Source organism: Roseateles sp. P5_E8, assembly GCF_054177665.1.
Window position 1 is genome coordinate 57672 of record NZ_JBGCUM010000013.1, and the last position, 55490, is coordinate 113161.

Below are 55490 nucleotides of genomic sequence, written 5' to 3' on the forward strand. Positions count from 1 at the left end.
GTGCTTGAACAGCCTGAAGACCGGTGGAACCTGCTGAACGGAGAAGACGACATGAAACGCTTGAAGACCTTCATCGCCACGCTGGCCCTCGCCACCGCAGCGCCCTTCGCTTCGGCCATCGAGATCATCGTGCCGGCCTACTTCTATCCGTCCTGGATGCCGTCACTCAACGAGTGGCACCAGCTAACCGCCGCCGCGCAGCAGGGCGCGCAGGTGACGGCCATCATGAACCCGGGCAACGGGCCGGGCGCGGCGTCTAACAGCGACTACGTCACCTCCGTCAACGCCTTCCGCGCGGCCGGCGGCAAGGTGCTGGGCTACGTCTACACCTGCTACGGCGTCAACCACTGCACATCCGAAGTGCCGGCCACGCGCTCCACGTCCGAGGTGCTGGCCGATGCGCAGAAGTATGCGAACTGGTACGGCGTGGACGGCGTGTTCCTGGACGAGATGGCGACGCAGCCCGGTGCGCTGCCGTTCTATCAGACCGTCAGCAATGGCTTGAAGGCAGCGCACCCCAGCTGGGAGATCGTCGGCAACCCGGGCGTGGCGCCCACTGCGGGCTACACGGCGCTGGCCAACACGCTGATGAGCTTCGAGGGCTCCTACAACGACTTCATCAACGGCTCCTTCCTGGGCAGCCTGACGAATGCGGCGTCCACCGGGGCGATCGTCCACACGGTGATGACCGTGGCGCAGATGCAGGAGGTGATGGGTCTGGCCAGGCAGCATGGCCTGGGCGCGATCTACATCACGGATGGCACGATGGCCAGCGGCAACCCCTACCTGCATCTGCCGAGCTACTGGTCGGCAGAGGTGTCAGCCGCCGCCGTGCCGGAGCCGGCATCGGCCGCCATGCTGGGCGCCGGGCTGCTGGCGCTGTTGGCCGGCGCAGCGCGGCGCCGTCGCGCTTAGGCATCCCTCACACCGCTTCTGATTCACACTGCACACCCCAACGCAAGGAGTGAATCGATGGCGAAGCAATGCATGACGTTTGGGCGCGGTGGCATCGCCGCATGGCTGCTGGCCTGTGTCACCAGCGCGGCGCAGGCCGGGCCGGTGACGGACTGCCCGCTCCGCGACGCACCTTTCTCCGTCGACAGCCCCCTCATCGACGTGCTGCTGTCGCCGCAGGCGCTGGCCGTGTTGACGGAGGCTCGCTCGGTGCCTGAGTGGATGGCGAAGACGGCCGTGCCCAGTTTCGCCGCCATCCTCACCGTGCGCTCCCTGGCGGCGCGGCCCGGCTTTTCAGCTGAAAGGCTGGATGCAGCCCTTCGGGCGCTGCCGGTGTCGGAGGCCGACCGCGCCGCGCGCTGCGCCCGCTACGACAACGACGTGCCGCAGGTCAGCGTCCCGCCCGGCTCGCCCCGGCTGCTGGTGTTCGAGAAGATCAACGGCTTCTGGCATGGCCCCGCCGTGCAGGCGGCGCGCGAGGCCTTCCAGGCGATGGCGCAGCGGCGCGGCTGGTCGCTGACGGTCACCGACAAGGGCGGTGCAATGACGCCGGGCTTCCTGCGCCAGTTCGACGCGGTCATCTGGAACCACGTCAGCGGCGATGTGCTGACGCTGTCGCAGCGGGCGGCCTGGCGGGCCTATGTGGAAGGGGGCGGCGGCTTCGTCGGTATCCATGGCTCGGGCGGCGACCCGGAGGTGTTCTGGGATTGGTATGTCGACACGCTGGTCGGGGCGCGCTTCAAGGGGCATCCGATGAACCCGCAGTTCCAGCAGGCGCAGATCGTCGTCGAGGACGCCGCCAGCCCCATCGCCGCCGGCCTGGGGAAAGGCTGGCAGATGAGCGACGAGTGGTACTCGTTCAAGAACAACCCGCGAGCCAGCGGCGCACGCGTGCTGGCCACGCTGGACGAGAAGACTTATGCGCCGGGTGACCTCGCCATGGGCGACCACCCCATCGCCTGGACGCGCTGCGTTGGCCGCGGGCGTTCGTTCTACTCCGCACTAGGCCACCGGCCCGAGGCCTACGCGGACCCGCTTCACCTGAGGTTGCTGGAGCAGGCCACGGAGTGGGCGGCCGGCAAAACGAAAACGGCCTGCCAGCCCGGGCCTTAGGCCTGCTGTGCATGAAAACAGCGCTTGTCCGACACCGTCTGCGGCGCACCCCGCCTACTGTTGCCCGCTGACTCCTCTGAAGGAATGCCATGGCACTCACTCCACTGCTGCTCTTGCCCGGGCTGATGAACGACGGCCGCATGTGGGACCCGCTCCTGCATGCGCTGTCGCGTGAGCGCCTGGTGGTCATCGGCCAGACGCACATCGCCGACAACATGGCGGACCTCGCGGCCGCCGCCATCGCCAACATGCCCGACGGGCCCTTCGCGGTCGCCGGTTTCTCGTTGGGCGGCTATGTCGCGCTGGAACTGTGCCGCCAGGCGCCGGATCGCGTCGCCGGCCTGGCCTTGATCGACACCAGTGCGCAGGCCGACAGCGACGAGGCGCGGCAGAACCGCCAACGCATCGTCGACGGCCTGGTGGCCGGCAGCAGCAGCTTTGCCGAGGCAATCGAACCGTTCCCGGCCAAGCTGTTCCACCCGGCGCATGCCGATGACCCCGGCTTGCGGCGCTTGCTGGAGGGCATGGCGCGCAGCGTGGGGGAGGCTGGTTTCGTGCGCCAGCAGAAGGCGGCCATGGACAGGCAGGACCGGCGCGATGTGCTGGCCACGCTGCGCTGCCCGGCGCTGGTGGTCTGCGGCAGCGAAGACAAGGTCACGCCGCCGGAGCGAGCCGAGGAAATGGCGCGACTGCTTCAAGGCGATGTCGAACTGGTGCTAGTGCCCGACTCGGGTCACATGACCACGCTGGAGCAGCCAGCCGCTGTCGTGGCGCCTTTCCAGCGTTGGCTGGCTAAGGTGGATGGCGGGCCGGCTCAGTAGTGCAGCCAGGCGGCGGCGCCGAGCAGAACGCCGACCGTGCCCACGGCGAACGTCGCCATCTCCATCCAACGCTTCTTCGTCAGCAGCGTGATGGCGGCCAGCGCGATGGAGATCTGCAGTGCCGTCGTGGCCTGGGCCCAGCGGTGGTGCAGGTGCATTTGTTCGCCACTTTGCTCGTCAAAGTGTTTGGACTCCGCCTCCAGCTTTTCGGCGGCCAGCTTGATGTCGTTCTTTTCCGTCTCGTAGCGGGCGATCTTGTCCTTGTACTTGGCCCGCTGCTCTTCGTTGGTGGTCAGGTCGAAGGCGAGTTCAGAGAGGTTCTGCTTGCTGCTCTTGGCCTGGTAGTAGTTCCACTGGTTGCTGGCCTCGGTCTTGCGGATGGCCGCGTCGTTCTTGTAGAGCGCCGCGTTGGCCTGGGTCGCGCCGCCCATGTAGGAGAAGAAGGCGCCGACGGTGGCCAGGATGGCCGTGATGACGGCGAGCTGGCCCGCGAAGCCCTTGGGTTCGTGCTGGGCGGCATGCTCCAGCTCGTGGTCATGCGGGCCGTGGACGTGGAAGCCACCGGAGGACATAGATCAGCTCTCTTTTCTAACGTAGTCGACGAACTCAAAGCTCAGGCCGGCTGCGCTGGTGTGCGTCTCCCGAGCGGATTCGCTGAATTGCTCACGCGGCCAGGTGGGGAAGTGACGGTCGGCGTCGGGGAAGGCGGCGTCCACCTCGGTCAGGGCCAGCTTGTCGGCGAGCGGCAGGGCGAGGGCGTAGATCTCGCTGCCGCCGATGACGCAGACCTCGGGCTCGCTGCAGGCGGCCAGCGCCGCGTCCAGGCTGGCGAAGACCTCGGCGCCTGGCAGCTCGGTGGTCGAGCGGCTGACGACGAGGTTGCGCCGCCCCGGCAGCGGGCAGAACTTCGCCGGCAGCGAATCCCACGTCTTGCGGCCCATGACCACGGGCTTGCCGAGAGTCAGCGCCTTGAAGCGCGCCATGTCCGCGGGGATGTGCCATAGCAGCGCGTTGTCGCGGCCGATGGCGCCGTCTCTCGCGACGGCAGCCACTAACGTGATGACGCTCATACAGCCACCGGCGCCTTGATCGCCGGATGCGGGTCGTAGCCGCTGAGCTCGAAGTCCTCGAACTCGTAGTCGAAGATGCTCGCCGGCCGGCGCTTGATGGTCATCGTCGGGTAGGCGCGCGGCTCACGGGCGAGCTGCGTCTGCACCTGCTCCACATGGTTGTCATAGATGTGGCAGTCGCCGCCCGTCCAGATGAAGTCGCCGAGTGCCAGATCGCACTGCTGGGCCAGCATCATGGTCAGCAGCGCGTAGCTGGCGATATTGAAGGGGACGCCCAGGAAGATGTCTGCGCTGCGTTGATACAACTGGCAGCTCAGCTTCCCGTCCGCCACATAGAACTGGAAGAAGGCGTGGCAGGGCATCAGCGCCATCTTGGAGAGCTCGGCCACGTTCCAGGCGCTGACGATGATGCGGCGGCTGTCGGGGTTGCTCTTGAGTGTCTTGACGACGTCGGCGATCTGGTCGATGTGGCCGCCGTCCGGCGTGGGCCAGCTGCGCCATTGCACACCGTAGACGGGCCCGAGGTCGCCGTCCTCGCGCGCCCATTCGTTCCAGATCGTCACGCCGCGTTCCTGCAGCCACTTGACGTTGCTGTCGCCGCGCAGGAACCACAGCAACTCCAGCACGATGGATTTGAGGTGCACCTTCTTGGTCGTGACCAGCGGAAAGCCGGCCGCCAGGTCAAAGCGCATCTGGTGGCCAAACACGCTGCGCGTGCCGGTGCCGGTGCGGTCGCTTTTCTGAACGCCGTGCTCGAACACATGGCGCATGAAATMTTCGTAGGGCTGCGGAGGGCGGGGCGGGGTGCTCATGGGCTGCATTCTCTCCGTTTGGGCGCTGGTGGTACCCCGCAGCAGGTGCGGTCAGGGCGCCGGCCTGATCGTGGGCTTGTGCAGCTCAACCCCAGCAAACCGCGTTTCGTCACACCGACGCTGCGCCGCGAGCCGCAGATTTCTAGACTGCAAAGGTCTCGAAACTGAAGGTGTCTGGGGGAGTCATGCGCAAATCCGTGAAATTGGGTGGCATCGCAGCCGTTGTGCTGCTGGTGGGTGGCGCCGGCGTGGCGGTCATGGCCAGCAAGGGCGACGGCCCCAAGAAGCCGGGTGACGAGAAGGCCAAGCCGGCGCTGGAGTTCGTGGCCAGCGAGGTCGTGAAGCCCGTGATCACCGCCATGCCGGCCCAGATCGAGTTCAGCGGCCCCCTGGTGGCGCCCGGCACGGTCATCGTGCGGGCCAAGTCCAACGGCACGCTGCTGAACCTGGCGGTGGGCGAGGGCAGCCGCGTGAAGGCGGGCCAGGCGCTGGGCCAGGTTGACCTGGAGGAGCTGCGCTACCGCATCGCCGAGCGTGGCGCCAGCGTCGAGGCCATGCGCGCCCAGATGGACCAGGCTGCCCGCACGCTCAAGACCAACGAGGACCTGGCGGCCAGGAACTTCATCGCCCAGACGGCACTCGACACCTCCCGCGCCGCCTACGAATCCGCCCGCGCCAACTGGCAGGCTGCCAAGGCCCAACTCGACACCAGCCAGGTGACGATGCGCCAGGCGGCTCTCGTTTCGCCCATCAACGGCGTCGTCGCCAAGCGCCACGCGCTGCCTGGCGAGAAGCTGGCGGCCGAGCAGCAGATCCTGACCATCGTTGACCTGGCCAAGCTGGAGCTGGCCGGCCTGGTGGGCACGCATGAAGTGAGCCGCCTGCAGCCGGGCATGGCCGTGCAGGTGAAGGTGGAGGGTGTGAACGAGCCGGTCGAGGCCAAGATCTCCCGCATCGCGCCGGCCGCCGAGCCGGGCACGCGCTCCATCGGCGTGACGCTGGTGCTGGACAACCCCAAGGAGCTCTATCGCGCCGGCCAGTACGCCATCGCCAAGGTCGTGCTGCAGGACGATACCCAGCGCCTGACCGTGCCCATCGCAGCCATCAGCCGCAACTCCGGCCAGGAGCAGGTGTGGATGATCGAGAAGGGCGCGCTGGTGCGCCGTGTCGTGACGACCGGCCGCAGCGATGCCCGCGAAGGCCGTGTCGAGGTGCTGAACGGCCTCAAGCCCGAGGCGCAGGTGCTGGCCGCGCGCTTCGACAACCTGCGCGAGGGCGACGCCGCGCAGATCGTGGCCGCCAAGTCGGGCAAGGTCGCCAGCGCGGCCGCCTCGGCACCGGCGCAGCAATAAGGAGCGCGCCATGTGGATGACCCGCGTTTCCATCCAGAACCCGGTCTTCGCGACCATGGTGATGGTGGCCCTGTGCGTGCTGGGCCTGTTTTCCTATTCCAAGCTGGGTGTCGAGCAGATGCCCGACATCTCCTTCCCCGGCGCGCAGGTCGATGTGCGCTACCCCGGCGCCTCGCCCGAGGCCGTCGAACGCGAGATCGCCAAGCCGCTGGAAGAGGCGCTGAACACGATTGCCGGCGTCGAGCGCATCCAGTCGCGCAGCTTCGAGGGCCGCGTGCAGGCCAGCGTCGAGTTTTCGCTGAACGCCGACATGGGCCGCGCGATGCAGGACCTGCGCGACCGCGTGGCCGCCGCGCAGGCCCGGTTCCCGCGTGACGCCAAGCCGCCGACGGTGCAGCGCTTTGAGAACGACAACTCGCAGCCCGTCGTCGTGATGGCGCTGTTGAGCCCCACGCGCGGCTCGCGTGAGCTGTCCATGATGGCCGACCTCATCGTCTCCAAGCGCCTGGGCCGCGTGGAAGGCGTGGCCAAGGTGGACGTGGGCGGCATGACCACGCGCGAGGTGCGCATCGACCTGGACCCGATGCGGCTGCGCGCCTACGGCGTGACGCCGGCCGAGATCGCCAAGGCGCTGGGCGAGGCGAATGCTGACCAGCCGGTGGGCCTGTTGTCCGACCAGACATCCGACGCCATCCTGCGCGTGGAAGGCCGTGTGAAGGACCCGAAGGCATTCGGCCAGATGGTCGTCGCCCGCCGCGGCAATCTGGCGCTGACGCTGAACGATCTCGGCACCCTGGTCGAGCGTGAACGCGAGCAGGACAGCATCGCCCGCATCAACGGCCAACCGGCCGTCAGCTTCAACATCTTCAAGCAGCAGGACGCCAACATCGTCAAGACCGGCGAGGCCGTCAAGGAGGCGATGGCGGAGCTGCGCAAGACGCTGCCCAAGGACGTGGAGCTGCGCATGATCTACGCCGCCAGCGACTTCGTGAAGGGCTCGCTGACCGGCTTGCAGCACACGCTCATCGAAGGCGCGCTGTTGACGGTGGCCATCGTCTTCCTGTTCCTGCACAGCTGGCGCTCCACCATCATCACGGGCCTGACGCTGCCCATCGCCGTCATCTCCAGCTTCATCGCCGTGCATGCCTTCGGCTTCACGCTGAACTTCATGACGATGATGGCGCTGAGCCTGTGCATCGGCCTGCTGATCGACGACGCCATCGTCGTGCGCGAGAACATCGTGCGGCATGTGGGCATGGGCAAGGACCACCGCACCGCGTCCTTCGACGGCACCRASGAGATCGGCCTCGCSGTSATGGCGACCACCTTCGCCATCTGCGCCGTGTTCGTGCCCGTCGCCTTCATGGGCGGCATCATCGGCAAGTTCTTCTATCCCTTCGGCATCACGGTCGCCGTGGCCGTGCTGGTCAGCCTGTTCGTCAGCTTCACGCTCGACCCGATGCTGTCTTCCGTCTGGCACGACCCTCCGAGCACGCGCATCAAGCATTGGCCCGTCATCGGCCATCTCATCCGCGCGACCGACTGGGGCATGGACCGCCTGCACGACCTCTACGCCAAGACCATCGACTGGGCCTTCTCCGGCCGCCGCTACCGCGTGTTCGTGCCGCCCATCCCCGCCTACGGCCACCCGTTCAGCGCCGATGGCCAGCGCGACAAGGCCGCCAAGCGCGTGCTGCGCTTCGCGACGCTGACGCCGCGTGGCCTGGTCATTTGGGGCGCCGTCGCCAGCTTCGTCGGCGCGCTGATGCTGGCCCCGCTGGTGGGCAGCGAGTTCGTGCCGCAGACGGACAACGGCTTCACGCAGGTCAACCTGCGCATGCCGGTGGCCAGCAGCATCGAGCGCGGCAGCGCCAAGGTCGCGCAGATCGAGGAGATCCTCAAGACCTACCCCGAAATCAAGACCGTGTCCTCCGTCGTGGGCAGCACCGGCGAAGGCCTGGCGACGGGCCGCAACCAGGCGTCGCTGAACCTCACGCTGACCGACCGCAGCGAGCGCAAACGCTCGCAGAAGGACGTGGAGGACGCGATCCGCGCCGACATCGCGAAGATCCCCGGCATCGAGGTCAGCGTGGGCTTTGACCGCCCGATCTGGATCACCCTGCTGGGCAACGACCCCGAGGTGCTGACGCAGGCGGCCAAGGACCTGGTCGAGCAGATCAAGAAGATCCCCGGTGCGGTGGACGTGGACACGACCGTCAAGCCCGGCCTGCCCGCCTTTGCCGTGCGCCTGAAGGACTCGGCCATCCGCGAACTGGGCCTGACCGCGCCGCAGGTGGCATCCAGCCTGCGCGCCTATGTCAACGGCGAGATCGCGACCTACTGGACGACGCCGGACGGCAACCAGGTCGAGGTGCTGCTGCGCCTGCCGCGCGAACAGCGCGAGCGCATCGAGCAGATGGCCAAGCTGCCGGTGGCCTTCTCGGCCACGGGCGCGCCCATCACGCTGGACCAGGTCGCGACCATCGAGCCCGTGTTCAACCCCGAGGTCATCCGCCGCGAGAACCTGCAACGCCGCGAGGCCGTGTTCGCCGGTGTGCAGGGCCGCCCGGGCGGCGACGTGAACGCCGACGTGCAGAAGCTCATCAAGGCCACGCAGCTGCCGCCGGGCACCAGCTTCAAGGTGGACGGCGCCGGCAAGCAGCAGGCCGAGGCCTTCAACGGCCTGCTGGCGGCCATGGCGCTGGCTGCCATCTTCATCTACATCGTGCTGGCCAGCCAGTTCGGCAGCTTCCTGCAGCCCATCGCCATCATGGCTTCACTGCCGCTCGCGTTGATCGGTGTGATGCTGGCTTTGCTGCTGTGGCGCTCGACGCTGAACGTCTTCTCGATGATCGGCCTGGYCATGCTGATGGGCCTGGTGACCAAGAACGCGATTCTTCTCGTCGACTTCGCCAACCACGCCCGCAAGGCCGGTGCGACAGTGGCCGAGGCGCTGCGCGAGGCCGGGCTGATCCGCATGCGCCCCATCATCATGACGACGGCGGCCATGGTCTTCGGCATGCTGCCCATGGCCATCGCGCTGAACGACGGCGGCGAGATTCAAGCCCCCATGGGCCGCGCCATCATCGGCGGCGTCATCACGTCGACGCTGCTGACGCTGGTGGTGGTGCCGGTGCTGTACAGCTATCTGGTGCGGGACAAGAAACCCGTGGCCAAGAAGGCAGAGCAGGGCGGTGCGAGTTCGCTGCCGCTGCATGGCATGCCTGGGGCGATGCCGGCGGACAAAGACTGAAAGATCTCCCTCGAGCGCTTCAGCGCTTCGGGCCGGCTACGCAAGTAGTCGGCCCTTTTTGTTGGTGGCCGTGGCTTGAGGTGCCCATGGCCGTTGCTAGTAGACATATGCCATACATGAGCGGTCAGTTTCCTCATCTCTGAACCTATACACACCAGCGGGCTTGATGCTCGGAAAGTTCCGCATCAACACCTTCTGTCTGTCGAGTGCAAATGCCGCTGCCGAGGCCTCAATGTCTGGAAGTGTTGGACCGCTCTTTGGCTGCATTGTTGAGTCGTACCTGACAACGAACGATATTGACTGCGGCATTGCGTTGAGAGTGGCAATGCTCTCCGGGGTGAGGTCTTTGGTACCGATAAGGAACTGAAGGCAAGTTTTCACAGGCTGAGGGGCTCTGGCAGGGCTCGTTGCCGATGCCGGCAACGCAGTGAGCAGGGCGATGGTCACGAGAGAAAAGTGAGCGCGTTGCATTTGTTTGTGAGGCCGCTGATTGACCCTGAGTTTGCCTGCGCAACAGGCGGCAGTTTGGACTTCAGTACGGCCTTCAAGCTGAACAGGCCTCTCGCACGCAACTCCGCAGCCAGCGATGCGCCGCATCCCCGTCCATCCTCGGATGCCACAGCAGTGAGACAGTGAAGGACTCCAGCGCCAGCGGTAGATCGACGGTCAGCAAGCCATCACGCAGATGCCCGGTGTGCCGTTCGGGCACCGTGGCAATCAGGTCCGTGCCACGCGCCAGCGCCAAAGCCTCCGAGAACCCCGCCACCGTGACGACGATGTCACGCGCAAGGTTCATGGCGGACAACGCCTCGTCGACAGGCCCCGCCGCCGTGCCGGCCCGGGAGATGGCGACATGCCGGCCAGCCGCGTAGCGTTTGGTCGTCAGCTTGCCGCTGGCCAGCGCTTGACCTTGGCGGACGACGGCCACGAAGCGGTCGCGGAACAGCGCCTGGGCGCGCAGTTCCAGCCCCGTCGTCGAGCCGATGACGCCGGTCTCCAGGTCCACGCTGCCATCCCGCAGCGGGCCGCTATCCCGATCCGGCTTGGGCACAAATCGCAACCGCACACCAGGTGCCTCGGCGGCAACTCGCGCCAGCAGCGTCGCTCCGAAGTTCTCGACAAATCCTTCCCGAGTTCGCAGCGTGAACTCCCGCTCCAGCCGGTCCAGCTTCAACGCGTCGGCCGGCCTCAATGCCGCCTGTGCCTCATGCACCAGTGGCCCGATCCGTTCACGCAACTCAAGCGCTCGCGGCGACGCCACCAGCCCGCGCCCGGCGCGCACCAGCAGCGGGTCGCCGGTGGCCTCGCGCAGCCGGGCCAACGACCGGCTCATCGCCGACGGGCTCAGGCGCAGTCGCCGCGCGGCGCCGGCCACGCTGCCCTCGGTGAGCAGGGCGTCCAGCGTCAGCAGCAGGTTCAGGTCTGGGTCTGACATGGCGTCTCATGCAGCAATGAAGTGCAGATGATGCGTCTTCCGCCATGCCCGGCCAATGTCTAAGGTCTGGGCATGAACACCACGACCCTCGCCCAACCCGCTGAAACCGCTCCAGCGCCCCTCACCTGCGTGCTCGCCAGCCTGGCCTTGTGCACGCTGCTGCCGTCGTTGGCCATTAGCAGCGCCAACGTCGCCCTGCCGACGCTGGCCACCACCTTCCATGCCAGCCTGGCTCAGGTGCAATGGGTCGTGCTGGCCTACCTGCTCGTCACCACGACCTTCATCGTCGGCGCCGGGCGGCTGGGCGACCTGTTGGGCCGGCGCCGCTTGCTGCTGGCCGGCATCGCGCTGTTCACGGTCGCGTCGGCACTCGGCGCGCTGGCGACCACGCTGCCGCTGCTGATCGCGGCCCGCGCGCTGCAAGGCCTGGGCGCGGCGGCCATGATGGCCTTGACGATGGCGATGGTGGGGGCTGCCCTGCCCAAGGCGCGCACAGGCAGCGCGATGGGGCTGCTGGGCACCATGTCGGCCGTTGGCACGGCGCTGGGGCCGTCGCTGGGCGGTGTGTTGATTGGTGCCTTCGGCTGGCAGGCCGTGTTTGCCGTCAACCTGCCGCTGGGCTTGGTGGCCTTCATGCTGGCCTGGCGCTGCTTGCCGGCGGATGGTGGGCAGGGCAGCGCAACGGGATTTGATGTGCCCGGCACGCTGTGGCTCGCGCTGACCTTGGCCGCCTACGCGCTGGCGATGACGCTGCACATCGGCCTGCTCGCCGTTGCGGCCCTGGGCCTGTGGCTGTTCCTGCGCACCGAAGCCCGCGCCGCGTCGCCACTCGTGCGGCTCGACCACCTGCGCGACCCGGCCCTCAGCGCTGCGCTGGCCATGAACGCCCTCGTGTCCGCCGTCATGATGGCCACGCTCGTGGTCGGCCCCTTTCACCTGAGCGGCGCGTTAGGCCTGGGCGCGGTCACCGTTGGTGCGCTGATGTCCATCGGCCCCATCGTGTCGGCCTTCAGCGGCGTGCCGGCCGGCCGCCTGGTCGACCGCTTTGGCACGCGGCGCATGACGCAGTTGGGCCTGGGCGCGATGGCGCTGGGCTGCGGCTTGATTGCCTGCCTGCCCGTGTCGTTGGGCGCCATGGCCTACCTGGGACCGCTGGCCATCGTCACGCCGGGCTATGCGCTGTTCCAGGCGGCCAACAACACCGCCGTCATGGCCGAGGTGGCGGCCAATCAGCGTGGTGTGGTCAGCAGCCTGCTGACGCTGTCGCGCAACCTGGGCCTCATCACCGGCGCGTCGGCCATGGGCGCCGTGTTCGCTGCGGGCGGCCTGCGCCTGAGCTTCGTCATCGCGACAGGCTTGGTTGCCGTCGCGCTCGGGCTTGCCGGCCGCGCGAAATGACAAGCACAATCGCCCCCGCTCCGGGGTGCCCGGGACTGGCGAGAGCCAAGCCCAGACGCTGAGACGGTCATCCTGGGCTTGTTAACACGACGGCAATGGGCCGCGAAGGCCATCTGCCAGGGGTCAATCAAGGCGCAGCGCGCCGCCCGCATTGATATGCGGGCAAGCGGTGCAACGCGGAGTGCCCCCTGGCAGATGGCCTTCCCTTCGGGTTGTGGTCAGAAAGGCCGCGCGCGGCGTTGCAAATGCTCGCCGGGTGCCCCACCCGGCTCCGCTTTGCGCCTTGCTCGCGGCTTTTCTGGCCACAACGCGGCCCGTTGCCGTCGCGTTAACAAGCCCTGACCGAACCCGTGAACTTGAACCGGCTAATACCGGCGTAAGGAGAGCGCATGCCTCGCGGCGTGCCGTGGACACCACTTCCAGTGGACAAGTCCCGGCGCACCTCAAGGCGGCCTTGGAGCAACCGACCCACCGCTCCAGGAGACCGCCGTGAACGCCCCCGAAAAAGCCCTCTCGCTCGATGAACGCCTGTCGCTGACGCGCGAGCCCTTCCCGGCCTCGTCCAAGATCTACGTCACCGGCAGCCGGCCCGATGTGGCCGTGCCCATGCGCGAGATCGCGCTGACCAACGGCGAGCGCGTCGTCGTGCACGACACCTCCGGCCCCTACACCGACCCCAAGGCGCAGATCGACGTGCGTTGCGGCCTGCCGCCCATCCGCTCCAGCTGGGTCAGTGACCGCGCCGACACCGAGGCCTACACCGGCCGCACGCGCGTGGCGCTGGACGACGGCGGCAAGGAGGACAACGAGCGCATCGCCCAACTGCGCGCCGAGGCCGCGGCGCTGCAACGCCCGCCGCGCCGCGCCCAGGCCGGCGCCAACGTCAGCCAGATGCACTACGCCCGCCGCGGCATCGTCACGCCGGAGATGGAGTTCGTCGCACTGCGCGAGAACGGCAAGCGCGAGTGGATGCGCGAGTACCTGTCCGATGCCGAGCGCGAGCAGCGCCTGCGCGGCGATGCTATGGGTGCCGCCATCCCCGACATCATCACGCCCGAGTTCGTGCGCCAGGAGGTGGCGCGAGGCCGCGCCGTCATCCCCGCCAACATCAACCACACCGAGCTGGAGCCGACCAYCATCGGCCGCAACTTTCTCGTCAAAGTCAACGCCAACATCGGCAACTCGGCCGTCACGTCCAGCATCGAGGAAGAGGTCGAGAAGCTCGTCTGGTCCATCCGCTGGGGCGCGGACACGGTGATGGACCTCTCCACCGGCCGCAACATCCACACGACGCGCGACTGGATCGTGCGCAACTCGCCCGTGCCCATCGGCACCGTGCCCATCTACCAGGCGCTGGAGAAGGTGGGCGGCATCGCTGAAGACCTCTCCTGGGCCGTGTTCCGCGACACGCTCATCGAGCAGGCCGAGCAGGGTATCGACTACTTCACCATCCACGCCGGCCTGCGCCTGCCGTTCATCCACCTGACCACCAAGCGCCGCACGGGCATCGTGTCGCGCGGCGGCTCCATCCTCGCCAAGTGGTGCATCACGCATCACCGCGAGAACTTCCTGTACACGCACTTCGAAGAGATCTGCGAAATCATGAAGGCCTACGACGTGACCTTCTCGCTCGGTGACGGCCTGCGCCCCGGCAGCGCGGCGGATGCCAACGACGAGGCGCAGTTCGCCGAGCTGCGCACGCTGGGCGAGCTGACCAAGCTGGCCTGGAAGCACGACGTGCAGACCATGATCGAAGGCCCCGGCCATGTGCCCATGCACCTGATTCAGGCCAACATGGCCGAGCAGTTGAAGCACTGCGATGAGGCGCCGTTCTACACGCTGGGCCCGCTGACTATCGACATCGCGCCGGGCTACGACCACATCGCCAGCGCCATCGGCGCGGCCATGATCGGCTGGATGGGCACGGCCATGCTCTGCTATGTGACGCCCAAGGAACACCTGGGTCTACCGGACCGCGACGACGTGAAGCAGGGCTTGATTGCCTACAAGATTGCAGCGCATGCGGCCGACATCGCCAAGGGCCACCCCGGCGCCCGCGCCCGCGACGACGCGATGAGCAAGGCGCGCTTCGAGTTCCGCTGGAACGACCAGTTCGCACTCGGCCTGGATCCGGACACCGCCCGGGACTATCACGACGAGACACTGCCCAAGGACTCGTCCAAGGAGGCGCACTTCTGCTCCATGTGCGGGCCGAAGTTCTGCTCGATGAAGATCACGCAGGACGTGCGCGAGTACGCGGCGAAGCAGGGCTTGGAAGCGTCGGACGTGGTGGCCGTGGGCATGGCGCAGAAGTCGGCCGAGTTCCGCAAGGCCGGCGGCGAGCTCTATATCCCCATCAAGCCGCAAGCCTGATGCAGATCGCCATTGCAGGCGCCGGCGTCATGGGCCGGCTGCTGGCCTGGCAGCTGGCGCGGGCCGGTCATCGTGTGACCGTCGTAGACCCCGCCGAGGGGCCGGCGCAGCCGGGCGCTGCGGCCTTCACGGCGGCGGGCCTGCTGAGCCCGCTGGCCGAGCAGGCGCATGCGGAGCCCGAGATCGCCACGCTGGGCTGGCGGTCTCTGGCGCTGTGGCCCGCCATCGCGGACGCGCTGGGCCAGCCCGGCCTCGTCAAGACCGACGGCAGCCTGCTGCTGGCGCATGGCGGCGACCTGGGCGCGGCGCAGCGCGTGCTGGCGCGGCTGGACGATGGCCCCGAGCCGCTGAACCGCACCGCGCTGCAGATGCTGGAGCCCGCGCTTGCCCCCGACCTCAAGGCCTGGTGGCTGCCCGGCGAAGGCCAGCTGCTGCCGCGCGAGTTGCTGCTGGCGTTTGCCCAGCAGGCGCCCGGCGTCGACTGGCTCTGGGGCCGCCGCGCCGTTGCGGTCCAACCCCATGTGCTTGCACTCGATGACGGACGTCGCCTGGATGCCGACCTCGTCATCGACACGCGTGGCCTGGGCGCCAAGCCGGACATGCCTACCCTGCGCGGCGTGCGTGGCGAGATCCTGTGGCTGCATGCGCCCGGCGTCGTGCTGAACCGCCCGGTGCGGCTGCTGCACCCGCGCCATCGCGTCTACCTCGTGCCTCGGCCGGGCGATGTCATCGTTGTCGGCGCGTCCGAGGTAGAGAGCGAGGACCGCTCCCCCGTCAGCCTGCGCAGCGCCGTCGAGCTGATGGCGGCGGCGCACAGCGTGCTGCCGGCGTTGGCCGAGGCGCGCATCGCCCACATGGAATCCAATCTGCGACCCGCGCTGCCGGACCACAGGCCCTGCGTCGAGCATCAACCCGGCCTGCTGCGCATCAACGGCCTGTTCCGCCATGGCTGGCTGCTGGCGCCTGCTTTGTCCGAAGAGGCGTTTCGCCATGTCTGAGTTCACGTTGAACCACCAACCCCAGCCCTGGCGCGAGGGCTTGAGCGTCGCTGCGCTGCTGGCCGAGCAGGGCATGGCAGCCGACGCCGTCGCCACCGCGCTGAACGGCGCCTTCGTACCTCGTGGCCGGCGTGAAGCCACGCTGATCCAGCCCGGCGACGAGCTGACCCTCATTCAACCCATCACCGGAGGCTGAGCATGACTTGGACTCTTTACGGCCGCACGCTGACAAGCCGCTTCCTGCTCGGCACCGCCGGCTACCCCTCGCCCGACATCCTGCGCCAGGCTGTGCTGGCCAGCGGTGCCCAGGTGCTGACCGTGGGCCTCAAGCGCACGCTGGCGGCGGCCGGCGACAACGGCTTTGTCGCCGCCATCCGCGCGACGCTGCAAGCCACCGGCGGCTACCTGCTGCCCAACACCGCCGGCTGCCGTACCGCGCAAGAAGCCATCACGCTGGCCCACATGGCCCGTGAGCTTTACGACACGCCGTGGATCAAGCTCGAAGTCGTCGGCGACGAGCACACCTTGCAGCCCGACCCCTGGGAGCTGGTCAGCGCGGCCGAGCAACTCGTCAAGGACGGCTTCCAGGTCTTCCCCTACTGCACCGACGACCTCGTCACCTGCCGCCGCCTGCTGGACGTGGGCTGCGAGGTGCTGATGCCCTGGGGCGCGCCCATAGGCTCGGGCCAGGGCCTGCTCAACCCGTTCGCGCTGCGCACGCTTCGCGAGCGCCTGCCCGGCGTGCCGCTGATCGTCGACGCCGGCATGGGCGCGCCTTCACACGCGGCCCAGGCCATGGAGCTGGGCTTGGACGGCGTGCTGCTGAACTCCGCCGTCGCCCAGGCCGGCGACCCCATCCGCATGGCGGCCGCCTTCGGCCAGGCCATCACGGCGGGGCGCCTCGGCTTTGAGGCTGGCGTGATGGCGAAGCAGGACATGGCCGTGGCCAGCACGCCGGTAGGTGGCAGGCCCTTCCTCATCCCATGAACAAGCCCATCATCTGGAGCATCGCCGGGCTGGACAGCGGCGGCGGCGCGGGGCTGTCCGCCGACCAGCGAGCGGCGGATGCGATGGGCGTTCATTTGTGCCCCGTCGCCGCCGCGCTGACGGCGCAGAACAGCGTGGCCGTTGACGCCGTCTTCCCCGTGCCGCCCGAGCAGCTGGACGCCCAGCTCGCGGCATTGGCAAACGACCTGCCACCGGCCGCCATCAAGACCGGCCTGCTGGGTGGCGTGGCGCAGCTGCGCGTCGTCACGCGCTGGGTCGACCGGCTGCGCGAGCGTAGGCCCGTGGCCCTGGTCGTCGACCCTGTGCTGCGCGCCTCCACCGGCGCCAGCTTTGCCGATGACGACCTGCTGCGCGCCTACCGCGAGGAGCTGCTGCCGCGCGCCACGGTCGTCACGCCCAACCGGCGCGAGGCCGAGCGCCTGGTGGGCAGCGGCTGCCCTCAGCAGCAGGCGCCGGCCTTCGGGGTGGAGACCGTCTGCATCACCGGCGGCGACGAGGCTGGCCCGCTGGTGCTGGACTGGCTGGCCAGCCCGCAGGCCGGCGGCTGGCTGGCCCTGCCGCGCCGCGCCGCGCGTAACAACCACGGCACCGGCTGCTGCTTCGCGACCGCGCTGGCCGCAGGGCTGGCGCGTGGCTTCGTCGCCGCCGACGCGGCGGTGCTGGCCAAGATGCTGACGACCTCGGGGCTGTCGGATGGCGAAACGCCCGGTGCAGGCGCAGGCCCTGTTCGACCCCGGGCCGGCTTCATCACCGATGCAAGCCTGCTGCCCGCGCTGTTCGACAGCCCGCCCACGGCCTGGCCCGCCCGACCCGAGGTAGCTACCGCCGTCGAGGGCGTCTACGGCATCACCGCCAGTGGCGCCCATGCAGCTGCGCTGTTCGACGCGGGCCTGGCCACCGTGCAACTGCGCCTCAAGCGCGCCGAGGGCGAAAGCGGCGCCGCCTGGCACACCCGCCTGGCCGCCGAAGTGCAGCCGGCACTCGAGGCCGCGCGGCGCATGAGTGCGACCTTCATCGTCAACGACCATTGGCGCGCCGCGCTGGCCCTGGGCGTGGACTTCGTCCATCTGGGCCAGGAGGACCTGCTGGCGCTGGACGCTGCGGCCCGTGCCGACCTCGCCCAGGCACGCGCACGCGGCCTGCGACTGGGCCTCAGCTCGCACAGCCTGTGGGAGCTGGCCCGCGCCGTGGCCTGGGCGCCCGACTACATCGCCTGCGGTCCCGTCTGGCCCACGCTCACCAAGGCCATGCCGTGGCGGCCGCAGGGGCTGGACAACCTAGCCTGGTGGGCGGCGATGTCACCCGTGCCGGTCGTCGGCATCGGCGGTGTGCTGGCGCCCGAACAGTTGATCCAGCTCGCCACCTGCGGCGCCAGCGCGGGCTGCGTGGTGCGCGGGCTGTTGGCGTTGCCGGCGCGCGACTGGCTGGACGCCTGGCGCAGCGGCGCGGGCATGCCGCTGGCGGCCGAGGCCCGCTGGCCTCATCCCTCGCTCAACGCCTTGTAGACCAGCAGCGAGGCGTGCGCGTCGTTGGCGGCGTATTGCAGCTGCTGCGGGGTCAGCGTCTTGTTGGCCCAATTGGATGTGGTGGCCTTCTTGGACTTGGCGAAGCGCCGGCCCAGCACGACGGCCACGGCGACCTTCAACCCCACCGCGTCCTTGAAGCCCAGCCGCTTCACCATCTGCGACACGTCGATGGACTGGCCCAGGCTCAGGCCCAGCTTGCGCTGGATCTGCGGCCGGTCCGACGCCAGGCCGAAGCCGACCTTGACGACCTCGTCCGACTCGATCATGGCCTGCAGAAAATCGTGCACGCCTGGCGTGGCGGTCTGCACGATGAAGGCGTCGGTCAACGTGGCGAACTGGATGACCTCGGGGCCGGTCTGCGGCATGCCGGCCACGAAGGTCGGCTTGCTCTCGGTGTCGAAGCCGACATGCCCGGCCTGCCGCAACGCTGCTTCAGCGAACTCGAGTTGCGCGGCGGTCTTCAGCACATGGATGCGGCTGGCCGGCAGCGCTTCATAGGCCGGCATGGCCGCGATCTGCTCAAGGGTGGGCCGTTGCAGCGGTGGGGGTCTGGACATGGCGGCAGTATGGCCGCGCCTTCAATCCTTGAGGCCGCGCTGCCACAGCCGGTCGGCCGCCTCGAAGATCGTGCTGCCTTCAAGTGACCCGGGGTCGCGCGCCAGGGCCAGCCAGTCCAGCGTGTCGTGGTGGCTGCCCGGCACCAGTTCGGCCGAGCGCTCGGCCACCAGCCAGGCGTGCAGCCGGGCGTACAGCTCAGGGTGCTGCTGGCGCGTCCAGGCCAGACCGACGAGGTCGCCGTAGGCTTCCTCGCGGCGGGTGGAGCGCATCTCGAGCCAGGCCTGGCGCAGGTCTGGGGCCAGCCCCTCGGGCGGCGTCGCACCGACGAAGCCGGCCGGCAGGCGGTACCAGGCGCCGTCGAGGTAGCGGCGACAGTGGCCCAGTTCATGCGCGGCCATCAGCTCCAGTGCGGCGGCCCGCAGTTCGGGGTCGAGTTTGTCGATCTGGCGCTGGCTCTCCGGGTTGCCGCGCATCGAGAACACCAGCTTGCAGCGCCCGTCGGCATAGCCCAGGGCCAGCGGTGCGGCGCCGGGGGCGTCCTGCGGCTGCACGACCAGGTCCAGCGGCAGCGCCAGGCTCTGCTTGGCATGCGCGACGACCGGCCAGATGCCTTGCAACCAGCGGGTTTCGAGCAGCGTCAGGTCAGCGGCCTGGGCCGCCTGCGACAGCACCGCGGACAGCAGGGCAACCAGCAAGGCGAAGGGGATGGGCAGTCGGCGCGGCACGTCTGAGGCTCCTTTGAGAGCATCTTCGGCGCGCAGCTGCGCTGCTTGATGGGCGTGCTGGGGTTACGTCGTGAACTATGAGGACAAGACGCTTACGAAGCTGTAACGGCGCCATCGGGAGGACCGTCAATCCGTCACGGGCCGCGTGAGAACCCTGACGGATCAAGCGCGTGAGTGTTGTCGATGGCGTCTGTTCCGGTCGCGCCGCGTCGCTAGCATCGTTCGCTTCGCAAGACGACGCCTGCGGGCGACCACGATGATGAATCCTTCGTTCCAGCGCCGGCAGTTGCTCGCCACCGCCTTGCTCGGCACGGCGCTGCCCGCCTTCTCGGCCGAGGCGGATAGTTGGCGCGATGCCACCACCGGGCGGCGCATCGTGCGCGTGGACGACAGCCCCGGCAACTACGGGCTCTACTTCAACTACAACCCGTTCACGCCGCAGGGCGATCTGATGATCTACCTGACGGCCGAGGGGATTCGCGTGGCCGACACCCGCACCTGGCAGACCCGCCTGGTGCTCATGGGCTCCGTGGACCGGCTGCTGTTCGCGGGGCCGAAGTCGCGCTCGGCCTACTACACGACGCGCGACGCGGCCGTGGAGGAGGGCGGCCCCTTCACGGTGTGGTCGGTGGACCTGGACAGCGGCAAGACGCGCCGGATCGCCGACCTGCCCGGTGGGCGCATCCAGACCATCAACGCCGACGAAACGCTGCTGGCCGGCGCCTACGAGACCGAGCCGCCGCCGCCCGCGATCGCCGCCCAGGGCAAGCGCGACCCGGCCACGGGCTCGCCGTCCTACGCGGGCACGGGGCCGGACGGCAAGCCGCTGTCCTTCGCCGCGGCCAAGGGCAAGTGGATGGCGGACCGGCTGGCCGCACGCGTGCCGATGGAGATGTACAGCGTGGCCATCCGCAGCGGCGAGCGCAAGCCCATCCACCGCGCGACCGACTGGCTCAACCACCTGCTGTTCTCGCCCAGCGACCCTACGCTGCTGATGTTCTGCCACGAGGGCCCCTGGCACGAGGTGGACCGCATCTGGACGATACGCGCTAACGGCACGCAGCTCACCAAGATCCACACCCGCACGATGTCCGGCGAGATCGCCGGGCACGAGTTCTGGGGCAGCGACGGCAGGACCGTCTGGTACGACCTGCAGATGCCGCGCGGCGGCACGACCTGGCTGACCGGGCGCAACCTCACCACCGGCGAACAATGGCGTTATGAAGTGGGCAAGGACCAGGCGTCCTACCACTTCTCGCAGTCGCCCGACGGCCAGCTGTTCTCTGGCGACGGCGGCAACGCCGGCAAGTGGATCAGCCTGCTCAAGCCAGTGGTGCGCGAGAAGCCCGTGCCCGGCCTCATCACGCCGGGCCGCCTGGAGACCGTGCGCGTGGCCGATCTCTCCAAGCAGGACTACACGCTGGAGCCCAACCAGCACTTCACGCCGGACGGCAAGTGGCTGGTCTACCGCGCGAACGTGGAAGGCAAGCCGGCGATCTACGCCGTCGAACTGTCGGTGGCCCGCTGACATGGCGGAGATCGCTGTCGTCGGGCCTGGCGCCATTGGCTGCACGGTTGCCACATGGCTGGCGCAGAGCGCCGCACATCGCCTCACCGTGCTGGCGCGCAAGCCCTTGGCGGGCATCGTGGTGCAGACGCCGGGCGGTGCGCTGCAGGCGGCGCCGCGTGTCGTGAACGATGCGTTGGCGCTGCAGGGCAGCGAGTGGGTGCTGGTCGCAACCAAGGCCTATGACGCGGCCACGGTGGCGGCCAATCTGGCGCCGCTGGCCGGCGGCCCGGCGTGCATCGCGATCCTGCAAAACGGCGTCGAGCATCTCGAACACTTCACGGCCGGCTTCGCGCCCTGGCAATTGCTGCCGGTGATGGTGGACATCCCCGCGCTGCGGACCGCGCCCGGCCGCGTCACGCAGCACCGCAAGGGCCGCATGCGCGTGCCGCAGGGTGAACTGGGCGAGCGCTTCGTGCAGCTCTTTGCGCACACGGACATCGACGTTGTGCAGTCGCCCGACTTCAAGACGGAGATCTGGAAGAAGCTCTGCGTCAACGCCGCCGGCGCCTTCTCGGCGGTGCTGCTGAAGCCCGCCGTCATCGCGCGCCATGCCGGCGTGGCGGCGTTGATGGAACGGGTCATCCGCGAGGTCATCGCCGTGGGCCGTGCCGAGGGCGCGGCGCTCGACGATGGCCTCGCGGCCAGCATCGTCGACGGCTATCGCCAGAACCCGTCGGGCATCAACTCGATGCACGCGGACCGGCTGGCCGGCCGGTCGATGGAGATCGAGGCGCGCAATGGCGTCATCGTCCGGCTGGGCCGCAGGCACGGCGTCCCGACGCCCACCAACGAGATGGTCGTTGCGCTGCTGGAGGCCAGCCTGCTTGACGCTGGCTGAGCGTCGTCACTATGTGAAGAAGGCGGACGCCGTCCGACGAGCGGGTCGGAAGCCATCGTCGCGTTGCGGGGGCCTTGTCCGACGCGACCCGGGCAGGCGCGGGCCTAGTCTCGCGGCATGGCGAATTACATCGGCACGGCAGGCTGGTCGTTGCCCTCCGCGCATGCCGGCGCCTTCCCCGTTGAAGGCTCGCAGCTGGAGCRTTATGCGGCCGTACTGAACTGCGTGGAGATCAACTCCTCCTTCTACCGCCCGCATCGGCCGCAGACCTATGAACGTTGGGCTGCAAGCACGCCGAAGGGCTTTCGCTTTGCGGTCAAGTGCCCGAAGCAGATCTCGCATGAGGCGCGGCTGACAGGCGCCGACGAGGCATTGGCGCGCTTTGTCGGCGAGGCCGGTGCGCTGGGCAGGAAATGGGCCGTGCTGCTGGTGCAGTTGCCGCCGTCACTGCGGTTTGACGCGGGCGTGGCGGGGCGCTTCTTCGACAGCGTGCATGTGGCCTTCGGCGGTGCGGTCGTCTGCGAGCCGCGGCATGCGAGCTGGTTTACGCCCGAGGCCGAGCGGTTGATGCGTGACAGCGAGGTGGCGCGCGCAGCGGTCGACCCCGCCAAATTTTCCGGCGCCGAGAAGCCGGGCGGACATCCGTCCGTCGTCTACTTCCGCTGGCACGGCTCGCCAAGGATGTACTGGTCGCCCTACGACGAAGCCTGGTTGCAGGAACGGGCCAGCGTGCTGAAGTCGCTGCCCAAGGGCGTCCCGCGCTGGTGCGTCTTCGACAACACGGCCTCGGGCGCGGCGCTGGGCAATGCGCTTCAGTTGCGCGAGTTGCTGTAAGCCTTGATCCGGCAGTTGAGCGCGCCCGAGGAGCCGGCGAGGCGGGTCGGTGGCAAGGCGCGACGACGCAGTGGGCTGATGCCCACCAGGAGAAGCAACGCGGTCAGCGGCCCGAAGTGCCGGCTCAGCGGGCGTGCAGCGCTATCCAACGAAGTGGCGAAGGCCGCAACGCTGCCCAGGTGTTGAGGCGACGAGGCTTTCGATGAATGGCGAGCGGTCGACTGCCGGATCAAGGCTACCAGTTGCAACCCTTGCCCCGCGCCGCGTCCACGGCCAGCGGCACGATGGCGAGGATGCCGGCGCCGCTGTAGGCCTTGCGGCAGTCCTTGTTGGTGGCGTCTTCCATCGCCTGCTCCAGCTTGGACTTGCGCTCGGGTGGCGGCGGGATGAGGTCGATGAGGCCGGTGCTGCGCTTGGCCGACATGTCGCCGCGCGGCAGCGACAGGTTCAGCGGCGTGCGCGCCGGCGTGCTGGCGGCGGCCGTGGGCGGCAGAGGCGGCGCGGGCAGGTCCGGCCCCAGGCGCGAGCCGGCGTCCGGCGAACCGGCCGAGGCCTTGGGTGCGGCATAGGGGTTGGCGGTGGGGTCACCGCGCGCCGGGCCGGCCGGTGCGTTGACCTGACCGGGCAGTGTGCCCGTCAGCTCGGACAGCGTCGCCCCACCCGGCGTGGCTGCACCCGAGCGGGCATTGGCTGCGGGCTGCATCGGCGCGACGGTGCTGCCACCTTCGGCCGACTCCATGCGGCGCACCGGGGCAGGCAGGTCCTGGGCGCCCTGCAGCGCCGCCGTGGTGGCGGCCGGCGTGGTCGCGCGCAGTTCGCTGGAACGGGCCAGCGGCGTGACGGCGCCGCCGTCGGCCGTTGTTGATTCGAGGCGCTGCACCGGCGCCGGCAGCGGCGTGGCGGCCGTCAGCGAAGGCGTTGCAGTGGTGGTGGCGCGCAGCTCGGCCGGGCGGGGCAAGGGGGTGGCAGCACCCACGGCGGCGGGCCCTTCGAGCCGGTGCACGGGCGCCGGCAGTTCGGCGCCGGGTGCGAGCGCGGCCATGGGGGCGGGCAGCACGCGCAGGTCGGCGGGGCGGGGCAGCGGGGCGGTGGCCTGGGTGGCGGGTGCGRCCTCCAGCCGGTTCACGGGCGCGGGCAGGTCGCTGGCCATGGGCGGCACTGACTGCAGATCGGCCGGACGGGCGACCGTGCGCAGGTTGGCGGCGGGCCGCAGCGGCGCCACGGCAGCCTCGGGCCGGGCCTCCAGCCGGTCGAGGGTGGCCGAGGGCAGCTCGGGCGTGGGCATCTGCTGCGGCGTACTGCGCGGGGCCGGGCTCAGGTCCTGGCGCTCGATGGGGCGAAAGCCTTCGGGCAGGTCCAGCGTGGCGGTGCTGGGCGGCGCGGGTGAAGCCTCGTCGGTGCGGGCGGCCTCGGGCGGCACCTCTTGCGGGTTGAAGCGGTCCAGCTCAGCGGCGCCGGGCGCGGGGCCGGTCGGGCGCTGCGGGGCGCCAGCACCGGCTTCGCCCGTTTCAGCGGGTGGCGCACCGGCATCGCCGCCGCTCTTGCCGAGCAGCTTGACGGTCAGGCTGCCCCAGACACCCTCGCCCGGTGCGGCCGTGCCGGCGGCATTGCCGAACATCAGCACCAGCCAGACGTGCAGCAGCACGGCCAGCAGCAGGCAGCGCTGCAGCTGGCGGGGGTCGGGCGGCGGGCGGCGGAGGGCTACGACAGTCACTGCGGGCGCATTGTGTGTCAGCCCGGCACCGCCTCCGTGAGAGGGCGATTGCCGATGTGTGACCGCCGACAACGCTGTCCAATGCCAAGGAATGCCCACCCACGGATGACCATGATTCGCTTTTCTCCCGCCTCCCTTGCTGCACCGCTACTGGGCCGCGCGGCGCTGACCCTGGCCGTGGCGCTGGTGACCGCCTGCGGCGGCGGCGCGGCCGAGGCGGCCGGTGCCGGCCCGGTTACCGCCAGCACGCCAGCCACCACCACCTGCACCAACCCGACCACCGTGATGCCCAACCAGAGCGGCACCGCGCTGCCGTTCTGCGCCTCCCTGAGCGCCGACCCCGACGGCGACGGCCAGGGCACGGAGGGCGGCAAGGCCTGCCAGATGCGCACCGGTTTCGACATCACCGCCGCGATGGGCAGCGGCTGGAACCTGGGCAACACGCTGGACGCCACGGGCCAGACCGCCGACACGCTGGCCGACGAGACGAACTGGGGCAACCCGCGCACAACGCAGGCCATCGTTGACGCCGTCAAGAAGGCGGGCTTCAGCTCGCTGCGGCTGCCGGTGAGCTGGGACGACCATGTCTCCGGCACCGGCTGGACCATCCACAAGCCCTGGCTGGACCGCGTCGAGGAGGTCGCCGGCTATGCACTGGCCAGCGGCATGACGGTCATCGTCAACATCCACCACAACGGCGGCTGGGAAGCGCCGACGCTGGGCAACGAGGCGCGTGCCGCCGATGTGCTGGGCAAGCTGTGGCCGCAGATCGCGCAGCGCTTCGAGAAGTACGACCACCGCGTCGTCTTCGAGACGATGAACGAGCCACGTGTGTCGGTGGCCGGCGTGGACGACTGGTGGGGCAAGCCGGAGTACTACGCCGTGTTGAACCGCCTGAACGTGGTGGCGCTGAACGCCATCCGCGCGACGGGCGGCAACAACCTGCGCCGGCTCGTCATGCTGCCGGGCTACGCTGCCACGGCCACGGCCGAGCAAACCAACGCCCTCGTGCTGCCCAAGGACAAGAACATCGCCGTCTCGGTGCACGCCTATTCGCCGTATGACTTCGCGCTCAACCAGAAGGGCGGCTCGGTCTTCAGCGGCCAGGCCGAGCTGGACGAGATGTTCACGCGGCTGAACAGCAAGTTCATCCAGAACGGCACGCCGGTCGTCATGGGCGAGTGGGCGTCGACGGACAAGAACAACCTGGCCGAGCGTGTGAAGCACGCGGCTTACTTCGCGCGCGGCGCCCGCAAGGCCGGCATCCCGGCGTTCTGGTGGGACAACGGCAACATGGTCTGGAGCGCCACGTCCACCGACATCATGGGTGTCATCGACCGCCGCACGCTGGCGGTGGCCAGGCCGGAGATCGTGGACGCCATCATGTGCGCGACGCGCTGAGTCAGGGCCAGCTATCGAATGAGTGGGTCACCGGGGCCAGCCAGCGGCCCACTGACGTGACGCTGCGCTCGACGACGCGCATCGCGCCGCCAGCCTCGCGGATCAGCACCGTCGAACAGCGCGTGCCATAGCCGACATCGCGCATGCGGATGAAGCGCGGCGACAGCAGGCGCTCGCGCTCGAGGCCGACGCCGGTATCAGGCAGGGCGGCATCGGCCGCGGGCCTGGGGTCGGCCAGCGCGGCGAGAAGGCCCTGGGTCAGCTCGTCGGCATCGGCCGCCTGTTCAAGCGCCTCGGCCATGGCGTCGCGCAGGCCCACGGTCTTGGGCCAGGACGTGTCCAGCGCGGCGTTGGACAGCGTGTGGATGCCGGCGCCAAGCTCGACCGGCGCGGGCGAGCGGTTGCTGATCCAGTGCCAGTCGTTGCGCGGCAGATCGGCCGTGATGAGGTTGAAGCCGTTGTAGCCGCCGGCCAGCTGTTGGGCGAAGGCGGGTGCGCTGTCGCGGCTGTCGAGCCAGTCCACAACCAGGGCGCCACGCGACGGCGCGTCGGGGTTCTGGCGGCCGGGTTCGCGCACATTGGTCAGCAGCGCCAGCCGGCCTTCACGCGTCAGGCCGAACCAGGTGCCGCCGGCGGACAGGTCGCGGCCGGCGAGGATGTCGGGCCGGTCCGCCCACCAGGCCATGGGCGCGGCCGCGCGGGCGAAGAACTCGTCGCGGTTGGCGGCGATGACGAGGGGAAAGCGCGGGTGGGCGTTCAGCGCGAACGCKGCGAGGCACATCGCCTCAACATTCCACGATATTCACTGCGAGGCCGCCACGCGCCGTTTCCTTGTACTTGGTCATCATGTCGGCGCCCGTGTCGCGCATCGTCTTGATGACCTTGTCGAGGCTGACGAAGTGCGTGCCGTCGCCGCGCAGTGCCATGCGCGCCGCGTTGATGGCCTTGACCGAGGCGATGGCGTTGCGCTCGATGCAGGGGATCTGAACCAGGCCACCGACCGGGTCGCAGGTCAGGCCCAGGTGGTGCTCCATGCCGATCTCGGCCGCGTTCTCGACCTGCTCCGGCGTGCCGCCCATGACGGCGCACAGCGCGCCGGCGGCCATCGAGCAGGCCACGCCGACCTCGCCCTGGCAGCCCACCTCAGCGCCGCTGATGGAGGCGTTCTCCTTGTAGAGGATGCCGATGGCCGCGGCGGTCAGCAGGAAGTCGACGACGCCGCGGTCGGTGGCATGGTGGACGAAGCGCGTGTAGTAGTGCAGCACCGCCGGCACGATGCCCGCCGCGCCGTTGGTGGGCGCCGTGACGACGCGGCCGCCGGCGGCGTTCTCCTCGTTGACGGCCAGCGCGTAGAGGTTGACCCAGTCCATGACCTGCAGCGGGTCGCGCAGCGCGGCCTCGGGGTTAGCGGTCAGGTCGCGGTGCAGCTGCGCCGCGCGGCGCTTCACCTTGAAGCCACCGGGCAGGATGCCCTCGGTCTTGCAGCCGCGTGCGACGCAGGCCTGCATGACGCTCCAGATCTTCATCAGGCCGGCGTCGATTTCGGCCTCGCTGCGCCAGTGGCACTCGTTGCGGCGCATCAGCTCGGCGATGGAGATGCCGTGGCGCTGCGTCAGCACCAGCAGTTCGTCGCCGGAGTTGAAGGGGTAGGGCAGGACGGTGGTGTCGGGTGCGATCACCTTCTGCTTGCTGCCATCGGCCGCCACCTCGTCGCTGACGACAAAGCCGCCGCCGACGGAGTAGTAGACACGGTTGGCGATCTCTGCACCGTCTGCGTCGAAGGCGATGCAGCGCATGCCGTTGGCGTGGAAGGGTAATGTCTCGCGGCGCTTGAAGATGAGGTCCTTGGCCTCGTCGAACTTGACGGCGTGCTGGCCGACCAGATTCAGGTCGCCGGCACGGATCACGTCCATCAAGGCCGGGATGGCCTCGATGTCGACGCTGTCCGGCTCATGCCCGGCCAGGCCCAGCAGCACCGCCTTGTCGCTGCCGTGCCCCTTGCCGGTGGCGCCCAGCGAGCCGTAAAGGATGACCTGCACGCGAGCCACCTCGTCCAGCAGGCCGTCGTGTTGCAGCCGCAGGCCGAACAGCCGCGCGGCGCGCATCGGCCCGACCGTGTGCGAGCTGCTCGGGCCTATGCCGATCTTGAAGAGGTCGAAGACGGAGACGGCCATGAGATTCCAACAGCGGAGGTTTAGTTGCCGTGCCGAATCGGCGTCGGAACGTTTTGACAATTTTTGAGCAGTGCAAATTGCCCGTCCACCTTTGCCGCCAGAGAGACCGGAAGCGAGGTCGCACCTCCGTCAATCGATATGCGGACTTCCAAGCCTTGGTCTTCAAAGCTGCGCAGTTCCTCGATCAGCTGGGCCACCGTTCTTCCTTTGCCGAACCAGGGTACGCCGCTCATCGATCTCAAACCTCTTCGTATTCGCTCAACGGCACGCAGCTGCAGAACAGGTTGCGGTCGCCCCACACGTTGTCCACTCGCCCCACCGGCGACCAGTATTTCTGGCGGCGCAGGCTGGGCAGGGGGAAGGCAGCGGCTTCGCGGCTGTAGGCGTGGGTCCAGTCCGTCGCACTGACGACCATGGACGTGTGCGGCGCGTTGACCAGGGGGTTGTCCTCGCGAGAGACCTTGCCCGACTCGACATCGGCGATCTCCTGGCGGATCTGGATCATCGCGTCGATGAAGCGATCCAGCTCGGCGCGGGATTCGCTCTCGGTCGGCTCGACCATCAGCGTGCCGGCGACGGGGAAGCTCAAGGTCGGCGCGTGGAAGCCATAGTCGATCAGGCGCTTGGCGACGTCTTCGGCGCTGACGCCGGAGGTCTCCTTCAGCGGCCGCAGGTCCAGGATGCACTCGTGGGCGACGCCGCCGCCCTTCACGCCGTCAATGCCGCCGCTGAAGTGGATGTCGTAGTGGTCCGACAGGCGAGCCGCGACGTAATTGGCGGACAGGATGGCGACCTCGGTCGCCTTCTTCAGACCCTCGGCGCCCATCATGCGGATGTACATCCACGAGATGGGTAGCACGGCCGCATTGCCAAGCGGGGCTGCGCTCACGGCTCCGATGTTGCTGGCCTTGCCGAGGCCGGCGGTGCGGTGCGCCGGCAGGAAGGGCACGAGGTCGTCCACCACGCACACGGGGCCGACGCCAGGGCCGCCGCCGCCGTGCGGGATACAGAAGGTCTTGTGCAGGTTCAGGTGGCTGACGTCGCCGCCGAACTCACCGGGTGCCGCGATGCCGACCAGCGCATTCATGTTGGCGCCGTCCACGTAGACGCGGCCGCCGTGGGCCTTCACCATCGCGCAGATCTCCTTCACATGCGTGTCGAACACGCCGTACGTGGAGGGGTAGGTGATCATGATCGCGGCCAACTTGGCGGCGTACTGTTCGCACTTGGCCTTCAGGTCGACGAGGTCGATGTTGCCTTCCTTGTCGCACTTGGTGACGACGACCTGCATGCCGACCATCTGCGCCGACGCCGGGTTGGTGCCGTGGGCGCTCTCGGGGATCAGGCAGATGTTGCGATGGGCTTCGCCACGCGACTCGTGCCAGGCCTTGATGGCCAGCAGGCCCGCGTACTCGCCCTGCGAGCCGGCGTTGGGCTGCAGGCTGATGCCGGCATAGCCGGTGCACTCGGTCAGCCAGTTCTGCAGCAGTTGGTCCAGCTCGGTGTAGCCGGCCAGCTGGTCCTGCGGCGCGAACGGGTGGACGCCCGCGAACTCCGGCCAGGTGATGGGGATCATCTCGGCCGTGGCGTTGAGCTTCATCGTGCACGAGCCCAGCGGAATCATGCTGCGGTCCAGCGCCAGGTCCTTGTCCGACAGGCTGCGGATGTAGCGCAGCATCTCGGTTTCGCTGTGGTGGGTGTTGAAGACCGGGTGGGTCAGGAACGCGCTGCTGCGGCGCAGCTGCGTGGGGATCAGGCTGTCCACGCCGGCGGCGAATTCGTCGACCTTGGGCGCGGTGGCACCGGCGGGGGCGAGCCAGCTCCAGATGGCTTCGATGTCGGCACGCGAGGTGGTCTCGTCCAGCGCGATGCTGACGTGCTTGTCGCTGTGCTTGCGCAGATTGGCCTGGGCAGCGACGGCCTTGGCCGTCACGGCGGCGGCGTCACACTCGACCAGCAGCGTGTCAAACACATGCGGCGTCAACACCTTCACGCCCATACGCGTCAGGCCGGCATGCAGGATGGCCGTGTAGCTGGCCACGCGCTCGGCGATGCGCTTCAGGCCTTGCGGGCCGTGATAGACGGCGTACATGCTGGCCACGACGGCCGGCAGCACTTGCGCCGTGCAGATGTTGGACGTGGCCTTCTCGCGGCGGATGTGCTGCTCGCGGGTCTGCAACGCCAGACGCATGGCGGGGTGGCCTTGCGCGTCCTTGGAGACGCCGACGAGGCGACCGGGCATCGAGCGCTTGAATTCGTCCTTGCAGGCCAGGAAGGCGGCGTGCGGGCCGCCGGCGCCCATGGGCATGCCGAAGCGCTGGCTGTTGCCGGCGACGATGTCGGCACCGAACTCGCCGGGTGAGACCAGCATCGTCAGCGCGAGCAGGTCGGTGCAGACGATGAAGGCGGCGCTCTTGGCATGGGCCTGGTCGGCAAAGGCCTTCAGGTCGTGGATGAGGCCGGCGGTGCTGGGGTATTGGCAGACGACGGCGAAGTAGTCGTTCTCGGCCATCAGCGTGGGTGCCATGCCGACCTTGACGTCGATCCCAAGCGGCGCGCAGCGCGTCTGGATGACCTCGATGGTCTGCGGGTGCACATCGCCGGCGACGATCAGCGTGTTGCTCTTGCTCTTCACGCCGCGCTTGGCCAGCGTCACGGCCTCGGCGGCCGAGGTGGCTTCGTCCAGCATCGAACCGTTGGCGATGTCCATGCCGGTGAGGTCGGTCACCATCGTCTGGAAGTTCAGGATGGCTTCCATGCGCCCCTGCGAGATCTCGGCCTGGTAGGGCGTGTAGGCCGTGTACCACGCGGGGTTCTCGAGGATGTTGCGCAGGATGACGCCCGGCGTGTGGGTGCCGTAGTAGCCCTGGCCGACGAAGCTCTTGTAGACCTTGTTCTTGCTCGCAATCGCCTTCAGCTCGGCCAGCGCGCCCGCCTCGGTGATGGGCGCGGGCAGCTTCATGCCGGCACTGCGGCGGATGGATGCGGGCACAACCGCGTCGATCAACGCGGTGCGGCTGGCCACGCCGACGGCGGCGCACATCAGGGATTCATCGACGGCATCCGGCCCGATGTGGCGGGCGTGGAATTCGGAGGCGTCTTCGAGTTGAGAAAGCGGCGTCGGCATGGCAGGTCTACTTCGAGAAATTACAGGGTCTTGAGCAGGGCGTCGTAGGCGGTCGAGTCCATCAACACGTCGAGCTGGGCGGGGTTGCTCAGCTTGACCTTGAAGAACCAGCCGGCCTTGAGCGGGTCGCTGTTGGCGAGCGCCGGGTCGTCGCGCAGGGCTTCGTTCACTTCGACGACTTCGCCGTCCACAGGCATGTACACGTCGGCCGCGGCCTTGACGGACTCGACGACGCCGGCGACTTCCTTCTCGGCGTAGGTCTTGCCCACTTCGGGCAGGTCCACGAAGACCACGTCGCCCAGCGCGTCCTGCGCATGGACGGTGATGCCGACGGTGGCCGTGCCGTCGCCGTGCACGTCAAGCCATTCGTGGTCGGGGGTGTACTTGATGCTCATCGCGTTCAGCCTCTGTAGTAGCGGTTGGGGGTGAAGGGGGTAGCGGAAACAACCATCGGCGTGCGCTTGTCGCGCACGATGGCGAAGACTTGCGCGCCGACGGCGGTGTGGGCCTTGTCGAGGTAGGCGAGGGCGACCGGCTGGTTGACCGTGGGGCCCAGCGTGCCGCTGGTGACGACGCCGATCTCGGTGCCGTCGACCGTAACGATCTTGGCACCCTCGCGCACGGGCATGCGCTCCTTGCCGACCAGGCCCACGCGCTTGCGCGCCGCGCCGTTGGCGAGTTGTTCGTCGATGACGGCCGCGCCCGGGTAGCCGCCGGCACGCGCGCCACCGGCACGGCGTACCTTCTGGATGGCCCAGGTGATGGAGGCTTCGACGGGCGTGGTGAGAGCGTCGATGTCATGGCCGTAGAGGCAGAGCCCGGCTTCCAGTCGCAGCGAGTCGCGCGCGCCGAGGCCGATGGGCTTCACTTCGCTGTGGGCGAGCAGCTTGCGGGCAAGCGCGACGGCGTCATCGTTGTGCACTGAGATCTCATAGCCGTCCTCGCCGGTGTAGCCCGAGCGGGTCAGGAAGGTGTCAATGCCGTCGAGCGAGAAGAAGCCGCCGGTCATGAAGGTCAGCTTGGCAACCTCGGGGTTCAGGCGGGACAGCACGTCCACGGCCTGCGGGCCTTGCAGCGCGAGCAGCGCGCGCTCGGGCACGGGGATGACCTCGCAGCGCGCGCCGATGTGCTTTTGCATGTGAGCAATGTCCTGCTCCTTGCAGCCGGCGTTGACGACGACGAAGAGGTCGTCGGGGCGCTTGCAGACCATCAGGTCGTCCAGCAGGCCGCCCTGCTCGTTCGTGAACAGGGCGTAGCGCTGCTTGAAAACGCCCAGGTCGACGATGTCGACCGGCACCAGGGTTTCCAGCGCCGCGGCGGCGTCCGCGCCGACCAGGCGCACCTGGCCCATGTGCGACACATCGAACAGGCCGGCGGCCGCTCGCGTGTGCTTGTGCTCGGCCATCACGCCGGCGGGGTATTGCACCGGCATGTCGTAGCCGGCGAAGGGCACCATCTTGGCGCCGAGTTCGACGTGGAGGGCGTGAAGAGGCGTTTGCAGCAAAGAGGACATCAGAGCTCCGACGGATTTCGGGTGTGGATGTCCTCGCTGTCCCTGGTACCTGAGRGATTGACAAGGCGGTGTGCAGTCCCGCGCAAGCTTGCCCCTTCGGTGGGCTGGCCTGGTGCCAGCCTCTCTCCAGTGAGGAACGCGCCGAGTGTCAGCCACCCGTCGCGTTTTGTCAGTCCTTTTGCCTGAGCGTTCGAGTGGTTAAACCCTGCGCCTTCGGCGGCTCCCAAAAATCCCGGAGCGCTCTCCTGACAGAGCCGGCATTCTAGCCACGCTGATGCCGGTCGGTCTGAGCTCAGTCGCCCAGATGGCCGGACTCCAGCGCCTCGCTGTCGATGGGCATGGTCTTGCCGTCGGTGCCATCGAAGAACAGCGGCTTGCGCGCCTTGGCCACCGGTGCGACCTGGTTCATCGTCATCGCGTCAAACAACCGCCCGTTCTGCATCACCTGGGCGATGCGGTCCGACTGCCGGATGTCGGCCAGCGGGTTGCCGTCGATCACCACCAGGTCGGCCAGCTTGCCGGGTTCGATGGAGCCCAGGTCCTTGTCGAAGCCGAAGTTGCGCGCCGGGTTGATGGTGGCGGTGCGCAGCGCCTCATGCGGCGTCATGCCGCCCAGCACGAACATCCACATCTCCCAGTGCGCGCCCAGGCCCTCGCGCTGACCGTGGGCGCCGATGGAGGTGTTGACGCCGGCGCGCGACAGCGCCGTCGCCGTGCGGGCCACGCGCAGCACGTTGAAATCCTCCTCGGGCGCGGTTTCGCGGCGCACGGCACGCGGTTCCAGCACGGCGCGCGGCACGTAGCGGCTCAGCAGCGGGTGCTTCCAGACGTCGGTGCGGGCGTACCAGTAATGCTCGCCGTCCAGGCCGCCGTAGCCGACGTTCAGCGTCGGCGTGTAACCCACGGCCGTCTGGCTCCATAGCTGCTTGACGTCGTCCCACACCTCGGCGAGCGGCAGCGAATGCTCCACGGTCGTGTGGCCGTCCACCACCATGCCCATGTTCATCTGGAACAGCGAGCCGCCCTCGGGCACGACCATCATTCCCGTTCGTCGCCCGGCTTCCAACAGCTGCTGGCGCTGGTCGCGGCGCGGCTGCTGGTAGCTCTTCACGCTGATGGCGCCTTCGGCCTTCTGGCGGTTCAGGTGGGTCAGCGCGTCGTCCAGGTTGTTGATGTTGGACGTGTAGGGCGTCTTGGCGCCGTAGAGGATGGTGCCCGTCGAGTAGATGCGCGGGCCCAGCACGAGGCCGGCGCGCTGCATCTCGGCCTGCGTGAAGATGGCCGCGCTGTTGTTGGACGGGTCGTGCAGCGTCGTCACGCCAAAGGCCAGCGAGGCGAGGTTGATCCAGCTTTGCTGCGGGATGAGGCCGCCGTCGTTCATTGCGCCATGCCAGTGCGCGTCGATGAAGCCGGGCACGATGGTCTTGCCGTCGGCGGCTATGCGCTTGGCGTCGGCGGGGATGGCGATGTCCTTGCCGACCGCGACGATGCGGTTGCCGTCGACGAGGACGGTGCCGCCCTCGATGACCTCATCGCCCTTCATCGTGACGATGCGTGCACCGGTCAGCGCGATCTTGCCGCCGGGCTTGTCGCTGGCCTGCTCGAAGCCGATCTTCTGCACGGTGGCCTTGTCCTTGCCCTCGGCATTGGCCGTGAACAACTCGTCGCCCAGCGTGAAGTGCAGCCGCTTGCTGTCACCGCTCCAGTGCAGGCCCGAGCCGGCGTTCACGTCCAGCTGGCGCACGGGCAGCGCGTCCATCTTGGCGCCGACGGTGAGCGTCCTGCCGGCCTGGCCCTGCACGCTGGGCAGCGGCGTCACATAGGCGTGGAAGCGCTCGACGAAGCCCAGCCACTGGCCGTCGGGCGAGACGCTGTATTCGCTGGCCACGTCGCTGCGGGCGACCTCGGTCTCGCTGCGGTCGCGCAGGTTCAGGCGCGTCAGCGCAAAGCGCTGCTCGACCTCGCTGGGGCTGCTCGTCTTCGTGAAGAAGACCTCGTCACTGCTGGCGCCGAACTGTGCGCCGCTGCCTTCCTTGGCGATGCGCTCGGCCTTGCCCGAGCCATCGGCAGCAGCGAGGTAGAGGCCAGTTTCCAGGCTGTGCCAGGGGCTGGTCAGGCCGCCGCCCTTGATCTTGCGGTAGACGAGCTGTTTGCCGTCCGGCGACAGGCGCGGCTCCAGGTATTTGCCGGGCTCCTTGACGAGCGCCGTATCCTTGCCCGTCGCCACGTCCAGGCGCCGCACCGTGCCCTGCGTGTCGTCACGCCAGGTCGCGTAGACCAGGCTCTTGCCGTCGCGCGACCAGCTCGGTGCGAACTCGAAGGCTTCGTCCTGCTTCGTCAGCCGGCGCGGTGCGCCGTCGGGCAGATCCTTGACGTAAAGCGACCCCAGCGCCGAGTAGACGACGCGCCGACCGTCCGGCGAGACCTGGGCGCCGCGCAGTTGGTGCACGGCGAACTTGTCCGGAGCGACGTTCTGCGCAAAACGCATCGGCTCACGCAGCTCGCGCGTGTCCTTCACGTGGAAGGGAATGTCGGCGGCCGTGCCCTTGAACGGGTCGACGCGCCAGATCTTTCCCTCGGCCCAGACAACCATTTCCTTGGATCCGGGCAACCAGGCGAAGCTGGGGTAGACGCCCCACATCGCYCAGATCTCCTGGAGGTCGCGCGACAGCCCGCTCCAGGCCGGGCGCTCGACGCCGGTGCTCAGGTCCTTCAGAAACAGCGTGCTCTGGTTGCGCACGCGGCGCACGAAGGCCAGGTAACGCCCGTCCGGCGACGGCGTGGGCCGCACGGCGCCGCCAGCGCCCTGGACAAAAGCCTCGACGGATCCATCCGTCAGATCCTGGCGGTAGATCTTGTAGATCTCGCCGTTGCTGTTCTTGTTGTACTCAAAGACCCGGCCGGGCGTGGCGTCCTGCGAGTAGTAGAGGAATTTGCCGTCCGGCGAGATGGCCGGCTCGCCGAGGTCCTTCTGCCAGTTGGGCTTCTCGTTGAGCTGCACGCCCTTGTTCTTGGCCGCCTCGCCGTCGACGTGGAAGAGCCAGATCTCGCCCGAGCCCGCGCTGCGCGTGCCGGTGTAGTGCTTGCGCGCCAGCAGGTATTTGCCGCTCGGGTGCCAGGCCGGGTTGTTCAGCGTGCGGAAGTCCTCCTGCGTCACGGCGCGGGCRCCGCTGCCGTCGACATTCATGACCCACAGGTTGTCGCCGCCGCCGGCATCGCTGAGAAAGGCGATCTGCTTGCCGTCGGGCGAGAAGCGGGCCTGCTGCTCCCAGGCAATGGAGTGCGTCAGCGCCTTCGCCTCGCCGCCGGCGACGGGCAGGGCGTAAAGATCACCCAGCAGGTCGAAGAGGATCGTCTTGCCGTCCGGGCTGACGTCCACGCTCAGCCAGGTGCCGGTCTTCACGTCGATGCTGGCCGTCTTGGCTACGCCTGGTGGCGCGTTGACGTTCCACGGAGCGGGCTTGGGCGCGTCCTGCGCGTTGGCGGCGAGGGCTGCGGCCAGCAGCAGGGCAGGGGCGGCGGTCAGACGGAGCATGGAGGAGGGCGTTTGGGAAACCAAAGCCTTCGATGCTAACGAAGGAAGAGTTGCTCTTCCGTTCGTCACGTCCGGTCGGGGAGTTTCACTTCGCGTAGAAATCGGCCTCGCCGGGCGGACGAGACTTGAAGCGCTTGTGCAGCCAGAAGTACTGGTGCAACTGCCGCCGCGCCATGCCTTCGATGATGGCGTTCATGCGCGTGGCGTCGGCCGCGAGGTCGTTGCTCGGGAAATGCTCCAGCGGCGGCTCGATGACCAGCGTGTAGCCATCGGCATCGCGGCGTGGGTAGCAGGGCAGCACGGCGGCGTTCGCGACGGTCGCCATGCGTGACAGCCCGGTGATGGTGGCCGCGGGCACGCCGAAGAAGGGCACGAAGATCGAATCGCGGTGGCCGAGATCCTGGTCGGGCAGGTAGTAGAGGCGGTAGCCGTCCTTCAACGCGCGCAGCAGCGGCCGCGAGCCGTGATGGCGGGCGAACATGACACCGGAGTTGAAGCGCGTGCGCTTGGCGAGGAAGAAGGCGTCCAACCAGGGGTCCTTCTGCACCGAGTAGAAGCCGGCGACGGGCGTTTCCAGCGAGACGCGCACGCCGGCCAGGTCCAGCCCGGTGAAGTGCGCCGCCAGCAGGATGGCATTGCGGCCCTCCAGCGCGCGCAGGTGTTCCACGCCTTCGATGCGCATCAGGCGTTGCAGGCGTTCCTTCGAAGAGAACCAGCAGTAGCCGTACTCCAGCAACATCTGCACCATGGCGACGAAATGCCGGCGCAGCAGCTTGCGGCGGGCGGCGGGTGTCCAGTCTGGCAGCGCGAGCCGCAAGTTCACTTCGCCGATGTGCCGGCGCGACGTGGGCACGGACGCAACAAGGTTGCCGATCAGCCAGCCCAGCGCCGCCAGGGCGCGGAACGGTAGCCAGCTCAACAGCCAGAGCAGGCCCACGACCAGCTTCATGCCCATGCGCTGCCCTCAGAAAAAACCATTTGCGCCATCACCTGCAACCCTTGTTCTAGGGGCGGCATCGTAGTGGCTACGCGATTTCTCGATCTACCAGCACCTGCACTGCCTCGCCGAGCAGGTTTCCACCCGGGCTAGCCGGAAGCAGGCGAGGGCGTCTGTGGTCGCGAGGATCCGTGCAATGCAGGTGATGCCTGAACACGCAGGACGCTCAGCACGACGGCTGATTCGGGTCGGCCCTCGACCAGGCTTTGCCAGCGTTCCCGCAGAATCCGTCAAGACCACCGACGACGCGGCAGGGGACACAAATGGCGCAACAGAGCAGACCGGCCAAGACCGCCGCGATCAACGCGGCCTTCAGGAAGGTCACCGGCGGCGACTCGAAGCCGCGCGTCGATGCAGACGACCTGGCGCGAGTCAACCGCCTCGTCCTCCCCGTGGTCCTGGTTGCTCTGGCCGCCGCAGCCTGGGTCGGGTGGCGGGCCGACTCGGTCGGGCCCGTCCTGCTCTGGGTCTTCGCCTCATTGGCGGCAGGGAGCGCCATGGGCTTTCTGTTCGGCATTCCCAAGTCTGGCCTGCCATCCAGGGCGGACCCGCCATCCGGCGGCGCGCCGAAGACGGCAGCAGCGGCGCAAACCCCGCGCGCACGGCCAAACACCAACCTCGAGGAGGTCTCCGACTGGGTGACCAAGATCATCGTCGGTCTGACGCTGGTTCACCTCGAGAAGCTCCAGGTTGAGATCGGGCGCATCTGCCGGAATGCAGCGGCAGCGATCCGGCCCCAACCGACGGCGTCGGACATCTCGGCAGCCACCGCACTCGTCGTCGGCTTTGCACTGATCGGCTTCCTGGCGATGTACCTCTACATGCGGTTGTTCGTGCAGGGAGCGATTGCACGATCTGACGGCAACCTCAGCAGCTATCTGGAAGCCGTCAAGGAGGCGGAACGCATCGGCGCCAAGGATACGTCGCCGGCTTCGGACATCGGACCCGACGAGGCCGCGCCTTTGCCTGTCGTCCCGTCGGCAGCGAGCCTGAGCGCCGCGCAGGCGGTCGCCGATGCCGCGCCGGCCGATCCCGAACTTGTGCTCCAGCCGTTGCGGCAACTGGCCGGTGAGTACGAGCTGCTGCGAGGCCAGCAGGAATATTCCAAGGAGCGCACCCAGCAGATGGCCGACATCGTCCGGCGCATGCGGCCCCACGCCATCGCAGCCGCGCCCTATATCGGTGAGCTGATCCGCAGTGCTTCGACTGGCGAGCATCTGGCGGCCACGGTCATTCTGCAGATGAAGTACATGCCTGAGCACCTGGCGTGGCTGGCGCGCCGGCTCGTGGAGGAGCGCGCCTTCATCGGCTACCAAGCGGCCAGTGCGCTGCTGACTCGCGTGCGGGTGGCCGGGCAACCGGAGTGCAAGGCGATCCAGGCAGCGGTAAGCGCCGCCCAGGCCGACCGTCAGCAAGCGGAGATATCTGAACCGTCGCTCGATCACCTGATTGACCAGATTGTGGCGACCCGATAACAGCGCCTTTGTTGTCGACAATGTGCATTATGTTAAATAAAATCATCTCACCATGACCCACCACTGCGATGTCGCGATCATCGGCGCCGGCACGGCCGGCATGGCGGCTTACCGGGCCGCGCGGGTCCATAGCGACAAGGTGCTGCTCATCGAGGCCGCCCATTACGGCACGACGTGCGCGCGCGTCGGCTGCATGCCCAGCAAGCTGCTCATCGCCGCTGGCGACGCGGCACAGGCGGTGCGCGAGGCCCACCGCTTCGGCGTGCAGACCGAAGCGCCGCGCATCGACGGCCGCGCGGTCATGGAGCGTGTGCGCAGCGAGCGCGACCGCTTCGTCGGCTTCGTGGTCGACACCGTCCAGGGCTGGCCCGAAGCGACGCGGCTGATGGGCCGCGCGCGCTTCATCGACGCCGGCACGTTCGATGTCGATGGCCAGCGCGTCACGGCCAGGTCCGTCGTCATCGCCACCGGCTCGCGTCCGCGCATCCCGGCCGGCTGGCGCGAGCGGTTGGGCGACAAGCTGCTGGTCAATGACGACGTCTTCGACTGGACCGACCTGCCGCAGTCGCTGGCCGTCGTCGGCGCCGGTGTCATCGGCCTGGAACTGGCCCAGGCGCTGCACCACCTGGGCGTACGCGTGCGCCTGTTCTCGCGCAGCGACCGTGTCGGGCCGCTGACCGACCCGGAGCTGCAGGCCCTCTCTCAGAAGCTCTTCACCGAAGCCATGCCGTTGACGCTGAACGCCGCCGCGCTGGACCCGGTGCTGGATGGCGACCAGGTTGTCATTGGCGGCGAGCGCTTCGACGCCCTGCTCTGCACTGCGGGCCGCGAACCCAACCTTGACGGACTCGGCCTGGAGGCACTGAACCTGCCGCGCGACGCCGCCGGCCACCCCAGCCTGGACCGCCACACGGGTCAATGGGGCGACAAGCCGCTCTTCATCGCCGGCGACGCAACGAATGACCACCCGCTGTTGCACGAAGCCGCCGACGCCGGCCGCATTGCCGGCGACAACGCCGCGCGTTGGCCCGATGTGCACCGGCGGCCGCGCCGCGCGCCGCTGGCCGTCGTCTTCAGCGACCCGCAGATCGCCGTCGCCGGTGCCAGCCATGGCGAGCTGACCGCTGCCGGCATCGCCTTCGACACCGGCCGTGTCAGCTTTGCCGACCAGGGCCGCAGCCGCGTCATGCTGGTCAACCGTGGTGGCCTGCATGTCTATGCCGAGCGCGGCAGTGGCCGGCTGCTGGGTGCCGAGATGATCGGGCCAGCGGCGGAGCATCTCGGTCATCTGCTGGCCTGGAGCGTGCAGCGCGGCGACACGGTGCAGCAGATGCTGGGCAACGCCTTCTATCACCCGGTCATCGAGGAAGGCTTGCGCACTGCGCTGCGCCAGTTGCACAACGACCAGCACCTGCCCGACCCGCCTCTCGAGGACTGCCTGGACTGCGACACCTCGGCCGAAGTGGGCGCCTGAGCCCAGTAGGATGACGCAATGAAGAAGTTTGCGACCTGGAACGTCAACTCCCTGGCTGTGCGCCTGCCTCAGGTGCTGAACTGGCTCGCCGCCCACCCCGTCGACGCGCTGGTGCTGCAGGAGACCAAGCTCACCGATGACAAGTTCCCGACGATGGAGATCGGCGAAGCCGGCTACCAGGTGCAGTGGTTCGGGCAGAAGACCTACAACGGCGTGGCGCTGATCAGCCGCGAGCGGGCGGACGACGTCGTCAAGAACATCACCGGCTTTGCCGACGAGCAGGCCCGCGTCATTGCCGGCACGGTGGGCGGTGTGCGTGTCATCGGCGGCTACTTCCCCAATGGCCAGGCGCCGGACAGCGATAAGTTCACCTACAAGATGAACTGGCTGACCGGCCTGCGCAGCTGGCTGGTGGAGGAAATGAAGCAGCACGAGCAGGTCGTGCTGATGGGTGACTTCAACATCGCCCCCGAAGACCGTGATGTCTACGACCCCGTTGCCTGGGCCGGTCAGATCCACTGCACGCCCGAGGAGCGCGAGCACTTCCGTCAGCTCATCGCGCTGGGCTTCACGGACGCCTTCCGCCTCTTCGAGCAGCCGCCCAAGAGCTGGAGCTGGTGGGACTACCGCAACCTGGCCTTCCGCAAGAACCAGGGCCTGCGCATCGATCACATCCTCGTCAGCGAGGCGCTGAAGGGCCGGGTGACGGCCTGCGAGATCGACAAGCTGCCGCGCAAGAACGAGCGGCCCAGCGACCACGCGCCGGTCATCTTGACGATCGACGGCTAGGGCTTTTTCGCCAGGTACCAGGCCACGAGAGCATTGGCGTGCCCGTGGCCCATCTCATGTTCGACCTTGAGCTGATTGACCAGCTCCATGTGCTTGAGCGCCCCGGCCTTGGCGATCACCTGTTCCCAATGCGCGATGGGCTGGCCGTACTTCTTCTCGATGGAGGGAAAGTAGGAGGCGGGGCCTTTGACCTTGTCTTGCGTTGCCATTTGACGTCCTGCGTGGGTTGAGGAGGATGCCGGCCGATGGTCGGCATCCCCTACGACGATCGCGAACCGCCTGATTCGACAAACCGATCCTGCCCCATTGACGTGGAGATCACATGGACAGTCAGTGCCCCAAGGAGGGCGTCGCCTTCAGCCGCGGGTGATTCGCAGCGCGCTGACGTGACGGCTGGGCAGGCGTTCGGGAACGTCCACCTCCAGCGCCTGCGCGTTCTGCCGGAACGGCAGCGGCCCGGCCCCCAGCAGTTCGACCCGGCGCACCGGGCGCGGGTCTTGGGCGCTGCCTTGGCGCAGTGAAGTGATCTTCACGGCCCCCTTGGGCTCGCCGAGCGTGAGCGCATACAGCGCGTCGCCCCGGGTCGTGAAGCGGACGTCCTGCGGCGTGTAGGCCGTGTTTTCCTTGAACGCCCCGCTGGCGGCGCCGGTCGGGCCCTCGCCGTGGACCTTCCACGGCCGGGTGCCGTGGATCGCCTCGCCGTTGACCTTCATCCAGGCCGCCATTTCGGTCAGCAGCACATCCGATTCAGGCGCCAGCGTGCCGTCGGCGCGCTGCACCACGTTGAGAAGCATGTTGCCGTTCTTGCTGACGATGTCGCACAGCATCGTCAGCACCTGCGCGGGCGTTTTGTAGCGGTCGCGCTCGGAGTAGAACCAGTCGCCGTTGGAGGTGCAGGTCTGCCACGGCAGCGGGTTGATGGCATCGAGCACGCCGCGTTCGACGTCCTGCACGCCGACCTCGCGGATGAACTCACCCGAGCCCAGCGACTTGTGGTTGTATACCGCCTGCATCGCCCCGTTGCGGCGGACCGAGGTGTTGAACAGATGCGCAATCGCGGCCCGGCCCACCTCTCCGAACGGGATGCCGCCGTCGGTGTACAGCAGGTCCGGCTGATGGCTGTCGATCAGGTCGACGACGCGGCGATACCAGATCTCGTGGAACTTCGGGTTGGTGGTGTACCAGTCGCCGCCCCGGTTCAGGTACGGGGTGTCGTGCGGCTCGTGATAAAGATCGGCGTTCTCCGGCTTGGCGCCGTCGTAGGCCACGCCCAGTTTGGGCCAGAACTGGTCGCACTGGTGGCTGGTCCACCACCAGTTGTGGCTGGCGCCCAGGTGCTCCGACACGCCAAAGTGCAGCCCTCGCTTGCGCGCCGCGCGGGCCCAGTCGCCCACCACGTCGCGCATGGGGCCGAGCTTGGTGGCGTTCCAGCGGTGGTGCTTGGAGTTCCACAGGTCGAAGTTGTCGTGGTGCATGCCCATCGACACGAAGTACTTCGCACCCGCGGCCACATAGCGGTCCATCAACGCCTCGGGCTCGAAGCGCTCGGCCTTCCACCGCTTGATGATGTCCTTGTAGCCGACCTCCGACGGGTGGCCGTAGGTCTTCACGTGGTGGTCGTAGTGCGGATGGCCGGGCACGTACATGAAGCGGGCATACCAGTCGCCCTGGCCCGGCACGGCCTGGGGCCCCCAATGCGACCAGATGCCGAGCTTGGCTTCGCGGAACCAGCCCGGAACGGACGCCGTCCGCAGCGAATCGGCCGCAGCGTTGAACGGGCCGCTGGACGCCGGCGGCTTGTATGCCGCCGGCGCAGTGTGTTCGCAGCCCTGCGCTTGCGCGACGCGCTCAGCCCCGAGGGCGGTGGCGGCCAACAGCGGAGCGGCCAGGAAGGTGCGTTTACTTAGATTGGACATACGGTTCGAACGCTGTTGTTTGGAGAAAGGCGAGCGCATCAGCATCGCTAATGGCCTGACCAATTTGAACAAAAAACATCATTGGCCTTACCGGAACAAACCCTCAACCTTGGTGTAGGAGGGAGAAGTTGCTCGGCTCCCGCCAGCGATCTAGGCATCGCACCCAAGTGGGCCGCTCGGAGATGGACCGACCTCAGGCCGTCGAGGTCAGATGGCGTCCAGTTGCGCCTGAAATCGATCGAAGAAGTGGCCGACATGCACGCCGTCGCACAGCGCGTGGTGGACGTCGACGGCCACTGGCATCAGCAGCCGACCGCCCTCTTCCTTGAACCGACCGAAAGCCACCTTGGGCCGGTCGTCGCCCACCCCACGCGCGTGGGTGAAAGCGGTGAAAGCGAGCCAGGGCAGCGCGGTCATGTGCACCAGAGTCTCCTCCCGCACGTCACCGGGCTCGTCGGCTGCGAAGAGGTCGCCGCTGGCGCGGCGCACACGCTCGACATTGGGCTTGGCGCGCGCAGCAAAGGCGGCCAACGAGGCCTCGCGCGGCAGGGTCACGAAGCCGAAGCTGCCGTCATCGCGAAGCACCGTGGTGCTGGCATGGATGGCGGCGAACTCGCGCACGCCGCTGCCGTCGGCCAGTATGGACTGGCGCATGCCGTCGACGCTGTTGGCGGCCTCCAGCGCGGCATGGTGGTAGGCCAGCCAGGGTGTGGCGCCATGGCGAGCGGCGCGCTCGCGCAGGCTGGTCACGTCCACCGGCACGGTGACGCTGAAGGCCGGCTGGGCCATGGTGCGGAAATGTTGGAGCGCAGCGCGGCGCGGCCAGTCGGCCAGGGGGATATCACGGTCTTCTTGCATGGGCCCGCATGCTCGCATGCCAGCGCATGAAAAAGCCCAGGTCACTTTCGCGCCTGGGCTTCGAAGGAAGCAGCTCGGGCCGGGCCGTCAGTCGGCGGTGCCCATCTGCCTCATGCCGAAGTCATACAGCGCGCGATGCAGTTCTTCGGCGCGATCCTCGCCCAGGTCATCGACAAGTCGGTCGGCGGGCGTGCTGCGGATCTGCCCGATCTGGTTGTAGCCCAGCGTCTTCGCGCGGTTCAAGGTTCGTGAGGTCAGTGGCAGGCAGTCGAGGGGCGCCTGGTCGGCGAGGCTCAACAGCCGGGCGTAGGTTTCTGGGGAGATGGACACAGTGTCGTCGAGCCCGGACGGTTGGCTTGCAGTCAGATGCCGGGGCTCGCAAAGGGGATCAGGAGGGCGCAGCATCAACCTTGCCGCGCTGGGCGTTCAGACGCCGAAGCGCGGAAGGCCGAGGATTTCGTAGACAAGGTCGATAAGGCTCATGTGTGGCTCCAACAGGGACGAGGCGGGAATCGCTTGCCTGGACTGTCTCTGTTTTTGCCCCCCTAGAAACCTGGCAAGTCTGCTAGGTTGCGTGATTCAAAGAAGGCCGGCGGCAACGCACTTGAGCACCGCCTGATGCTTTGAATTGACGCTGAGCTTGCGCATCGTGTTGCCGAGATGGAAGTTCACGGTCTTCTCGCTCATGCCGAGAATCACGCTCACTTCCCAGGCCGTCTTGCCCTGCGCCGTCCAACTCAGCACGTCCATCTCCCGTTTGGTCAGCTTGGGAAAATCCGCCCTGTTGAGCGCCGGGCTCAGCAGGCGGTCGGCCGCGATCATCGCGTGCGCGCCCAGCAACTGCACGCCGGCCACCAGTTGCATCAGCGCCGCACCCGGTTCGGGCAGCGCCTCTTCGCGGTCCAGCCCGAGCAGGAAGTGCTTGTCGCCCGGCAGATGCAGCTTGACGCCTATGCCGGTCTTGTAGCCATAGGGCGCCTGCTTCTCCCAGAGCTCGCCCACGCCGGCAGCGACGTAGGTGTCCCGGTCATAGATCACAGGCAGGGGCTGGGACATCAGTCGGTCGAGCACCGGGTCGCGCAAGGCGTCCCCGAGGTCGCTCGCCGCGGCCGCATGGCCCTCAGGTGTGTTGCCGAAGGTGCTGCCCCGCACCTCGGGATCAGTCAGCATGCCGCGCAGCAGCACGCCCGAAATGATGGGAAAGCCCATCGCATCCGCAGTGGCAAGAAGGCGGCGCTCGAAGCTCTCCAAGTCTTCGCTCAGACCGACATCGATCAACTGCTGATAGTTCATTTCAGGAACACCCATACCTGCCAAGTCTGCCAGCTTGTCCCACACCCCGCTGTGACTGGAGACTGCCTCTCGTTCGAATCACACGACCGCGAGGTGCTGTCCATGTCAACCTTGATCCGCCTGCCGGAAGGCAGTGTTTGCTGGCCCGTCGCTGCGCTGTCCAGCGCCGCCCAGGATGTCCGTCACGCCCAGACCCGCGTCGTCCGCTCGAGCACGGGCGATCGTTCCGTCGGCGGCATGACGCGGTGGGAGCGCCGCTATGCCGATGTCAATGCATGGGTGGAGTGGGACTGGGTGGAGATGGACGAAGGCACCGTGGTGCAGGCCGACCCGCTGAACGTGCGCTCCAACGTGCTGCTGCTGGATGATCGCGGCCGTCCGCTGCTGTCGTCGCGGCGGCGCGCGACGCTGGCGACGCTGGTCTATCTGCTGCCCTGGCAGGGGCCGGTGCTGGACGAACTCCGTCGCGGCGCGCCGCATCGCCGTGCCGTTAGCGAACCGATGCGTCTGGCCGCCTGAACCCAGGCGACAGCGCCACACGGCGCGTTTGCGCAGAATCGGCGGTTCAACCCCTTGAGCTGCCGCCATGACGAACTCTGCGCCCTTTCCTGACGACATCCTCAGCCAGTGGCGCGCCGACGAGGCCGCCGTGATGCTGCGCCAGCAGCGCGACACCGGCCTGGCCTCGCGCGCCATGCTGGCCGGCAAGACCGGCCTGCAGCAAATGCAGGCCATGCTCGACGGCCTGGCGCCGCGGCCGCCGATCAGCGAGACGCTGGACTTCATGCTGATCTCGGTCACCGACGGCGAGGCCGTCTTCCAGGGCCGACCGCAGTTCAAGCACTACAACCCGCTGGGCAGCGTGCATGGAGGCTGGTTCGCAACCTTGCTCGACTCGGCACTGGGCTGCTCGGTGCACACGACGATGCCCGTGGGCCGGGGCTACACGACGCTTGAGTTCAAGGTCAACCTCGTACGCGCGTTGACCGACCAAGTGCCGTTGGTTCGCGCCATCGGCCATGTCGTGCATCGCGGCCGGCAGGTGACAACGGCCGAGGCCGAACTCGTCGGCCACGACGGCAGGCTGTACGCGCATGCGAGCACGACCTGCCTGCTGTTCGACTTACCGCAGGGCTAAGGTCTCGGCAGCCAGACGCGTGATGCGCGCCCAGTCCTTGGCGTCGATGGCGTCCTGAGGCGTGAGCCAGGAGCCGCCGCAGACCTTGACGTTGGGGAGCTTCAGGAACTGCGGCGCCGTCTCCAGCGAGATGCCGCCGGTGGGGCAGAAGGCCACGTCCGGGAAGGGGCCGCCCAGGGCCTTCAGCAGGTTGACGCCGCCCACGGCGACGGCCGGGAAGAGCTTCAGGAAGCCGAAGCCCGCCGAGTTGGCCTGCATGACTTCCGAGGCGGTGGACACGCCAGGCAGCAGCGGCAGGCCCTCGGCCTTGCAGGCGGCGGCCAGCGCGTCGGTGTAGCCGGGGCTGACGCCGAACTGGCAGCCGGCGTTCTTGGCGTTGATGACGTCCTGCGGACTGCGCAGCGTGCCGGCGCCGACGATGGCGCCGGGCACCTTGGCCATGGCTTCCATGGCTTGCAGGGCGACAGGGGTGCGCAGCGTCACTTCGAGCACGCGCACGCCGCCGGCCACGAGGGCTTCGGCGAGCGGCACGGCGTCTTCCAGGCGCTGGATGACGATGACCGGGATAACGGGGCCGTAGCTGGCCAGGCTCAGGGTTTCAAGCATTTCTTTCCTTAGTCAGTGGAGGCCAGAGCTACTCGCTTCGCTCGGGCGGTCTGGCCCCCAATTGTTCATAGCCAAGTGATGGCGCCCTCTTCGGCACTCAGAACATTGCGTCGCAGACCCGCGAAGAGTTCGCGGCCCAGGCCGTGGGCATTGACCTCGGCTTCCGCCGGTTCGAGCTTGGCGACCTCGCGCGCGGCCCAGTCGGCCTCGCTGACCAGGGCTTGCAGCGAACCGGTGACGGCGCAGACGCGCACGACATCGCCGTCGCGCAGACGCGCCAGCGGGCCGCCGGCCAGGGCTTCGGGGCTGACGTGGATGGCCGCAGGCACCTTGCCCGAGGCGCCGCTCATGCGGCCGTCGGTGACGAGGGCGACCATGAAGCCCTTGCCTTGCAGCACGGCCAGCGGCGGCGTCAGCTTGTGCAGTTCGGGCATGCCGTTGGCGTGTGGGCCCTGGAAGCGCACGACGACGACGACGTCCTTCTCCAGTTCGCCGTTCTTGAACGCGGCCAGCATGGCTTCCTGCGTCGGGAAGATGCGGCAGGGAGCCTCGACGGTGTGGCGGTCCTCCGGCACGGCCGAGACCTTGATGACGGCGCGGCCCAGGTTGCCGTCCAGCAGCTTGAGGCCACCGGTCGCGCTGAAGGGCGAGGCGGCCCCACGCACGACGCCGTCGTCGCTGCTCACGGCCGGCAGGGCTTCGCGGACGACCTCGCCGCCCTGCCCCACTGCATGCGGCACGAAGGTGTAGGGGCGCAGGCTGTCGCCGCCGACGCTGATGACGTCCTCGTGCATGAGGCCGGCGTCCAGCAGCTCGCGAATGACGAAGCTCGGGCCGCCGGCGGCCTGGAACTGGTTCACGTCGGCGCTGCCGTTCGGGTAGACGCGGGCCAGCAGGGGCACGACGGCAGAAAGGTCCGAGAAGTCCGTCCAGTTGATCAGGATGCCGGCTGAGCGGGCCACGGCGACCCAGTGGATCAGGTGGTTCGTCGAGCCGCCGGTAGCCAGCAGCGCGGCCATCGCATTAACGATGCAGCGCTCGTCCACCAGCTTGCCGATGGGCTTGGCGGCTTGGTCAATCACGCGGCCGCTGATGTTCAGCGCGGTGGCGACGGCCTCGCGCGTGAGCGCGGTGCGCAGGTCGTCGTGCGGGTGCACGAAGGCGCTGCCGGGCACGTGCAGGCCCATGGCTTCCAGCAGCATCTGATTGCTGTTGGCGGTGCCGTAGAAGGTGCAGGTGCCGGCACCGTGGTAGGCGGCAGACTCACTCTTCAGCAACTCGTCGCGGCCGACCTTGCCCTGGGCGTAGAGCTCGCGGACCTTGGCCTTCTCGCTGTTCGTGATGCCCGAACTCATCGGCCCGGCCGGCACGAAGACGCAGGGCAGATGGCCGAAGTGCAGCGCGCCGATCAGCAGGCCCGGCACGATCTTGTCGCAGATGCCCAGCAGCAGCGCCGCGTCGAAGACGTCGTGGGTCAGCGCGATGGCCGTGCTCATGGCGATGGTGTCGCGCGAGAACAGGCTCAGCTCCATGCCGGGCAGGCCCTGCGTCACGCCGTCGCACATGGCCGGCACGCCGCCGGCCACCTGCACGGTGGCGCCCAGGCGGTGGGCCTCGATGCGGATCTGCTCGGGGTAGTTCTCGTAGGGCTGGTGCGCCGACAGCATGTCGTTGTACGAGGTGACGACGGCGAGGTGCGGCGCCTTCTCGGCAACGATGCGCAGCTTGTCGTTGGCCGGCATGGCCGCCACCGCATGCGCCACGTTGGCACAGCCCATGCGTTCAAAACCGCGCTGGCGGTTGCCCATCTGGGCGATGCGGGCAAGATAGTCACCGCGCAGCTTGGCGCTGCGTTCGCGGATGCGTTCGGTGACTTCGTTCAGGGTGGAATTCATCTGGGGTCTCCTGGCGCCTCGGTCTCGTAACCGGACCTTGAGAATTTAGGTAACCATATTACTTTGCCGATGCGAGTCTCGGGTTACGGCCTGGGTACCTGAGAAACGCCGAACAAGTCTCTCGCGACGCGCGCATCCTGGCTGCGGGCGCATCGCGGCGTTGCAAATGCTCGCCATAGCAGCGGCTATGACTGCGCTTTGCGCCTTGCGCTGCATCCCGCATCCAGGCGCGCACGTTCGCTCAGACTCATTCGGCGTTTCTCCGTGACAAGATGAAGGCGATGGCATTACAGGCAATCCACATTCCTCACGGCCCGGAGCGCAGCAGTCATCTGCTCCAGCGCACGACGGCCGAATGGCGAGACAGCGGCGACGACCTGCTGCTGTTCGCCTACGGTTCGCTGATCTGGCGGCCGGAGTTTGAGTATGCCCAGGCCCTGCCGGCCAAGGTGCTGGGCTTTCACCGCGTGCTGCGCATGAGCTCGCGCGTGAACCGCGGCTCGCCGCAGCAGCCGGGCCTGGTGCTGGCACTGATTTCGGGCGGCAGTTGCCGCGGCTTGGTCTACCGCATCCCGCGCGCTGAAGGCGAAGCGGTGCTGCCCAGGCTGTGGGCCCGCGAAATGCCCAACGGCGTCTACGAGCCGCGCTGGCTGAACTGCGACACCGATGCCGGCCGGCTGCGGGCGCTGGCCTTCACGCTGTCACGCCAGAGCCCCAACTGGACCGGGCCACTGCATGAGCCCGAGTTGCTGCACATCTTTCAGCATGCGAGTGGCCGTTATGGCACGACGCTGGACTACCTGCTGCGCACCGTTCAGGGTTTGCGCGAGCATGGGATCCGCGACAGGGAATTGGAGCGTCAGGCCCATCTGGCGGCCCGACACGGGCTTTGCGGGCCGCTTTGAGTCAGCTGACCAGCCGTGCGAGGTCTTCTTCGGTGTCGACGTCGATGTGCACACCGGGGTCGTCAACGGCGATAGCCTGGGCCGCATACCGCGCCACGATGCGCCGCGCGCCCTCGTCGCCCTGCAAGGCCATCAGCTCGGAATAAAGCTCCGTGCCAAAGCCCACCGGGTGGCCCTGGATGCCGCGATATTGCGCGTAACAAACGGGGTAGCGCTCCAGCCCTTCGGCCACCGCCAGGATGGTCTCGGGCTGCACCAGCGGCATGTCCGCCGGCAGGATGAGCCAGCCATCGGCGCCACCCGCCGCGCTGACCCCCGCCACGATGGAATGCCCCATGCCTATTGGGTGCGGCCGGCCTTGGCCGTCGTGCTCGGGCAGCGTCACGACATCGCGCGCGGCGATGAAACGGTGCACGGAAGGCGCCAGCGCCGCAGTCGTCACGACGACCACCGGCAACCGTGTTGCGATGGCATGGCGCAGCGTGCGGGCCAGCAGGGTGTCGGCGCCGTTTGTGCCTCCCAGCTTTTGTTCCAGCTTGTGTCCCGAGCCGCGGAATCGAGTGCCGCGTCCTGCGGCAAGCACGACAACGGCGGGGCGTCGTTTGATCATCAAGGGGTCTGCTCAAATTTGCTGCAGTGCGCAAGCATGCCGGTCGCGTCTGCCATCTAGAAACTGGGGCGTTCACTTAAGGGAAGGTCTGCATACTGAGGGAGGGCATCAGGCCTGGCGTTGGGCCCGCGCCGGGGCGAATTGCGGGGTGGGGCAAGGCGCCTGCGAGGCGTGTGGCGGGCCCACACAACAAGCGGGCAACACCGCAGCACCCCGCAATTCGCCCCGGCCCTCCGGGTTTGGCCTGCAAGAGGCTGAGTCGTTGTTGCACGTGCTCGCAATGCAACCAGCATTGCTCCGCCGTGCGCCTAGACTCAGCCTCTTGCAGGCCCAACGCGGGCCCAACGCCAGGCCTGATGATCTCCCGCATGAGCAAGTTGAGTGATTTCCGCAAGAGCTACGAACTGGGCGAACTGGACGAAGCCGAGGCCGCAGATGGCCCGCTGGCGCTGTTCAATCGCTGGATGGACGAGGCGATTGGCCACGACATCTCCGAGCCGACCGCAATGACCGTGGCGACCGTCGGCGCCGACCATCGACCCTCGACCCGCGTCGTGCTGCTCAAGGGCTGCGATGCGCGCGGCTTCGTCTGGTTCACGAACTACGAAAGCCGCAAAGGCGAGGAGTTGGCAGGCAACCCATTCGCCGCCCTGCAGTTCCATTGGGTGGAGACGGAGCGGGTCGTGCGCATCGAGGGCCGCGTGGAAAAGACCTCGGCCCAGGAATCGGATGACTACTTCAAGAGCCGGCCGCTGGATTCGCGCCTGGGCGCCTGGGCATCGCCGCAGAGCCGCGTCATCAGCTCACGCGCGGTGCTGGTGGCCAATGCGGCCAAGGCGGCGCTGCAGCATGGGCTCAACCCGGACCGGCCGCCGCACTGGGGCGGTTATCGCCTGGTGCCGGAGCGTTTCGAGTTCTGGCAGGGCCGGCGTTCGCGGCTGCATGACCGGCTGGTGTTCAGCCGGGACGCGGACCGCTGGGTTCGCGAGCGCTTGGCGCCCTAATTGACGGCGTTGCCGTCTTCCACGCGGTAGTAAAGGCCGTAGGGATCGTCCATCAGCACCGCCAGCACGCCTTCAACGACGACCGGCTCCAGCGTGTAGCGCACCGGCTTCTTGGTGCGCACCTCGACCATGCCCTCGGGCCCGGCCGGCACGCAGAAGGAACAGCTCGTCGGCACGGAGGACAGCAGGAAGTGCTGTTGCTTGTCGCCCGCCTCCAGCGGCGTCATGAAGCCCTGCACCTTGACGGTCTTGCGGTCCAAGGCCTGCACGGCGGCGGGGAAGGTAGGAATCAGCTTCTTCTTCTCGGCCTTGGCGGTGACCTGGGACAGCAGCTTCCAGGACAGGATGTCGGCCCGGTCTTCCAGCGGCTTGAAGGGGCTGCGCGGGTCGTGATAGCCAGCGCCCTGGCCGATAGGCGGGGGTGTTTGCGCGAACACGGCCGTGGTGGACAGGCAGAGCGCGAGAAGGAACTTGAACTTCATGATGGCGGGATTGTCGTGGTCAACGCGGAGCTTGCAGCAGCGTCGTGACATCCAGACGATAGGCCCGCCAGGCCGGCCACGCGGCAGCCAGCAGCGCAGGCCCTGCGGCCAGCAAGGGCACCAGCCATTCGGCCTCGCTGAAGCCCAGGGGCCCCAGGCGCAGCGACTGGCGTTCGGCCAGCAGCCGCTCCAGCAACGCGACGAAGCCGTGCCCCGCCGCCAAGCCCAGCACGGTCGCCAGGCCCGCCAGCAGCAACGCCTCCAGCGCGATCAGCGTGGCGACGCGGCGGGCCGGTGCACCCAGCATGCGCAGCATGGCCAGGTCGCCCTGGCGGGCGCGCACCGCATGCAGCAGCGCAACCCAGACGGACAGCCCGGCGGCTGCCAGCAGGACGATGCCGAAGCCGCGCAGCACCTCGGTGCCGGCGCCCACCAGCCGCATCAGCCGCGCGGTCTCCAGCGCTGGCGCGGCGGACTGCAGGCCGTCTTGTGCATTGACCCAGCGCGGCAGCATGGCGGCTGCCAGCGGGCTGCGGTAGCGCACCAGGGCCAGCGTGATCTCCTTGGGCTCGTCCTCGTCGGCGGCGGCGTGGGCGTGGGCGGTGTGATGGACTTCATGCACCTCCCACACCGAGGCCAGGTCGGTCAGCACGAGGCGGTCCAGCACGCTGCCCGATTCGGCCAGCACGCCGACGACCTCGAACTGGTGCTCGCCATGTGCGCCGCCACCCGACGCCAGGCCGTGGCTGCCGGCGAAATGGTCGCCGACCTTGAGCCCGCTGGTGCGCGCCACCTCCGCGCCCAGCACGGCCTGCATGGGCTTGGTCCACACGGCGCCCGAAGAGATCTTGGCGTCGTAAAGATCGATGTAGTCCGGCGTCGTACCGGCGATACGGTAGCCGCGGAAGGAGTCGCCCAGCGACAGCGGCACGGCCTGGGCGACGAGGGGTTGTGCCTTGAGCAGGTCCAGCGTGGCGAGCGGGATGTTGCCGGTCGGCGCGTCGAGGTGGAAGACGCCGGCCAGCATGATCTGCATCGGGCTGCCCTTGGCGCCGACGACGAGGTCGATGCCGGCGAGGTCGCGCTTCAGACCGGCCTCGACCTGGGCGCTGGCGCGCAGCACAAAGGTGACGGCGGCCAGGCCCAGCGTCAGCAGCAGCAGGTTCAGCGCCGTGGTCAGCGGGCTGGACCAGAGATAGCGCCAGGCGAGGCGGATCATGTCGTCCCTTCGTCCAGCCAGTAGCTTGTCCGATTCCCTGTGGGCAAGGCGGACGAACCGCCAGGCAGCTTGCCCCGCAGCACCACTTCCGCCACGTCGTCCCGCGCACTCAGCGCCTCGATGACGCGGCCATCATGGCTGGCGATGACCAAGGTGCAGCCTTCGCGCTCGGCGGCGTCCAGCAGCAGGGCCAGCATGTGCAGCGTGTGCTCGTCGTCCAGGCTTGCGCTGGGCTCATCGGCCAGCAGCAGGCGCGGGCGGCGCATCAGCGCACGCGCCAGGGCCACGCGCTGGGCCTGGCCGACGCTGAGCTGGTGCGGCCGGCGCGCGGCCAGCTCGGCAATGTCCAGCGCGACCAGCAACTCGGCAGCGCGGTCGGGGTCGGCGCCCTGCCCTGCGGCCAGCGCCGGCAGCGCCAGGTTTTCGGCCACCGTCAGCGCCTCGCTCAGGTGCAGGCGCTGCGGCACGACGCCGAGGGTCGCGCCGCGCCAGGCGTCCAGAGCACGCGGGCTTAAGGCCGCCAGGTCTGTCCCTGCGACATTCAGCTCGCCTTGCTGCACGCGCAGCAAGCCCGACAACAGCGCAAGCAGCGTCGACTTGCCCGAGCCCGAGGCGCCGCGCAGCAGCAGATGGCGGCCGGCGCCCAGCGAGAAATCGGCGTAGCGGATGGCCTCCGGCGCGCCGGCGTATTGATGTGCCAGCCCGCCCCAGGACAACATCACTTCACCAGGCGCTTGAAGCTGGACAGGAACTTGTCCACCTTGCCCGCGACGACGAAGGCGCAGTAACCCTGCTCCGGGTTGCGGGCGTAGTAGTGCTGGTGGTAGGCCTCGGCTGGGTGGTGGTTGGCCTCGGGCAGCAGTTCGGTGACGACACGGCCGCCATGGTGGTCGTTGGCCTCCTTCAGCACCTCGGCCGCCAGCTCGCGCTGGGCCTCGGTGTGCCAGTAGATGGCCGAGCGGTATTGCGTGCCGACGTCGGCGCCCTGGCGGTTCAACGTGGTCGGGTCGTGAATGGTGAAGAAGACCTCCAGCAGCTCGCGCAGCGAGACCTCGGCGGGGTCGAAGTCGACGCGCACGACCTCGGCATAACCGGTCTTGCCGCCGCAGACCGCCTCGTAGCTGGGCGCCGGGCCCTGGCCGTTGCTGTAGCCGCTCTCGACATGGTGCACGCCGCGCACCCGCTCGTAGACGGCCTCCAGGCACCAGAAGCAGCCGCCGGCCAGGGTGATGCGTTCGAGATTGGGGGCAGACATGGATGACCTTTCAATGGGCGCCGAGGGATAGCTCGACATGGGGGCGCCAGCCAGCCTGGCAAGCCCCGTTGCAGAGCTTTGGTGCGGCCAGGAAGACGCGGGCATTGGGGGCGCCACGGGCCAGCAGCGCGTCGCGCACGGCCACAGCGCGAGCGGCGGCCAGCTGGCGCAAGGCTTCGTCGTCGAACTCGTAGCTGGCCATCAGCAGGCCACGCATCTGGGCGGGTGGCAAGTCCTTGGTCAGGCCGAGGACGTTGCGGGGCTTGTTGGGCAGCTTGGTGGCTTCATACAGACGTTTGAGCGCCGCCTCGGGTGTCGCGGCCGTCTCGCCCTTCAAGGCCGCCGCCAGCCGCTGCTCACGCAGGGCCGGCACCTCGGTCTCGGAGTCGGCCCAGCCGGTCAGCGTGAGCTGCACGCCGGCCTTGTCGGCCAGCTGTTTGGCGATGCGGTCGAGCTTGTCGGTGGCGCCCAGCTCCGCACTGGCAGGCGCGAAGGCAATCTCGGCTTCCTCGGCCGAGTCGCTGCCGGTGAACAGCGAGAAAGGCGACGTGAGCGCCTTGCCGATGAGGTTGAGGAAGAGCTTCCACGCCAGGCCGGCGACGCTGAAATCTGGATCGTTCAAGGAGCCGCTGACGGGCAGATTGACGTCGATGACGCCATTGCCGTCCTTCAGCAGCGCGGCAGCAAAGCGCACCGGCAGCGAGGTCGCGTCGGGGCTGTCGACGCGCTCGCCGAAGGTCAGCTGGTTCAGGATGATCTGGTTGCTGGCCACGAGCTGGCCGCCGGGTTCGACCTTGTAGTTCAGCCTGGCCGACAGCTTGCCGCGCTCGATGGCATAGCCGGCGTACTTGCCGGCGTAGCCTGACAGTGGCGCCAGCTCGATGTCCGTCGCGTTGGCCTGCACGTCCATGGCCAGCGGCGCGCCGGGCTTGAGCTGGCCGTCGATCTCCAGCAGGCCGGTGCCGGCAACCTTGCCGCGCACGGTCAGCGGCGCCATGGCCGCGCTGGTGGACGAGAAGGCGCCGAGCGAACCCTGCAGCTCGGTCAGCCGGGCGCTGTAGCTGGGCTTCACGAAGCGGTCATTGAAGTCCACCGTGCTGCGGTTGACGCGGATGCGCTCGATGGCGAACTCCAGCGCCGGGGAAGACGCGGCGGCAGCAGGTGCGGACGCCGCCTCGGCCGGGCCGATGTCGCGCAGGTTGAAGCGGCCCTGCTCGTTGATGATGAGGCGGGCATAGCCATCGTCCAACTGAGCCTCGCGCACGGCCAGGCGCGGCGGCGCGCCCGGCGCCAGAGCCAGCTTGACGCCGCCGAGCTGCAGCATCTGCCAGCTCAGCAGGTCTTCGCCGACGACGCGCTGGCCGTCGACGACGCGGGCCTGCGCCAGGGCCAGCGGGCCAATGTGCGCGTCACCGCCCAGCGTGGCCTGCCAGGCGCCGCTGGCCAGGCGTGTCGTGTCCAGGTCGGCCTTG

Annotated in this window: 51 protein-coding genes and 2 riboswitches (2 of these 53 cut by a window edge); of the genes, 23 read left to right on the forward strand and 28 right to left on the reverse strand. The window is 68.3% G+C overall.

Annotation, left to right across the window (positions count from 1 at the left end):
* The 4 genes from ACXRVZ_RS10235 to ACXRVZ_RS10250 form a co-directional block, all read left to right on the forward strand.
* Nucleotides 1-37 carry the 3' portion of a spherulation-specific family 4 protein gene (locus tag ACXRVZ_RS10235; RefSeq protein ID WP_458232382.1) on the forward strand. 836 nt of this gene lie to the left of the window's left edge, so only the last 37 of its 873 coding nucleotides appear in the window; its start codon lies beyond the left edge, outside the window; the stop codon is at nucleotides 35-37.
* A gap of 14 nt (nucleotides 38-51) precedes the next feature.
* The gene (locus ACXRVZ_RS10240) at nucleotides 52-915 is read left to right on the forward strand and encodes a spherulation-specific family 4 protein (RefSeq protein ID WP_457424221.1); all 864 of its coding nucleotides are present in this window, start codon (nucleotides 52-54) and stop codon (nucleotides 913-915) included.
* Between the two features lie 57 nt (nucleotides 916-972).
* Entirely contained in the window at nucleotides 973-2067 is a 1095-nt protein-coding gene (locus ACXRVZ_RS10245) for a ThuA domain-containing protein (RefSeq protein WP_457424219.1), read from the forward strand.
* A gap of 89 nt (nucleotides 2068-2156) precedes the next feature.
* Nucleotides 2157-2888 carry an alpha/beta fold hydrolase gene (locus tag ACXRVZ_RS10250; RefSeq protein ID WP_458232383.1) on the forward strand — a complete coding sequence of 244 codons (732 nt, stop codon included), beginning with the start codon at nucleotides 2157-2159 and terminating at the stop codon, nucleotides 2886-2888.
* Here ACXRVZ_RS10250 and ACXRVZ_RS10255 read toward each other — a convergent pair.
* The 3 genes from ACXRVZ_RS10255 to ACXRVZ_RS10265 are packed head-to-tail and all read right to left on the reverse strand — an operon-like array spanning nucleotide 2882 to nucleotide 4770.
* Complete coding sequence (locus ACXRVZ_RS10255; RefSeq protein WP_457424215.1) at nucleotides 2882-3460, reverse strand: DUF4337 domain-containing protein; 579 nt, start codon at nucleotides 3458-3460, stop codon at nucleotides 2882-2884. The genes ACXRVZ_RS10250 and ACXRVZ_RS10255 overlap by 7 nt on opposite strands.
* A gap of 3 nt (nucleotides 3461-3463) precedes the next feature.
* Entirely contained in the window at nucleotides 3464-3958 is a 495-nt protein-coding gene (locus ACXRVZ_RS10260) for a dihydrofolate reductase (RefSeq protein ID WP_457424213.1), read from the reverse strand.
* On the reverse strand, nucleotides 3955-4770 hold the full coding sequence (locus tag ACXRVZ_RS10265) for a thymidylate synthase (RefSeq protein ID WP_458232384.1): 816 nt from the start codon (nucleotides 4768-4770) through the stop codon (nucleotides 3955-3957). Before ACXRVZ_RS10265 ends, ACXRVZ_RS10260 begins: the two co-directional genes overlap by 4 nt.
* Before the next feature lie 185 nt (nucleotides 4771-4955).
* On the opposite strand from ACXRVZ_RS10265, the gene ACXRVZ_RS10270 reads away from it, so the two are divergent.
* Both ACXRVZ_RS10270 and ACXRVZ_RS10275 read left to right on the forward strand, forming a co-directional pair.
* Nucleotides 4956-6122, forward strand: a complete 1167-nt coding sequence (locus tag ACXRVZ_RS10270) for an efflux RND transporter periplasmic adaptor subunit (RefSeq protein ID WP_458232385.1) — start codon at nucleotides 4956-4958, stop codon at nucleotides 6120-6122.
* A gap of 10 nt (nucleotides 6123-6132) precedes the next feature.
* On the forward strand, nucleotides 6133-9375 hold the full coding sequence (locus ACXRVZ_RS10275; protein ID WP_458232386.1) for an efflux RND transporter permease subunit: 3243 nt from the start codon (nucleotides 6133-6135) through the stop codon (nucleotides 9373-9375).
* Nucleotides 9376-9919: 544 nt separating this feature from the next.
* Here ACXRVZ_RS10275 and ACXRVZ_RS10280 read toward each other — a convergent pair.
* Entirely contained in the window at nucleotides 9920-10810 is an 891-nt protein-coding gene (locus ACXRVZ_RS10280) for a LysR family transcriptional regulator (protein WP_457424205.1), read from the reverse strand.
* Between the two features lie 72 nt (nucleotides 10811-10882).
* Between ACXRVZ_RS10280 and ACXRVZ_RS10285 the strand changes: the two genes are divergently transcribed.
* The 6 genes from ACXRVZ_RS10285 (at nucleotide 10883) to ACXRVZ_RS10310 (ending at nucleotide 18092) form a co-directional block, all read left to right on the forward strand.
* Nucleotides 10883-12208 carry an MFS transporter gene (locus tag ACXRVZ_RS10285; RefSeq protein ID WP_457424203.1) on the forward strand — a complete coding sequence of 442 codons (1326 nt, stop codon included), beginning with the start codon at nucleotides 10883-10885 and terminating at the stop codon, nucleotides 12206-12208.
* 489 nt (nucleotides 12209-12697) lie between these two features.
* Nucleotides 12698-14581 carry a phosphomethylpyrimidine synthase ThiC gene (gene thiC, locus ACXRVZ_RS10290; protein WP_458232387.1) on the forward strand — a complete coding sequence of 628 codons (1884 nt, stop codon included), beginning with the start codon at nucleotides 12698-12700 and terminating at the stop codon, nucleotides 14579-14581.
* Entirely contained in the window at nucleotides 14581-15579 is a 999-nt protein-coding gene (locus ACXRVZ_RS10295) for an FAD-dependent oxidoreductase (RefSeq protein ID WP_457424199.1), read from the forward strand. The genes thiC and ACXRVZ_RS10295 overlap by 1 nt, the downstream gene beginning before the upstream one ends.
* Nucleotides 15572-15775, forward strand: a complete 204-nt coding sequence (gene thiS, locus ACXRVZ_RS10300; RefSeq protein WP_457424197.1) for a sulfur carrier protein ThiS — start codon at nucleotides 15572-15574, stop codon at nucleotides 15773-15775. Before ACXRVZ_RS10295 ends, thiS begins: the two co-directional genes overlap by 8 nt.
* 2 nt (nucleotides 15776-15777) lie before the next feature.
* Nucleotides 15778-16566, forward strand: a complete 789-nt coding sequence (locus ACXRVZ_RS10305) for a thiazole synthase (RefSeq protein WP_457424195.1) — start codon at nucleotides 15778-15780, stop codon at nucleotides 16564-16566.
* Nucleotides 16563-18092, forward strand: coding sequence for a bifunctional hydroxymethylpyrimidine kinase/phosphomethylpyrimidine kinase (locus ACXRVZ_RS10310; RefSeq protein WP_457424193.1), 1530 nt, complete (start codon nucleotides 16563-16565; stop codon nucleotides 18090-18092). The genes ACXRVZ_RS10305 and ACXRVZ_RS10310 overlap by 4 nt, the downstream gene beginning before the upstream one ends.
* Here the strand turns inward: ACXRVZ_RS10310 and ACXRVZ_RS10315 are convergent.
* Both ACXRVZ_RS10315 and ACXRVZ_RS10320 read right to left on the reverse strand, forming a co-directional pair.
* On the reverse strand, nucleotides 18068-18670 hold the full coding sequence (locus ACXRVZ_RS10315; protein WP_457424191.1) for a 3'-5' exonuclease: 603 nt from the start codon (nucleotides 18668-18670) through the stop codon (nucleotides 18068-18070). The genes ACXRVZ_RS10310 and ACXRVZ_RS10315 overlap by 25 nt on opposite strands.
* A gap of 21 nt (nucleotides 18671-18691) precedes the next feature.
* Nucleotides 18692-19396, reverse strand: a complete 705-nt coding sequence (locus tag ACXRVZ_RS10320; RefSeq protein WP_457424189.1) for a hypothetical protein — start codon at nucleotides 19394-19396, stop codon at nucleotides 18692-18694.
* Between the two features lie 259 nt (nucleotides 19397-19655).
* On the opposite strand from ACXRVZ_RS10320, the gene ACXRVZ_RS10325 reads away from it, so the two are divergent.
* The 3 genes from ACXRVZ_RS10325 to ACXRVZ_RS10335 all read left to right on the forward strand — a co-directional run bounded on the left by ACXRVZ_RS10325 (nucleotide 19656) and on the right by ACXRVZ_RS10335 (nucleotide 22638).
* Nucleotides 19656-20924, forward strand: a complete 1269-nt coding sequence (locus ACXRVZ_RS10325) for an oligogalacturonate lyase family protein (RefSeq protein ID WP_457424187.1) — start codon at nucleotides 19656-19658, stop codon at nucleotides 20922-20924.
* Between the two features lies 1 nt (nucleotide 20925).
* A complete protein-coding gene (locus ACXRVZ_RS10330; protein WP_457424185.1) occupies nucleotides 20926-21804 on the forward strand; it encodes a 2-dehydropantoate 2-reductase in 879 nt (292 codons plus the stop codon).
* 117 nt (nucleotides 21805-21921) lie between these two features.
* Nucleotides 21922-22638: a DUF72 domain-containing protein gene (locus tag ACXRVZ_RS10335; protein WP_458232388.1), complete on the forward strand. Its 717-nt coding sequence runs from the start codon at nucleotides 21922-21924 to the stop codon at nucleotides 22636-22638.
* A gap of 235 nt (nucleotides 22639-22873) precedes the next feature.
* Here ACXRVZ_RS10335 and ACXRVZ_RS10340 read toward each other — a convergent pair whose 3' ends face one another.
* Entirely contained in the window at nucleotides 22874-24352 is a 1479-nt protein-coding gene (locus tag ACXRVZ_RS10340; RefSeq protein ID WP_458232389.1) for a hypothetical protein, read from the reverse strand.
* A 111-nt stretch (nucleotides 24353-24463) separates the two neighbouring features.
* On the opposite strand from ACXRVZ_RS10340, the gene ACXRVZ_RS10345 reads away from it, so the two are divergent.
* Nucleotides 24464-25753 (forward strand): glycoside hydrolase family 5 protein, encoded by a 1290-nt coding sequence (locus tag ACXRVZ_RS10345; RefSeq protein WP_457424179.1) that lies wholly within the window; start codon nucleotides 24464-24466, stop codon nucleotides 25751-25753.
* 1 nt (nucleotide 25754) lies between these two features.
* Here ACXRVZ_RS10345 and ACXRVZ_RS10350 read toward each other — a convergent pair whose 3' ends face one another.
* The 8 genes from ACXRVZ_RS10350 to ACXRVZ_RS10385 all read right to left on the reverse strand — a co-directional run bounded on the left by ACXRVZ_RS10350 (nucleotide 25755) and on the right by ACXRVZ_RS10385 (nucleotide 37057).
* Nucleotides 25755-26534, reverse strand: coding sequence for an NRDE family protein (locus ACXRVZ_RS10350; RefSeq protein ID WP_457424177.1), 780 nt, complete (start codon nucleotides 26532-26534; stop codon nucleotides 25755-25757).
* A 4-nt stretch (nucleotides 26535-26538) separates the two neighbouring features.
* A complete protein-coding gene (locus tag ACXRVZ_RS10355) occupies nucleotides 26539-27927 on the reverse strand; it encodes an L-serine ammonia-lyase (protein WP_458232390.1) in 1389 nt (462 codons plus the stop codon).
* 20 nt (nucleotides 27928-27947) lie between these two features.
* Complete coding sequence (locus tag ACXRVZ_RS10360) at nucleotides 27948-28160, reverse strand: hypothetical protein (protein WP_457424173.1); 213 nt, start codon at nucleotides 28158-28160, stop codon at nucleotides 27948-27950.
* A 5-nt stretch (nucleotides 28161-28165) separates the two neighbouring features.
* A complete protein-coding gene (gene gcvP / locus ACXRVZ_RS10365; protein WP_457424171.1) occupies nucleotides 28166-31054 on the reverse strand; it encodes an aminomethyl-transferring glycine dehydrogenase in 2889 nt (962 codons plus the stop codon).
* 20 nt (nucleotides 31055-31074) lie between these two features.
* A complete protein-coding gene (gcvH, locus tag ACXRVZ_RS10370) occupies nucleotides 31075-31449 on the reverse strand; it encodes a glycine cleavage system protein GcvH (protein ID WP_457424169.1) in 375 nt (124 codons plus the stop codon).
* A 5-nt stretch (nucleotides 31450-31454) separates the two neighbouring features.
* Entirely contained in the window at nucleotides 31455-32567 is a 1113-nt protein-coding gene (gcvT, locus tag ACXRVZ_RS10375) for a glycine cleavage system aminomethyltransferase GcvT (RefSeq protein ID WP_457424167.1), read from the reverse strand.
* Nucleotides 32568-32593: 26 nt separating this feature from the next.
* Nucleotides 32594-32707, reverse strand: a riboswitch (glycine riboswitch).
* 20 nt (nucleotides 32708-32727) lie between these two features.
* Nucleotides 32728-32825: riboswitch (glycine riboswitch) on the reverse strand.
* A gap of 34 nt (nucleotides 32826-32859) precedes the next feature.
* Entirely contained in the window at nucleotides 32860-36102 is a 3243-nt protein-coding gene (locus ACXRVZ_RS10380) for an amidohydrolase family protein (protein WP_458232391.1), read from the reverse strand.
* 85 nt (nucleotides 36103-36187) lie between these two features.
* Nucleotides 36188-37057 carry a lysophospholipid acyltransferase family protein gene (locus ACXRVZ_RS10385; RefSeq protein ID WP_457424163.1) on the reverse strand — a complete coding sequence of 290 codons (870 nt, stop codon included), beginning with the start codon at nucleotides 37055-37057 and terminating at the stop codon, nucleotides 36188-36190.
* Between the two features lie 305 nt (nucleotides 37058-37362).
* Here ACXRVZ_RS10385 and ACXRVZ_RS10390 point away from each other — a divergent pair, with 305 nt between their 5' ends.
* The 3 genes from ACXRVZ_RS10390 to xth are packed head-to-tail and all read left to right on the forward strand — an operon-like array spanning nucleotide 37363 to nucleotide 40837.
* On the forward strand, nucleotides 37363-38574 hold the full coding sequence (locus ACXRVZ_RS10390) for a hypothetical protein (protein WP_457424161.1): 1212 nt from the start codon (nucleotides 37363-37365) through the stop codon (nucleotides 38572-38574).
* A gap of 52 nt (nucleotides 38575-38626) precedes the next feature.
* Nucleotides 38627-40048, forward strand: coding sequence for a dihydrolipoyl dehydrogenase (locus tag ACXRVZ_RS10395; RefSeq protein ID WP_457424159.1), 1422 nt, complete (start codon nucleotides 38627-38629; stop codon nucleotides 40046-40048).
* 18 nt (nucleotides 40049-40066) lie between these two features.
* Nucleotides 40067-40837 carry an exodeoxyribonuclease III gene (gene xth / locus ACXRVZ_RS10400; protein ID WP_457424157.1) on the forward strand — a complete coding sequence of 257 codons (771 nt, stop codon included), beginning with the start codon at nucleotides 40067-40069 and terminating at the stop codon, nucleotides 40835-40837.
* Here xth and ACXRVZ_RS10405 read toward each other — a convergent pair.
* The 5 genes from ACXRVZ_RS10405 to ACXRVZ_RS10425 form a co-directional block, all read right to left on the reverse strand.
* Entirely contained in the window at nucleotides 40834-41046 is a 213-nt protein-coding gene (locus ACXRVZ_RS10405; RefSeq protein ID WP_457424156.1) for a DUF4287 domain-containing protein, read from the reverse strand. The genes xth and ACXRVZ_RS10405 overlap by 4 nt on opposite strands.
* Nucleotides 41047-41193: 147 nt before the next feature.
* On the reverse strand, nucleotides 41194-42753 hold the full coding sequence (locus tag ACXRVZ_RS10410) for an alpha-L-fucosidase (protein ID WP_457424154.1): 1560 nt from the start codon (nucleotides 42751-42753) through the stop codon (nucleotides 41194-41196).
* A gap of 207 nt (nucleotides 42754-42960) precedes the next feature.
* Nucleotides 42961-43611, reverse strand: a complete 651-nt coding sequence (locus tag ACXRVZ_RS10415; RefSeq protein ID WP_458232392.1) for a CatA-like O-acetyltransferase — start codon at nucleotides 43609-43611, stop codon at nucleotides 42961-42963.
* Nucleotides 43612-43698: 87 nt separating this feature from the next.
* Entirely contained in the window at nucleotides 43699-44016 is a 318-nt protein-coding gene (locus ACXRVZ_RS10420; RefSeq protein ID WP_458232393.1) for a hypothetical protein, read from the reverse strand.
* A 174-nt stretch (nucleotides 44017-44190) separates the two neighbouring features.
* Nucleotides 44191-44949: a helix-turn-helix transcriptional regulator gene (locus ACXRVZ_RS10425; protein WP_457424148.1), complete on the reverse strand. Its 759-nt coding sequence runs from the start codon at nucleotides 44947-44949 to the stop codon at nucleotides 44191-44193.
* A gap of 57 nt (nucleotides 44950-45006) precedes the next feature.
* Between ACXRVZ_RS10425 and ACXRVZ_RS10430 the strand changes: the two genes are divergently transcribed.
* Entirely contained in the window at nucleotides 45007-45423 is a 417-nt protein-coding gene (locus ACXRVZ_RS10430; protein WP_457424146.1) for a hypothetical protein, read from the forward strand.
* A 67-nt stretch (nucleotides 45424-45490) separates the two neighbouring features.
* Nucleotides 45491-46042 (forward strand): PaaI family thioesterase, encoded by a 552-nt coding sequence (locus ACXRVZ_RS10435; protein WP_457424144.1) that lies wholly within the window; start codon nucleotides 45491-45493, stop codon nucleotides 46040-46042.
* Here the strand turns inward: ACXRVZ_RS10435 and eda are convergent.
* A complete protein-coding gene (gene eda, locus ACXRVZ_RS10440) occupies nucleotides 46028-46648 on the reverse strand; it encodes a bifunctional 4-hydroxy-2-oxoglutarate aldolase/2-dehydro-3-deoxy-phosphogluconate aldolase (RefSeq protein WP_457424142.1) in 621 nt (206 codons plus the stop codon). The genes ACXRVZ_RS10435 and eda overlap by 15 nt on opposite strands.
* A gap of 65 nt (nucleotides 46649-46713) precedes the next feature.
* Entirely contained in the window at nucleotides 46714-48543 is a 1830-nt protein-coding gene (gene edd / locus ACXRVZ_RS10445) for a phosphogluconate dehydratase (RefSeq protein ID WP_458232394.1), read from the reverse strand.
* A gap of 281 nt (nucleotides 48544-48824) precedes the next feature.
* On the opposite strand from edd, the gene ACXRVZ_RS10450 reads away from it, so the two are divergent.
* A complete protein-coding gene (locus ACXRVZ_RS10450; protein ID WP_457424138.1) occupies nucleotides 48825-49448 on the forward strand; it encodes a gamma-glutamylcyclotransferase in 624 nt (207 codons plus the stop codon).
* Between the two features lies 1 nt (nucleotide 49449).
* Here the strand turns inward: ACXRVZ_RS10450 and ACXRVZ_RS10455 are convergent, their stop codons facing one another.
* Nucleotides 49450-50058 carry a nucleotidyltransferase family protein gene (locus tag ACXRVZ_RS10455; protein WP_457424136.1) on the reverse strand — a complete coding sequence of 203 codons (609 nt, stop codon included), beginning with the start codon at nucleotides 50056-50058 and terminating at the stop codon, nucleotides 49450-49452.
* 356 nt (nucleotides 50059-50414) lie between these two features.
* On the opposite strand from ACXRVZ_RS10455, the gene pdxH reads away from it, so the two are divergent.
* A complete protein-coding gene (gene pdxH, locus ACXRVZ_RS10460; RefSeq protein WP_457427605.1) occupies nucleotides 50415-51062 on the forward strand; it encodes a pyridoxamine 5'-phosphate oxidase in 648 nt (215 codons plus the stop codon).
* Here the strand turns inward: pdxH and ACXRVZ_RS10465 are convergent.
* The 5 genes in view from ACXRVZ_RS10465 to ACXRVZ_RS10485 are tightly spaced (at most 19 nt apart) and all read right to left on the reverse strand, a layout consistent with a single transcriptional unit that may run on beyond the window.
* Nucleotides 51059-51544, reverse strand: a complete 486-nt coding sequence (locus ACXRVZ_RS10465; RefSeq protein WP_457427607.1) for a DUF3299 domain-containing protein — start codon at nucleotides 51542-51544, stop codon at nucleotides 51059-51061. The genes pdxH and ACXRVZ_RS10465 overlap by 4 nt on opposite strands.
* 19 nt (nucleotides 51545-51563) lie before the next feature.
* Nucleotides 51564-52763: an FtsX-like permease family protein gene (locus tag ACXRVZ_RS10470; RefSeq protein WP_457427609.1), complete on the reverse strand. Its 1200-nt coding sequence runs from the start codon at nucleotides 52761-52763 to the stop codon at nucleotides 51564-51566.
* A complete protein-coding gene (locus ACXRVZ_RS10475) occupies nucleotides 52760-53482 on the reverse strand; it encodes an ABC transporter ATP-binding protein (protein ID WP_457427611.1) in 723 nt (240 codons plus the stop codon). The genes ACXRVZ_RS10470 and ACXRVZ_RS10475 overlap by 4 nt, the downstream gene beginning before the upstream one ends.
* Complete coding sequence (gene msrA, locus ACXRVZ_RS10480; RefSeq protein WP_457427613.1) at nucleotides 53482-54018, reverse strand: peptide-methionine (S)-S-oxide reductase MsrA; 537 nt, start codon at nucleotides 54016-54018, stop codon at nucleotides 53482-53484. Before msrA ends, ACXRVZ_RS10475 begins: the two co-directional genes overlap by 1 nt.
* A gap of 10 nt (nucleotides 54019-54028) precedes the next feature.
* Nucleotides 54029-55490, reverse strand: the 3' portion of a protein-coding gene (locus ACXRVZ_RS10485; RefSeq protein WP_458232395.1) for a DUF748 domain-containing protein. The gene runs 2006 nt beyond the window's last position; the window shows 1462 of its 3468 coding nt (coding positions 2007-3468); its start codon lies off the right edge, out of view; its stop codon occupies nucleotides 54029-54031.

Excerpts from the sequence above, each read along its gene's own strand:
- eda (WP_457424142.1), bottom strand. The coding sequence starts at position 46,648 with ATGCTTGAAACCCTGAGCCTGGCCAGCTACGGCCCCGTTATCCCGGTC.
- ACXRVZ_RS10420 (WP_458232393.1), bottom strand. The coding sequence starts at position 44,016 with ATGCTGCGCCCTCCTGATCCCCTTTGCGAGCCCCGGCATCTGACTGCA.
- ACXRVZ_RS10465 (WP_457427607.1), bottom strand. The coding sequence starts at position 51,544 with ATGAAGTTCAAGTTCCTTCTCGCGCTCTGCCTGTCCACCACGGCCGTG.
- ACXRVZ_RS10390 (WP_457424161.1), top strand. The coding sequence starts at position 37,363 with ATGGCGCAACAGAGCAGACCGGCCAAGACCGCCGCGATCAACGCGGCC.
- ACXRVZ_RS10270 (WP_458232385.1), top strand. The coding sequence starts at position 4,956 with ATGCGCAAATCCGTGAAATTGGGTGGCATCGCAGCCGTTGTGCTGCTG.
- ACXRVZ_RS10285 (WP_457424203.1), top strand. The coding sequence starts at position 10,883 with ATGAACACCACGACCCTCGCCCAACCCGCTGAAACCGCTCCAGCGCCC.
- ACXRVZ_RS10255 (WP_457424215.1), bottom strand. The coding sequence starts at position 3,460 with ATGTCCTCCGGTGGCTTCCACGTCCACGGCCCGCATGACCACGAGCTG.
- gcvP (WP_457424171.1), bottom strand. The coding sequence starts at position 31,054 with ATGCCGACGCCGCTTTCTCAACTCGAAGACGCCTCCGAATTCCACGCC.
- ACXRVZ_RS10385 (WP_457424163.1), bottom strand. The coding sequence starts at position 37,057 with ATGGGCATGAAGCTGGTCGTGGGCCTGCTCTGGCTGTTGAGCTGGCTA.
- ACXRVZ_RS10435 (WP_457424144.1), top strand. The coding sequence starts at position 45,491 with ATGACGAACTCTGCGCCCTTTCCTGACGACATCCTCAGCCAGTGGCGC.
- ACXRVZ_RS10470 (WP_457427609.1), bottom strand. The coding sequence starts at position 52,763 with ATGATCCGCCTCGCCTGGCGCTATCTCTGGTCCAGCCCGCTGACCACG.
- ACXRVZ_RS10295 (WP_457424199.1), top strand. The coding sequence starts at position 14,581 with ATGCAGATCGCCATTGCAGGCGCCGGCGTCATGGGCCGGCTGCTGGCC.
- ACXRVZ_RS10410 (WP_457424154.1), bottom strand. The coding sequence starts at position 42,753 with ATGTCCAATCTAAGTAAACGCACCTTCCTGGCCGCTCCGCTGTTGGCC.
- gcvH (WP_457424169.1), bottom strand. The coding sequence starts at position 31,449 with ATGAGCATCAAGTACACCCCCGACCACGAATGGCTTGACGTGCACGGC.
- ACXRVZ_RS10355 (WP_458232390.1), bottom strand. The coding sequence starts at position 27,927 with ATGGCCGTCTCCGTCTTCGACCTCTTCAAGATCGGCATAGGCCCGAGC.
- ACXRVZ_RS10315 (WP_457424191.1), bottom strand. The coding sequence starts at position 18,670 with ATGTCCAGACCCCCACCGCTGCAACGGCCCACCCTTGAGCAGATCGCG.
- ACXRVZ_RS10430 (WP_457424146.1), top strand. The coding sequence starts at position 45,007 with ATGTCAACCTTGATCCGCCTGCCGGAAGGCAGTGTTTGCTGGCCCGTC.
- ACXRVZ_RS10245 (WP_457424219.1), top strand. The coding sequence starts at position 973 with ATGGCGAAGCAATGCATGACGTTTGGGCGCGGTGGCATCGCCGCATGG.
- ACXRVZ_RS10260 (WP_457424213.1), bottom strand. The coding sequence starts at position 3,958 with ATGAGCGTCATCACGTTAGTGGCTGCCGTCGCGAGAGACGGCGCCATC.
- ACXRVZ_RS10325 (WP_457424187.1), top strand. The coding sequence starts at position 19,656 with ATGAATCCTTCGTTCCAGCGCCGGCAGTTGCTCGCCACCGCCTTGCTC.
- ACXRVZ_RS10310 (WP_457424193.1), top strand. The coding sequence starts at position 16,563 with ATGAACAAGCCCATCATCTGGAGCATCGCCGGGCTGGACAGCGGCGGC.
- ACXRVZ_RS10405 (WP_457424156.1), bottom strand. The coding sequence starts at position 41,046 with ATGGCAACGCAAGACAAGGTCAAAGGCCCCGCCTCCTACTTTCCCTCC.
- ACXRVZ_RS10330 (WP_457424185.1), top strand. The coding sequence starts at position 20,926 with ATGGCGGAGATCGCTGTCGTCGGGCCTGGCGCCATTGGCTGCACGGTT.
- ACXRVZ_RS10455 (WP_457424136.1), bottom strand. The coding sequence starts at position 50,058 with ATGATCAAACGACGCCCCGCCGTTGTCGTGCTTGCCGCAGGACGCGGC.
- xth (WP_457424157.1), top strand. The coding sequence starts at position 40,067 with ATGAAGAAGTTTGCGACCTGGAACGTCAACTCCCTGGCTGTGCGCCTG.
- ACXRVZ_RS10415 (WP_458232392.1), bottom strand. The coding sequence starts at position 43,611 with ATGCAAGAAGACCGTGATATCCCCCTGGCCGACTGGCCGCGCCGCGCT.
- thiS (WP_457424197.1), top strand. The coding sequence starts at position 15,572 with ATGTCTGAGTTCACGTTGAACCACCAACCCCAGCCCTGGCGCGAGGGC.
- gcvT (WP_457424167.1), bottom strand. The coding sequence starts at position 32,567 with ATGTCCTCTTTGCTGCAAACGCCTCTTCACGCCCTCCACGTCGAACTC.
- ACXRVZ_RS10360 (WP_457424173.1), bottom strand. The coding sequence starts at position 28,160 with ATGAGCGGCGTACCCTGGTTCGGCAAAGGAAGAACGGTGGCCCAGCTG.
- ACXRVZ_RS10240 (WP_457424221.1), top strand. The coding sequence starts at position 52 with ATGAAACGCTTGAAGACCTTCATCGCCACGCTGGCCCTCGCCACCGCA.
- edd (WP_458232394.1), bottom strand. The coding sequence starts at position 48,543 with ATGAATTCCACCCTGAACGAAGTCACCGAACGCATCCGCGAACGCAGC.
- ACXRVZ_RS10450 (WP_457424138.1), top strand. The coding sequence starts at position 48,825 with ATGGCATTACAGGCAATCCACATTCCTCACGGCCCGGAGCGCAGCAGT.
- ACXRVZ_RS10395 (WP_457424159.1), top strand. The coding sequence starts at position 38,627 with ATGACCCACCACTGCGATGTCGCGATCATCGGCGCCGGCACGGCCGGC.
- ACXRVZ_RS10250 (WP_458232383.1), top strand. The coding sequence starts at position 2,157 with ATGGCACTCACTCCACTGCTGCTCTTGCCCGGGCTGATGAACGACGGC.
- pdxH (WP_457427605.1), top strand. The coding sequence starts at position 50,415 with ATGATCTCCCGCATGAGCAAGTTGAGTGATTTCCGCAAGAGCTACGAA.
- ACXRVZ_RS10305 (WP_457424195.1), top strand. The coding sequence starts at position 15,778 with ATGACTTGGACTCTTTACGGCCGCACGCTGACAAGCCGCTTCCTGCTC.
- ACXRVZ_RS10475 (WP_457427611.1), bottom strand. The coding sequence starts at position 53,482 with ATGTTGTCCTGGGGCGGGCTGGCACATCAATACGCCGGCGCGCCGGAG.
- ACXRVZ_RS10280 (WP_457424205.1), bottom strand. The coding sequence starts at position 10,810 with ATGTCAGACCCAGACCTGAACCTGCTGCTGACGCTGGACGCCCTGCTC.
- msrA (WP_457427613.1), bottom strand. The coding sequence starts at position 54,018 with ATGTCTGCCCCCAATCTCGAACGCATCACCCTGGCCGGCGGCTGCTTC.
- ACXRVZ_RS10345 (WP_457424179.1), top strand. The coding sequence starts at position 24,464 with ATGATTCGCTTTTCTCCCGCCTCCCTTGCTGCACCGCTACTGGGCCGC.